General features: G+C 39.1%; 43 protein-coding genes and 1 tRNA gene (2 of these 44 cut by a window edge). 18 read left to right on the forward strand and 26 right to left on the reverse strand.

The genetic code is table 11. The features are described from left to right. Positions 1-450: the final stretch of an acyltransferase family protein gene (locus DUT68_RS12525; protein WP_113638547.1), read on the forward strand. The gene continues 699 nt to the left of window position 1, outside the view; 450 of the gene's 1,149 nt are visible here — the last part of the coding sequence; the start codon falls outside the window, past its left edge; the stop codon is at positions 448-450. 107 nt (positions 451-557) lie between these two features. Beyond that, positions 558-3,419, forward strand: a complete 2,862-nt coding sequence (locus tag DUT68_RS12530; protein WP_113638548.1) for a M16 family metallopeptidase — start codon at positions 558-560, stop codon at positions 3,417-3,419. A gap of 454 nt (positions 3,420-3,873) precedes the next feature. Here the strand turns inward: DUT68_RS12530 and DUT68_RS12535 are convergent, their stop codons facing one another. Further along, positions 3,874-5,430 (reverse strand): glycoside hydrolase family 10 protein, encoded by a 1,557-nt coding sequence (locus DUT68_RS12535; protein WP_113638549.1) that lies wholly within the window; start codon positions 5,428-5,430, stop codon positions 3,874-3,876. Positions 5,431-5,583: 153 nt separating this feature from the next. On the opposite strand from DUT68_RS12535, the gene DUT68_RS12540 reads away from it, so the two are divergent. Further along, positions 5,584-6,495 (forward strand): hypothetical protein, encoded by a 912-nt coding sequence (locus DUT68_RS12540; RefSeq protein ID WP_113638550.1) that lies wholly within the window; start codon positions 5,584-5,586, stop codon positions 6,493-6,495. Here the strand turns inward: DUT68_RS12540 and DUT68_RS12545 are convergent. Both DUT68_RS12545 and argH read right to left on the reverse strand, forming a co-directional pair. Beyond that, positions 6,487-7,671, reverse strand: a complete 1,185-nt coding sequence (locus DUT68_RS12545) for a glycosyltransferase family 87 protein (protein ID WP_113638551.1) — start codon at positions 7,669-7,671, stop codon at positions 6,487-6,489. The two genes, DUT68_RS12540 and DUT68_RS12545, sit on opposite strands and share 9 nt — an antisense overlap. A 235-nt stretch (positions 7,672-7,906) precedes the next feature. Then, the gene (gene argH, locus DUT68_RS12550) at positions 7,907-9,238 is read right to left on the reverse strand and encodes an argininosuccinate lyase (protein WP_113638552.1); all 1,332 of its coding nucleotides are present in this window, start codon (positions 9,236-9,238) and stop codon (positions 7,907-7,909) included. Positions 9,239-9,470: 232 nt separating this feature from the next. On the opposite strand from argH, the gene DUT68_RS12555 reads away from it, so the two are divergent. Both DUT68_RS12555 and DUT68_RS12560 read left to right on the forward strand, forming a co-directional pair. Then, entirely contained in the window at positions 9,471-12,341 is a 2,871-nt protein-coding gene (locus DUT68_RS12555) for an alpha/beta hydrolase family protein (RefSeq protein WP_113638553.1), read from the forward strand. Between the two features lie 74 nt (positions 12,342-12,415). Continuing rightward, positions 12,416-13,129, forward strand: coding sequence for a hypothetical protein (locus tag DUT68_RS12560; RefSeq protein ID WP_113638554.1), 714 nt, complete (start codon positions 12,416-12,418; stop codon positions 13,127-13,129). Here the strand turns inward: DUT68_RS12560 and DUT68_RS12565 are convergent. The 13 genes from DUT68_RS12565 to DUT68_RS18605 form a co-directional block, all read right to left on the reverse strand. Next, a complete protein-coding gene (locus DUT68_RS12565) occupies positions 13,110-13,697 on the reverse strand; it encodes a GNAT family N-acetyltransferase (protein WP_113638555.1) in 588 nt (195 codons plus the stop codon). The two genes, DUT68_RS12560 and DUT68_RS12565, sit on opposite strands and share 20 nt — an antisense overlap. A gap of 150 nt (positions 13,698-13,847) precedes the next feature. Further along, positions 13,848-14,912 carry a M20 family metallo-hydrolase gene (locus tag DUT68_RS12570; RefSeq protein WP_113638556.1) on the reverse strand — a complete coding sequence of 355 codons (1,065 nt, stop codon included), beginning with the start codon at positions 14,910-14,912 and terminating at the stop codon, positions 13,848-13,850. 184 nt (positions 14,913-15,096) lie between these two features. After that, positions 15,097-15,903, reverse strand: coding sequence for a pyrroline-5-carboxylate reductase (proC, locus tag DUT68_RS12575; protein ID WP_113638557.1), 807 nt, complete (start codon positions 15,901-15,903; stop codon positions 15,097-15,099). A gap of 229 nt (positions 15,904-16,132) precedes the next feature. Then, positions 16,133-16,957, reverse strand: coding sequence for an acetylglutamate kinase (gene argB, locus DUT68_RS12580; RefSeq protein WP_113638558.1), 825 nt, complete (start codon positions 16,955-16,957; stop codon positions 16,133-16,135). 69 nt (positions 16,958-17,026) lie between these two features. Beyond that, positions 17,027-17,371, reverse strand: coding sequence for a VOC family protein (locus tag DUT68_RS12585; RefSeq protein ID WP_113638559.1), 345 nt, complete (start codon positions 17,369-17,371; stop codon positions 17,027-17,029). A 262-nt stretch (positions 17,372-17,633) separates the two neighbouring features. Beyond that, complete coding sequence (locus DUT68_RS18580; protein WP_237088333.1) at positions 17,634-17,864, reverse strand: GIY-YIG nuclease family protein; 231 nt, start codon at positions 17,862-17,864, stop codon at positions 17,634-17,636. A 12-nt stretch (positions 17,865-17,876) separates the two neighbouring features. After that, positions 17,877-18,932 (reverse strand): Rossmann-fold NAD(P)-binding domain-containing protein, encoded by a 1,056-nt coding sequence (locus DUT68_RS12595; protein ID WP_113638560.1) that lies wholly within the window; start codon positions 18,930-18,932, stop codon positions 17,877-17,879. 154 nt (positions 18,933-19,086) lie between these two features. Next, the gene (locus tag DUT68_RS12600; RefSeq protein WP_113638561.1) at positions 19,087-20,217 is read right to left on the reverse strand and encodes an aspartate aminotransferase family protein; all 1,131 of its coding nucleotides are present in this window, start codon (positions 20,215-20,217) and stop codon (positions 19,087-19,089) included. A 135-nt stretch (positions 20,218-20,352) separates the two neighbouring features. Beyond that, the gene (locus DUT68_RS12605; protein ID WP_113638562.1) at positions 20,353-20,985 is read right to left on the reverse strand and encodes a transposase; all 633 of its coding nucleotides are present in this window, start codon (positions 20,983-20,985) and stop codon (positions 20,353-20,355) included. Positions 20,986-20,993: 8 nt separating this feature from the next. Continuing rightward, the gene (gene argC, locus DUT68_RS12610) at positions 20,994-22,028 is read right to left on the reverse strand and encodes an N-acetyl-gamma-glutamyl-phosphate reductase (RefSeq protein ID WP_113638563.1); all 1,035 of its coding nucleotides are present in this window, start codon (positions 22,026-22,028) and stop codon (positions 20,994-20,996) included. A gap of 120 nt (positions 22,029-22,148) precedes the next feature. After that, a complete protein-coding gene (gene argG / locus DUT68_RS12615; RefSeq protein ID WP_113638564.1) occupies positions 22,149-23,339 on the reverse strand; it encodes an argininosuccinate synthase in 1,191 nt (396 codons plus the stop codon). Positions 23,340-23,723: 384 nt separating this feature from the next. Beyond that, positions 23,724-24,422, reverse strand: a complete 699-nt coding sequence (locus tag DUT68_RS12620; RefSeq protein WP_113638565.1) for a GNAT family N-acetyltransferase — start codon at positions 24,420-24,422, stop codon at positions 23,724-23,726. Positions 24,423-24,514: 92 nt separating this feature from the next. Beyond that, positions 24,515-24,649 (reverse strand): hypothetical protein, encoded by a 135-nt coding sequence (locus DUT68_RS18605; protein ID WP_262510301.1) that lies wholly within the window; start codon positions 24,647-24,649, stop codon positions 24,515-24,517. Between the two features lie 314 nt (positions 24,650-24,963). Here DUT68_RS18605 and DUT68_RS12630 point away from each other — a divergent pair, with 314 nt between their 5' ends. Continuing rightward, positions 24,964-25,671: a DUF4397 domain-containing protein gene (locus DUT68_RS12630; protein ID WP_113638567.1), complete on the forward strand. Its 708-nt coding sequence runs from the start codon at positions 24,964-24,966 to the stop codon at positions 25,669-25,671. A gap of 5 nt (positions 25,672-25,676) precedes the next feature. On the opposite strand, the gene DUT68_RS12635 is transcribed toward DUT68_RS12630, so the two are convergent. Continuing rightward, positions 25,677-26,879, reverse strand: a complete 1,203-nt coding sequence (locus DUT68_RS12635; RefSeq protein ID WP_113638568.1) for an NAD(P)/FAD-dependent oxidoreductase — start codon at positions 26,877-26,879, stop codon at positions 25,677-25,679. A gap of 157 nt (positions 26,880-27,036) precedes the next feature. Here DUT68_RS12635 and DUT68_RS12640 point away from each other — a divergent pair, with 157 nt between their 5' ends. The 9 genes from DUT68_RS12640 (at position 27,037) to DUT68_RS12680 (ending at position 40,658) form a co-directional block, all read left to right on the forward strand. Next, on the forward strand, positions 27,037-29,448 hold the full coding sequence (locus DUT68_RS12640; protein WP_113638569.1) for a TonB-dependent receptor: 2,412 nt from the start codon (positions 27,037-27,039) through the stop codon (positions 29,446-29,448). A gap of 89 nt (positions 29,449-29,537) precedes the next feature. After that, entirely contained in the window at positions 29,538-30,689 is a 1,152-nt protein-coding gene (locus DUT68_RS12645) for a PepSY-associated TM helix domain-containing protein (RefSeq protein WP_113638570.1), read from the forward strand. Positions 30,690-30,891: 202 nt separating this feature from the next. Next, the gene (locus DUT68_RS12650; protein WP_113638571.1) at positions 30,892-32,043 is read left to right on the forward strand and encodes a M28 family metallopeptidase; all 1,152 of its coding nucleotides are present in this window, start codon (positions 30,892-30,894) and stop codon (positions 32,041-32,043) included. A gap of 63 nt (positions 32,044-32,106) precedes the next feature. Continuing rightward, positions 32,107-32,862 (forward strand): hypothetical protein, encoded by a 756-nt coding sequence (locus DUT68_RS12655; RefSeq protein ID WP_113638572.1) that lies wholly within the window; start codon positions 32,107-32,109, stop codon positions 32,860-32,862. Between the two features lie 5 nt (positions 32,863-32,867). Continuing rightward, positions 32,868-34,541 carry an IPT/TIG domain-containing protein gene (locus DUT68_RS12660; RefSeq protein WP_113638573.1) on the forward strand — a complete coding sequence of 558 codons (1,674 nt, stop codon included), beginning with the start codon at positions 32,868-32,870 and terminating at the stop codon, positions 34,539-34,541. 394 nt (positions 34,542-34,935) lie between these two features. Next, the gene (locus DUT68_RS12665) at positions 34,936-35,967 is read left to right on the forward strand and encodes an acyltransferase family protein (RefSeq protein WP_113638574.1); all 1,032 of its coding nucleotides are present in this window, start codon (positions 34,936-34,938) and stop codon (positions 35,965-35,967) included. A 105-nt stretch (positions 35,968-36,072) separates the two neighbouring features. Then, a complete protein-coding gene (locus DUT68_RS12670) occupies positions 36,073-36,708 on the forward strand; it encodes a hypothetical protein (RefSeq protein WP_113638575.1) in 636 nt (211 codons plus the stop codon). Positions 36,709-37,006: 298 nt separating this feature from the next. Then, complete coding sequence (locus DUT68_RS12675; protein ID WP_113638576.1) at positions 37,007-37,483, forward strand: hypothetical protein; 477 nt, start codon at positions 37,007-37,009, stop codon at positions 37,481-37,483. A 700-nt stretch (positions 37,484-38,183) separates the two neighbouring features. Further along, complete coding sequence (locus DUT68_RS12680) at positions 38,184-40,658, forward strand: AAA family ATPase (RefSeq protein WP_113638577.1); 2,475 nt, start codon at positions 38,184-38,186, stop codon at positions 40,656-40,658. 429 nt (positions 40,659-41,087) lie between these two features. On the opposite strand, the gene DUT68_RS12685 is transcribed toward DUT68_RS12680, so the two are convergent. Beyond that, positions 41,088-41,159 (reverse strand) — tRNA-Arg (locus DUT68_RS12685). Between the two features lie 62 nt (positions 41,160-41,221). Between DUT68_RS12685 and DUT68_RS12690 the strand changes: the two genes are divergently transcribed. Continuing rightward, on the forward strand, positions 41,222-41,518 hold the full coding sequence (locus DUT68_RS12690; RefSeq protein ID WP_113638578.1) for a hypothetical protein: 297 nt from the start codon (positions 41,222-41,224) through the stop codon (positions 41,516-41,518). Here the strand turns inward: DUT68_RS12690 and DUT68_RS12695 are convergent. Beyond that, on the reverse strand, positions 41,515-42,801 hold the full coding sequence (locus tag DUT68_RS12695; protein WP_113638579.1) for a mechanosensitive ion channel family protein: 1,287 nt from the start codon (positions 42,799-42,801) through the stop codon (positions 41,515-41,517). The two genes, DUT68_RS12690 and DUT68_RS12695, sit on opposite strands and share 4 nt — an antisense overlap. 216 nt (positions 42,802-43,017) lie before the next feature. Then, positions 43,018-45,126, reverse strand: coding sequence for a methionine--tRNA ligase (metG, locus tag DUT68_RS12700; RefSeq protein WP_198659594.1), 2,109 nt, complete (start codon positions 45,124-45,126; stop codon positions 43,018-43,020). A 39-nt stretch (positions 45,127-45,165) separates the two neighbouring features. On the opposite strand from metG, the gene DUT68_RS12705 reads away from it, so the two are divergent. Together DUT68_RS12705 and DUT68_RS12710 are read left to right on the forward strand one after the other, a co-directional pair. Further along, entirely contained in the window at positions 45,166-46,065 is a 900-nt protein-coding gene (locus DUT68_RS12705; protein ID WP_113638581.1) for a S66 peptidase family protein, read from the forward strand. Between the two features lie 3 nt (positions 46,066-46,068). Continuing rightward, positions 46,069-46,476 carry a DoxX family protein gene (locus DUT68_RS12710; RefSeq protein WP_113638582.1) on the forward strand — a complete coding sequence of 136 codons (408 nt, stop codon included), beginning with the start codon at positions 46,069-46,071 and terminating at the stop codon, positions 46,474-46,476. 86 nt (positions 46,477-46,562) lie between these two features. Here the strand turns inward: DUT68_RS12710 and DUT68_RS12715 are convergent, their stop codons facing one another. The 6 genes from DUT68_RS12715 to DUT68_RS12740 form a co-directional block, all read right to left on the reverse strand. After that, positions 46,563-48,071, reverse strand: a complete 1,509-nt coding sequence (locus tag DUT68_RS12715) for a RagB/SusD family nutrient uptake outer membrane protein (protein WP_113638583.1) — start codon at positions 48,069-48,071, stop codon at positions 46,563-46,565. Between the two features lie 17 nt (positions 48,072-48,088). After that, positions 48,089-51,262, reverse strand: a complete 3,174-nt coding sequence (locus tag DUT68_RS12720; RefSeq protein ID WP_113638584.1) for a SusC/RagA family TonB-linked outer membrane protein — start codon at positions 51,260-51,262, stop codon at positions 48,089-48,091. Positions 51,263-51,679: 417 nt separating this feature from the next. Beyond that, complete coding sequence (locus tag DUT68_RS12725; RefSeq protein ID WP_113638585.1) at positions 51,680-53,176, reverse strand: RagB/SusD family nutrient uptake outer membrane protein; 1,497 nt, start codon at positions 53,174-53,176, stop codon at positions 51,680-51,682. Between the two features lie 9 nt (positions 53,177-53,185). After that, a complete protein-coding gene (locus tag DUT68_RS12730) occupies positions 53,186-56,329 on the reverse strand; it encodes a SusC/RagA family TonB-linked outer membrane protein (RefSeq protein ID WP_113638586.1) in 3,144 nt (1,047 codons plus the stop codon). Between the two features lie 329 nt (positions 56,330-56,658). Then, complete coding sequence (locus DUT68_RS12735) at positions 56,659-57,327, reverse strand: hypothetical protein (RefSeq protein WP_113638587.1); 669 nt, start codon at positions 57,325-57,327, stop codon at positions 56,659-56,661. 79 nt (positions 57,328-57,406) lie between these two features. Beyond that, positions 57,407-57,671 carry the 3' portion of a hypothetical protein gene (locus DUT68_RS12740; RefSeq protein ID WP_113638588.1) on the reverse strand. 248 nt of this gene lie beyond the right edge of the window, so only the last 265 of its 513 coding nucleotides appear in the window; the start codon falls outside the window, past its right edge; its stop codon occupies positions 57,407-57,409.

The following is a 57,671-nucleotide window of genomic DNA, read 5'->3' on the forward strand; positions in this document are numbered from 1 at the left end:
GCTACCAAAATTGCCTGGTTGTTTTCGGTAGGCACTTTAACCGTAATTGGCGGCTTGCTGTGGGGTTTGCAGTTTCCAATTAACAAGGCATTATGGACCAGCTCCTATGTGCTTTACACTGGGGGTTTAGCCACCATTATTTTATCGCTTAGTTATTGGCTAATTGATGTAAATCAGTACAATCGCTTTACAAAACCCTTTGTGGTTTATGGTGTAAATGCCATTACCGTATTTTTTTTATCAGGCTTAATGCCAAGGTTGCTTAACATGATAAAAATTGATTTTGAAGGAGAAAAAGTTGGCGCATTAAGCTACACGTACAAGGCTTGGTTTGCTCCTGCTTTCGCCAATCCTTTAAATAGCTCATTAGCCTACGCCGTTGCGTTTGTAATGTGTTGGTATGTGATATTATGGGCCATGTATAAGAAAAACATCATCATCAAGGTTTAAAACAACAAGAAATGTTACAGCGCTAAATGAACCATTAACCTGTAACTTCTAATGATATTTTCCATCTAAACAATAATTAACATTTACCTCTTAACTAATTTTATAAAATGAAAAAAAATCTGCATTTAGTTGCCCTTGGTGTACTTTCTTTGGCATTAGTACACCCAGCGATTGCCCAAAAAAAACCAGCGACGAAAGCGCCTGCTGTAAAAGCTGCCACCAAACCAGTTGCCAATGGGGTTTTACCGGTAGATCCTAACGTAAAAATTGGTAAACTTCCTAATGGTTTAGTGTATTACATCCGCAAAAATGCTGAACCAAAAAACAGAGCCGAGTTGTACCTAGGTAACAAAATTGGTTCGTTAATGGAAAACGAAGACCAGTTAGGCTTGGCTCACTTCACTGAGCACATGGCTTTCAACGGTACTACCGATTTCCCTAAAAACGAAATCATCAATTACCTGCAAAAGGCGGGTGTACGTTTTGGCGCCGATTTAAATGCCTATACTGGCTTTAACCAAACTGTTTATCAATTACCAATTCCAACTGATAGTGCCGCCGTTTTTAAAACTGGCTTTAAAATTTTAGCTAACTGGGCCGGAAAGGTGAGCATGGATGGAAAAGAAATTGACAATGAACGCGGTGTAATTATTGAAGAAGATAGACAACGTGGCAAAAATGCTCAGCAAAGAATGAGCAAACAGTTGCTACCGTTTTTATTAGGCGATTCAAGATATGCTAAGCGCATTCCAATTGGAGATGTAGATTTGTTAAAGAGCTTCACACATGATAAAATCCGCAATTTTTATAAAGATTGGTACCGCCCTAATTTACAAACTGTAATTGCAGTAGGTGATTTCGACGTAAATGAAGTGGAAAAGCTGATCATTGAGAATTTCTCTAGCTTAAAAAACCCAGCTAACGAAAAGCCTAGAACTTATTACAGCATTCCAGATAATGCACAGCCTTTAGTTAAAATTGCTACCGATGCTGAGCAGCCTTACAATGTAGCTCAGGTAATTTATAAACAAAAGCAGGGACCTTTAAAAACTGAAGCTGATTATAAATTGCAGATGATGCAGAACATGATCAATAGCATGTTGGGTTCGCGTATTGCTGAAATTATGCAGAAGGGAAATGCACCTTTCTTGTTTGCGCAAAGTGCTTACGGCCCTTACCAAGGCGGCATGATTTGGGATTTAAACGCCCTACAAACTGTTGCTGTAGCTAAAACAGGCGCTGAACTTGAAAAAGCCTTAGTTGCTGCACTTGCAGAAAACGAGCGTATGGCAAAATTTGGTTTTACAACAGGTGAGCTTGAAACCGTGAAGAAAAAATTGGAAGCTAGCAATGAAAAGCAGTTTAAGGAAAAAGATAAAACCAAATCAAGTGCTTTTGTACAACAATATTTGAACAACTTCTTAATTGGTTCTGCAATCCCATCTGAGGAGTTTACCTATGAGCTTACCAAAAAGCTACTTAACAATATTACCTTGGCAGAGATAAATGCTACAGCAAAAGCAATGGTTACGAAAAATAACCAAATTATAGTGGTGCAAGCACCTGAAAAGGAAAAAGCGAACTTACCTAGTGAAGCTGCTTTGATTGCTGCTTTAAAAAATGCTGGAAATGGTGTTACGCCTTACGTAGATAATGCGGTAAATAAACCACTTATTGCGCAAATGCCAAAAGCTGGAACTATCGTAAATCAAACTAAAAATGAAAAAGTGGGCGTAACTATGCTAACCCTAAGCAATGGTGTTAAAGTAGTTTTAAAACCTACCGATTTCAAAAATGACCAGGTTATTTTTACCTCGTTTGCTAAAGGTGGAGCATCGTTAGCTAGCAATGATGATTTTATCTCGGCTGAAAATGCCAACTTAATTGCACAAAGTGGCGTGGGCGATTTTAACCCTACGCAACTGAGCAAATACTTAGCTGGGAAATCAGTAGGTGCTGGGGCTTACATTGGTGATTTATACCAAGGTTTCTCTGGTTCTTCATCTCCTAAAGATTTAGAAACTGCTTTCCAGTTAATTTACGCTTATGCCACCAACCCTCGTAAGGATGCAGATATCTTTAACAAAAACGTAAGCGATATGAAGGTAATCACCGCTAACAAAAGCAGTAATCCTAGCAGTGTTTATGCAGATACCGTACAAGCAGTGATGGCAAATTACAACAAACGTGGCATGCCTAATACCGTGGCCGACTTAGATAAAATCAATTTAGACAAGGCTTTTGCATTTTATAAAGATCGTTTTGCAGATAATAGCGGGCAAACTTTTGTTTTCGTTGGAAATTTTGACGTAGAGAAAATTAAGCCTTTAATTACTACTTATTTGGCAAGCTTACCAGCGTTAAATAAGAACGAAAACTTTGTAGATAACGGCATAAATCCTCCGAAAGGAAAGGTGAGCAGAACCGTTAAAAAAGGATTGGAAGATAAAGCAACAGTTCAGTTAATTTTCCATGATGATTACACTTTTAATGCAGAAAACAATGTAATGCTTGATGCGTTGAAAGCCTCATTGGATATTAAAATTACTGAACGCCTACGCGAAAAAGAAAGCGGCGTTTATAGCCCTGGTGTTTCTTTAAGCTTAGAGAAATATCCAACCGCTCATTACTATTTCACTATTTCTTTCAATTGCGCTAAAGCTAACGTAGAAAAACTAATCAACGCCGCTTTGGAGGAAGTGAATGCTTTCAGACAAAATGGAGTGACTGCGGAAGACTTACAGAAATTTAAATCGGAGGAGTTGAGACAAGAAGAGTTAAGCCTGCGTGATAATGGCTATTGGTTAAACTATTTGTCAAATCGCTTAAAATATGGCGATAACATTGAGCAGGTGCTAGACAATAGCAAGCGCATCAATGGCGTAACTATTGAAGCAACCAAAGCTGCCGCTGAGAAATACCTCAATGGAAATAACTATATCCGTTTGGTGCTAGAGCCTGAGAAATAATTTTAAAGCTTTAAGTTAATAGAAAGAGGCTATCCATTCGGGTAGCCTTTTTTATGTGATGCTAGCGATAGCGTCTCAAATCTCCATCCCACTAATTTTCTGTCTCTTATTTTTAACAAGTTTCGTTTGTTTTTAATGGTGTAAAGAGCGCTTTGCAATATTTGGGCTGCACTAATAATCTGAGTTCGACTATTCTTTATCTGATTTACAATACTCTCTAGCTAACTCACCCTCAGCTAAATTCAGGATGACGGTAAATTGCGTTTCGTCATACTGTCCAAAATGTTCGAGATCATTATCGGTTTTGGAAGCCAATTATCAATGAGTTAATAATCGAACTTGGGTTTGAATACCAAAAGGATGAAAAAAGTAGTTGCTCTGCGGTGGCGAGCTAAGAAAACAAATTAAATCAGTTATCGAGTATGATTCGAAGAAGCTGACGGAAAATTGTAATTTACCTTGCTTCTACGCCAACAGGACCACTAGGTTCGCTCTCATTTTTGATTCGATCCAAAGCAGTTACCAAATAACTATACCTTTTGCCTTTTTCCACAGTAGTATCCAAAAAGAATGTATAGTCTTCAAAGCTAATTTTGACGATATTCTTTGCATCCAAGTTATTTATTTTCTCACCTTCATTAAATCGGTATACCACATAACCAGATGCCGTTTCCCCGTCTTTAGCTCTTAGTGGTTTTGCCCATTTCAACTGTACCCCATCAGCGGTAGCGTCAGCGGTTAAATGTTGGGGCTCATTAGGCGCTATATCATCAATCCAAGGCATTTGTGGCGGCAAGGCCGGATATTTATAAAAATCATTCCTTAAGGAATCTGCTAAACCTCTCGCTACAGTCGATAAGGATTTAGAGCTAAAATAAACACTGCCCTGTACACGGTTATTTGCCCTTATGGCCCTAATTTGATTAGGAATTTCATTAGGCTTACCCCAAGCAGCTTCTCTCTTGGTAGTTCCATTATGAATCAAATAGGCGGCCTGCCCAATGTACAAATGCCTGCCAAAAGTATTGTTGCCCCACCAGTCGAGCAAAACCTTAAATGGCGCCGCCGCTCTTGAAAACGAAAAATAAATCTGGGGGTTAATATAATCTACCCACCCTTCTTTCACCCATTTCCTCGAATCAGCGTATAACTCACCATAATTGGACAATCCGTTAGTTTTAGAGCCCAATGTATCTTCCCTAAAATTACGCCAAATAGCAAAGGGACTTACCCCAAACTTTACATATTTTTTATAGTGATGCACGCTGTCGTTTACCATTTTAACCAGCATATCCACGTTGTTCCTCCGCCAGTCGTCTATTTTGGTAAACCCATTGGGATATTTTGCAAAGGTTGCACTATCGTTGATTACTTGCCCAGCTATACGATACGGATAGAAATAATCATCGAAATGAACGCCATCAATATCATAGCCTTTCACTACATCTAATATCACTTGGGTAATATATTCTCTATTTTCTGGCAGTCCCGGATCAAAAAGCTTCTGCCCTCCATAGGTGTAAAAAAGCTCGGGTTTTTTATTGGTAATGTGATCAGGACTTGTTACCGACCGAGCCGACATAGTGGCACGATAAGGGTTAAACCAAGCATGAAGCTCCATGCCTCTGCTATGCGCTTCCTTAATAGCAAAAGCCAAGGGATCGTAACCTTCGGCAGGGGCTAAACCTTGTTTGCCCATTAGCCAGTGGCTCCATAACTCTCTCGATTTAGCATAAACCGCATCTGCAGTAGGCCTTATTTGCAGTAAAATAGCATTTAAACCTTGTTTTTTATGCTGCTCCAAAACAGCGATAAGCTCTTGTTTTTGCTGGTCGACAGTTAAACCTGGCCTTGATGGCCAATCAATATTGGTAACAGTTGCCACCCACACGCCACGAAACTCTCTTTTAGGCGCAATTTTTATATCGCTTTGAGCGTTAACTGTTGATATTACAACTGATATTAGTAAAAGAGCTAGTTTAAAAGGTCGCTTAAGAAGGGCTATGAGCATGTACAAACAATTTGGTGGTGAGCTATAAAGGTTAACGTACGTTTTCGGTTTTACTTACAAAAGTGACATTATTTTTATACATTTTTAGATTTTTTGCTAAGTTAGCATTTACATTAACGCTGCTACATCACTTTTTGAAGATTAAAACACAAGATGCAGACACAAGAAAACGCCGTGGATAACAAGGTAGATCGGAATAAAGTTTACTTCTTAATCATTGTTATTGCAGCATTGCTAGGCATAAATGGATATTTATATTTTAAAGATCAACAACAAAGTAACAGGTTTGTAACCATTAGTACGGAGAAAGACCGACTAAAATTGGAGGTTGAAAAAATTGAAGTGGAGCTAGACAGGGTTAACATGTTGAATGTAACCTTGAACGATCGCTTAATTGAGGAACAAAAACTAGCAAGAAATAAAATTGCGGAACTTAAACTTGCTTTAAAAAAGGGGGAGCTTACGCAGAAAGAGCTTGATGAAGCACATAAACAAATTAACACCCTGCGTGATTTTGTTAAAAGCTACAACAACCAAATTGCTATACTAGAACAAGAAAACTCCTATTTAAAAACGGAACGCGACAGCTTAAAATCTAGCTTGAGCAACTATAACGAACAGGCCGAAAATCTTCGCAAAGAGAACCGAAATCTAAACAAAAAAATTAAAGCAGGATCTTCTTTAAAGGCAGCAAACATTAGCATCTCTGCTTTCAAGGTAAAGGATAATGGTAAAATATCAGCGGTAACCAAGGCAAGTGCCACTAACAAATTAACTATTGATTTCGCGATAGCGCCCAACGAACTTGCCGAAAAAACCTACCATAAGATTTTTTTGAGGGTAATTGATCCCGCCGGTAATTTAATTGCCAACGAAAACAACATGTTCGAGGCCGATGGGCAGCAAATGCAATACAGCGATGCTATTGAGATTTCATATAACAACGATGAAACCAGATATAAAATCGACTGGATTAACCCTAAGGCCTTTATCAAAGGTGTTTACGCTATCTTTTTATATGCAGATGGCTTTCAAATGGGCAGGGCCGAAATCGAACTAAAGTAAAACGGTTTTTTGCTGATCAGCTGCCAACTGTACTTCTGGAGCGCTGCGTAATTTGAACGTGGCAGCTAATATCTTTAACCACACCAAGAAATAGGGTAAACTAATCATCTTGATGGCAAAAGGATGCTGTGTAGTATAATCCGGAAATACCATTAATGGAAAATCAAAGGATACCAATATCACTGCCGCCAATAAAATTGTCCGCCAAACACCTTTATCGCTCAGTAAATACCAAATGCCAACACCTGCAATGGCTACAATGTAGGTGCAATCTTCTGAACCTGAGCTAAACAGCACGGGAAAAATTAGCACAGAAGCCAAAATCAGCAATTGAAACCGATCATCTTTATACTTAGAGAAATTGAGGTAGCTCAATGCAAACATCAAACAGCCTACAATTAAAAATGGCGTATTAGAAATTGGTCTAGCTACGAGATTCCTCACGAAGCCCATTATAGAAATATCATTAGTTAATGAGCCGATATTGGTTGCATTTTTAATCGCTAAAGACATTGACCACTCTTTATATGATTGTACAATATAAGTAGGCGAGGAAACTAGCATTGGTAAAAAGAACAAAATCAAAAACCACATGATTAGATAGGTGATGAATGATTTTTTATCCTTGATGAAGAAGAAAAAAGCTAAACCCACAATACCGTATAGCTTAATCATGGTGCCCAATGCAATTAAAAAAGCCGACCAAAAGCCATTGTGTTTGTCCCTTAACGTATAAGTAAAAATGATGAATGCTGCCGTAGCTGGATTAAACTGCTGGCTTAACATAGAAGATGCCAGGCATGGCAGTGCAATAAAATAAACAAGGTTTTTGTTAGGCAGTTTAATTGACTTTATAGACCAAAATAGCAACACACAATTGAAAATATTCCATAACATGAACCCTAACCACCTAGGTAACATGGCAACTGGGGCAATAAACAATCCAAATATTGGCCCATAATGGTTGGCATCATCATGGATGGTTGGATAGGCATTATACAATGACTTCTCTCCAATTAAATTGAAAAAAGTATTCTCAAAAATTAGGTAGTTGTTAAGCCTGTGCCTTAATATAGATTGGATAAAGCAATAAATGGAAATAGAAAGCCATAAGCTCAATGCCCATTGAGCATACTTCTTACTTCCCGTTTTTACAACAGTTTGGTTAGCTAGCATTTGTGTGTTAAAATTAGCAGCACAAAACTATAACATTCCTGTTACATTACAAGTAATTTGTGTTATTAATTAGATATAAGGGTTCAAAAATCAGTAGTAAAGATGATGAGCTAGGTATGAGCGATAAGCAAAGTCATGGAATAAGAAAGCCAGAGGTTGTTGATCAATTAACCTGATCACTGACAAACAATAATTTTATCCAATTCAGAAAATCTAATAATTTAACTCCTAGCTATCACTGTAATAGATTTTGAATAGCTTGGTTAACTTTTTCAAAACCAAACTGACTTAAGGTCTGTTCCATTCCCGCAGCTATTTCATCATTCATTAAGTTGCCTATGCTGCCCTCATGAGTATGTTTTACTTCGTACATTGGTTTAAAAGTACCCGTTTCAATTTGCTCTCCAACTAATTTATACGCATCTCTGAAAGGCATGCCATTTAAAGCAAGTTCATTAACCACCTCCACACTAAATAGATAATCGTACTTTTTATCTTTCAAAATATCATCTTTAATGCTGATGTGCTGCAACATGAACGTAGCGATTTCCAAACATTCATTTAACGAAGTGAATGCAGGGAACAAATTCTCTTTCAGCAATTGCAAATCGCGGTGATATCCAGAAGGCAAATTGGTAGTCATCATAGCAATTTCGTTAGGCAATGCTTGAATTCTATTGCAACGAGAACGGATCAGCTCAAAAACATCTGGATTTTTCTTGTGAGGCATGATACTGCTACCCGTGGTAAGCTCAGAAGGAAAACTGATAAATCCGAAATTTTGGTTAATGAACAAACAAACATCCATTGCCATTTTAGCCAAAGTTGCCGCAATAGAAGACATTGCTTGTGCCAAAATGCGTTCTGTTTTGCCACGCCCCATTTGGGCATAAACCACATTATGGTTTAAACGCTCAAAACCTAAAAGCTGAGTAGTTAAAGTCCTGTTCAACGGAAATGAAGAACCATAACCTGCGGCAGAACCTAGTGGGTTTTTATTGGTGATTTTCCAAGCAGCAAGCATTAACTCCATATCGTCGGCAAGGCTTTCGGCGTAAGCACCAAACCATAAGCCAAAAGATGATGGCATGGCAATCTGTAAGTGTGTATACCCAGGCAACAACTTATCCTTGTGCGTTTCGCTCAGGGTAATCAGCTGGTTAAATAAGGCCTCGGTGTTACCCACCATCTCTTCAATGCAACTGCGAAAATAGAGCTTCAAATCAACCAAAACCTGATCATTGCGAGAACGACCACTGTGTATTTTCTTCCCGGCCTCACCAACGCGTTGGGTTAACAACCACTCCACTTGCGAATGCACATCTTCCACAGTATCTTCAATCACAAAACTACCTGCCTCTATCTCTTTATAAATTTCTTTTAAAGCAGCTTGTACTTCAGCAAGCTCATCAGCGGTAAGCAAATTGATGGTTTGCAGCATTTGCGTGTGCGCTAAAGAGCCTAAAACGTCAAACCTCGCCATTTGTAAATCTAATTCCCTGTCTTTACCTACAGTGAAATTTTCTACAAACTGGTTTACATCAATATTCTTTTGCCAAATTTTCATTGCTTACGTTCTGTTTTTGTACTCAATTTCATTCCAATTTCAGATGGATCTATTTATTAGATGTTTCGTTATGCCTGGAATGAATAAGCCGCTGTTTAAATTCCTGCAAAAATACAATATTTCGCTAAAGAATAGGCTCTTAAAATTTTATTAAAACCGAAACTTTGTTGCATTTAAAACTAGCGAATTCTCATTTATTACTCTACATTTGTGTAACCACTAATTACAAATTATGAAGAAAATAACTTTAGCGCTATTCTTACTTGGTGGATTAGCTACGCAAGCAATCGCACAAGTAAAGCCTGCCTTAACGTGGAAAGATGTTTCGAAATGGAACTATAACCGAGGCAGCGCACTTTCTGCTGATGGCCAATGGACCGCTTGGGCTACCGGACCAACAGAGGGAGATTTGAAACTGATCATCAAAAAAACTTTTGACACTTTAAGCAGAAGCTATCCTATTGGTGCTACTCCAGCCATGGCTACCTTCTCCAAAAACTCAAAATATGCTGCTTTTAAGGTATCCGCTAAAGATGCCGAAGTAAAAGCTGCAAAAAAAACGATGAAGCCACTTTACGATAAACTAACCATTGTGAACTTGGCTGATCATAAGCAAACAACTTTTGAAAGAGTAAGATCTTTTGCATTTGCAGGGGAAGCTTCGGACTGGATTGCTATTCAATTTGCAGCTTTGGAAAGCGCACCAAAAGATAAAGACGCAGCGAAGGGAACAGATGTTTTGTTGTATCATTTGGCTAGTAAAAAGAGTTTTAACTTAGGCAATGTAAGCGAATATGCATTTAACAAAGCGGGTGATAAACTGGCTTACACTGTAGATGCGAACGGCCAAAATGGTAACGGTGTTTTTTTGAGAGACATGAAAACCGGAACTACTACGGCATTGGATAACGACAAAGCAACTTACAAAAGCATCAACTGGAATGACGAGGGAACTGCTTTTGCTTTATTGAAAGCTAACAAAAATGAGAAATATAAGGATGATGTTTGGAGCATTATCGGTATCAATAAAATTAATGGCGACTTAACCTCAAAAGTGATTTATAATGGTATAGAGGATAGCAATTTTCCTAAGGGGATGGGCATTAATACCAATGCAACGCCTTATTGGTCGGATGATCAAAGCACATTATTTTTCGGGATCAATACTTTGCTTGCCAAGGAAGATAAAAAAGCTGATACCGCCGGCAAAGCGAAACCTGATGTGAAGTTGGATAGCGCTGCTAAAGCGAAAGCAAAACCTACAATACCAGCAATTGAAGCCAAAAAAGACGATATCGAAAAACCAGATATGATTATTTGGAACTGGCAAGATAGGCGCTTACAATCTGCCCAACAAACTCAAGAAATGAGAGATAAAAACTTTAGTTATGTAAGTTCTTATCGCGTTGCGGACAAAAAATTCGCTCAACTGGCAGATAGCGTAATGCGCTCTGTAATGGTTGCACCAAAACAACTTTACGCCATTGGTTACGACAACAGCAAGTACGAGTTGATGGGCAATTTGGATGGACAAAGTTATACCGATATCTATTTAATTGACCTTAAAACTGGGGATAAGAAACTATTGTTCGACAAAATGTATGCTACTAATGGTGGTCGTTTAAATGTGGCTCCAAATGGCAAAATAGCAAGTTATTATGTAGATGGCGTGTTTTATAGCATCAACTTTGAGAATGGCCAAAAAGCAAATTTAACTGGGAAAATTAACGCTTCATTTGTTGATCAGTTGGATGATCACAATGTGAATAAACCTGCTACCTCAAATTACGGCTGGTCGGCCGATTCGAAATATGCCTTGATCATGGACAACTACGATCTTTGGAAAATTTCTGCTGATGGCAAATCGGTTACTGCATTAAGTGATAATTGGAAAAGCAAAAAAATGCAGGTATATGGTAGAAACAGAATTTACACGGAAGAAAAAGGGACTGATTTAAGCAAGGATCAATACTTCACTGTTTTCAATACCAAAACCAAAGACATGGGACTTGGCTTGCTTCTGGCAGGAAAATCGAAAATACAGGTTTTATTTACCGATGCCAACGCCTACAACCAGCTTACTAAAGCCGAAAATGCCAAGGTTTTTGCTTTCAGTAAAAGCAATTATGCCCAATCGCCAATTATTTACAGCAGTGCATCAGCTGATTTAAGCAATGCAAAAGCGGTAAATACCAACACCCCTGACCAAGCTAAATATGCGTGGACTACTGGCGTTAAGCTAATTGATTACGTTAGTGCACATGGAGATACTTTACAAGCAGCCTTATATCTGCCAGCAAACTACGAAAAAGGAAAATCCTACCCAACCATTACATACATTTACGAACGTTTAACAGATGGCTTAAATAACTACAGCATGCCAAGTTTCCCAGGAGGAGGTTTCAATGCTGCAATGTACCTTAGCAACGGTTACGCAGTACTTATGCCAGATATCAAATACAAATTGAACGATCCGGGCATGTCGGCTGTAGCCTGTGTAGTGCCTGCAGTTAAAGCTGCTATTTCTACTGGCATTGTTGACGAGAAGAATGTGGCTATTCATGGACACTCGTGGGGAGGTTACCAAACTTCGTTTTTAATTACACAAACAAATATTTTTAAAGCAGCAGCGGCTGGTGCGCCTTTAACCAACATGATTAGCATGTACAGTTTAATTTACTGGAACAGTGGCGGTACCAACCAAGCCATTTTTGAAGCTAGCCAAGGTCGTTTAACACCGGGCTATTGGGATAACTGGGACGCTTTTGCTCGTAACTCTCCTATTTATCATATCAAAAAGGTACAAACGCCTTTATTGTTGTTGCATAACGATAAAGATGGTGCAGTTGATTTCACTCAAGGTATCGAGTACTATAATGGTTTAAGAAGATTGAACAAACCTGTGGTAATGATTACCTACAGAGGCGAAAATCACGGTATCGCTAAATTGCCAAATCGTAAAGATTACGCAGTACGTATGATGGAGTATTTCGATTACATGCTGAAAGGTAAACCAGCTCCTGAGTGGTGGAGCAAAGGGGTTAACCGTTTAGATATGGAGAAACATCTAGAAACTAGGGCTTTTGAAGAAACTGAAAACTAACGAAAAGCGGTGAATTCACCGCTTTTTTTATATCTGTTGGTATGGAAATAGCTTCTACATGTCATCTAAGCTTTATGAACAGATTTTTGATATTCCTAGCTGCCGTAGTTGGCTGCTTATCTTGTAGAAAGCCGTTTAACGTACAGCATTTTCAGGAAACGATAATTATTGACTCTGTATCACTAGACACTACGCTAAAACCGATGAAAAAGCATACTCAGATAGGATACTACCCAGTTTATTATATTGGTCCGCTACAAGACACCATTCGCTTGGGAGAAAAGCTTCCTAGCCATGGAGAAAATAAAAATTTTCAAGATTTTGTATTAAGGAGTCTTGACCAAGTAACGCTAACTGTAGATACTTCTATCAAACTAAATAACCTTACCATTTTCGAAAGCTATCGTACAGGCGATGATACTTTTGCTAAACGAGTGGACTCCATCATAAAAGAGCCAGCTTATGCCATTATTCTGCAAAATCGAAGCGACTCCACTTTATTTTTGGGGCATTTCAACTATTTGAGAAGTATGGTAATGCAATATCAAGATCAATCAGGAAAATGGAAGGACGTTGAAAACGCTGCATTTGCTTATGATGCATGCCTTACTTTCGCTAAAAATATAGTTGTTGGGCCTAAGCAGATTCTTGTTGCAAAACTAATCAGATATGAGGGCGACTTTACCCCTTTGTGTAGACTGAAACTGATGAATTTTGATCAAACCTGCTATTCCAATACTTTTCACTTTAAGCTCGACAAGTCAATTATCAATCAAAACCAATTGTAATGCTCTCCTTTATTGCTGGCCACTCACTTTTTAAAATGCTGTAAAAAACGGTATTGCGAATGAAGCCGTCAGCAATTTTCATGTGCTGCCGCAATGTGCCTTCTTCGGTTGCGCCTAACTTTATCATCGCTTTGCGAGATTGTATATTACGTTCATCGGCTTTGAGCTCAATTCGATTTAAACCTAAAGTTTCGAAACCGTATTTTAGGATTTCGTATTTCATTGCTTTGTTCAAACCAGTGCCTTGAAATTCCTTTCCGATCCAAGTCCAGCCAATTTGCCCGCGTTCATCTTTCCAGCTAATTTCGGCTAAGCGAGTGCAACCTGCTACTTTTCCAGAAACAGCATCTATAATTATCCAAACTGCACAAATTCCATCTTCCCGATCTTTTAATGCCGCCTTGATATATTGATGTAGATTTTCACGGATGCTAAGATCTTTTAAGCCGTAAATCCAAAGTGCCTTTTCTTGAGCGATAGGCCAAAGCAAATCTTCATCGCTTTGCTGCAAAGGACGTAAGATTACTTTTTGGTTTTGGAGAGTTGGGGATAGATTTTGGTTCGTCATTTTAATCACTTATACCGTTAATTAGTGCGTTATATCCCTTTCGGTGGGTATCTTAACGCAAAAAAATCTAACCTTGAGATTACTTCGTCGTTCCTCCTCGCAATGACGTGTAGGTGTAAAGTCAAATCGTCATTCGTAATTCGTCAAAATCTACAATCCCACTACCGGTTTCAACATTGCGATATAGCCTTCAATGCCCTGCCTTATTTCATCCACGTACAAAAATTCATCGGCCATGTGCGAGCGGCCAGAAAATCCTGGGCCACATTTTAAAGAAGGAATTGACAATAAAGCCTGATCCGACGTAGTTGGTGAGCCATAAGTGTTTTTCCCTAGGGCAATACCCGATACCACAATTGGATGGTTTTTATCTATGGATGATGGTTTCAATCGTACAGATCGAGGTTTCACTTCGCAATTGACATGCTGCTTAATAATTTCTACCACTTCCTCATTGGTGTAAGCATCAGTTACGCGGACATCAACAGTGAAAGTACAATTGGCAGGTACTACATTGTGCTGCGAACCAGCGTTAATGATAGTCACCGTCATTTTAACCGGACCAAAAACCTCCGATACTTTTGGAAATTGATAAGTGCGGAACCATTCGATATCAGGCAGTGCTTTGTAAATGGCATTTTCGCCTTCTTCTCTTGCTGCGTGACCCGCTTTTCCATGTGCGGTGCAATCAATTACCAACAGCCCTTTTTCGGCAATGGCCAAATGCATTTCAGTAGGTTCGCCAACAATGGCAAATTCCAGCTCTCCCAAATCTGGGATTACCAATTCCAAACCGTTATTTCCAGAGATCTCTTCTTCGGCTGTTGCCGCCAAACAGAAGTTATATTTCAAACCTTCCTGCTCGTAGAAGTATAAAAAAGTAGCAATTAGCGACACCAAACAACCACCAGCATCGTTACTGCCCAAGCCAAACAGCTTGCCATCTTCAATGGCAGCATCATAAGGATCACGTGTGTAACCCGAATTTGGCTTTACTGTATCGTGGTGTGAATTGAGCAAAATTGTTGGCTTAGCGGCGTCGAAATGCTTGTTATAAGCCCAAACGTTATTAAGTTTTCTGTGTGTTTGGATGCCATGCTCACCTAAAAACTGTGCAATTAAGTTGGCGGTTCTATCTTCTTCCTTACTAAAAGACTGAATGCGGATTAAATCCCGCAATAATTCCGTACTTTCTTTAATTAGTTTTTCAATCATCCTATTTACGATATTAGAATTACGATTTACGATTTTGTTCGCTCCTACGAATAATTTTTATTTATAACGTTATATTGCAAATTTGAAATTAGCTTAGCGATTGAAATAGAATATGCTTTTGTTCGCTGTTTTAACGTCTCACTATTCATAATCGTAAATCTAAAATCGTCCGTCGTAAATCCTTTTATTCGTTATAAAGTCCACCAGCTTTTTTAGCCGATAGCTTAATTCCTTTAATTAGCGATGAACTGAAACCATTATGTTCCATTTCATTCAGGCCGGCAATGGTGCATCCTTTCGGCGAAGTTACTTTATCTATTTCGGTTTCGGGATGTGTTGCATTCAGCAAAAGCAAATCAGCAGCTCCCTTTGCCGTTTGTACCGCCATTTTCAAGGCATCGTGTGCATGGAAACCAATCTCTACGCCACCTTGAGATGCCGCTCTAATGCTACGCAAAAAGAATGCGATACCACAAGCACACAAAGCCGTAGCTGAAGTCATCAAATCTTCCTGAATGGTTACCACAGCGCCAACGGTTTCGAACAAAGTTACCACCTCATTCAAATTCTCTTCCGAAGCGTTATCTGTAGCTACGCAAGTCATGCTCTGCCCTATTGAAATTGCTGTATTTGGCATTGCTCTAATCACCTGCACATTATCGCCCAACTCCTTGCGCACATCAGCACAGCTAACGCCCGAAATCACAGATACAAACAACTGCTTTTCTGGATTTACGGCTGGAGCCAATTGTGTTAACACTTTTTTTAATTGTTGTGGTAGCACAGCCAACACTACAATATCCGCATCTTCAATTGCTTTTAAATTGTCGTCGCTTACGTTAAATCCAGCGGCAACTTCTTCTGTCATGAGCTTAATATTCCGACGTGTGAGCGTAATATCTTCCGCCTTGCAATAAGCTTTGTTCACCAGTCCTTTCGCCAATGAAAGTCCGATGTTTCCGCTGCCGATAATGGTTATTTTTTTATTCATTTGATTACACCGATTTTATAATTTCACCGATTAATATTTACAATGTCATATTGAGCGTAGTTGAAGTATTTGAAAAGCAGTTTTGATGCCTTTTTAATCTTAATTCTGCCTGTCCCAAATTTACTTCGGGGTTATTCAACTGAAATATGAATCTTTTACCGTCATTGCGAGGCACTGCTTCTCCGAATTATCGGAGCAAGCAGTGCCTCGCAATGACGACCTCATACACCTACTTCAACAGCTTAGTACCAAAAGTACCGTTTTCAATCTCGGTCAACTCATCGGCTTTGCCAATATAAACCGAGGCCACGCCTTTATTGATGGCTTCAAAAGCATTGTGCAATTTGGGAATCATTCCTCCGGCTACAGTGCCATCAGCTTTTAAAGGTTCAAAATCAGTTGAACGGATTTCTCTCACCACAGTTGTTTCATCGTTTAAATCTTTCAATACGCCTTTTTTCTCAAAGCAATATACTAAATGCGTTTCATAAGCACCAGACATGGCCACTGCCACCGCTGATGCAATGGTATCCGCATTGGTGTTCAACAATTGCGTTTCACCATCGTGGGTGATGGCACAAAATACAGGCACAAATCCCACTTGCAGCAAGTTAGTTAATGCGTTTACATTTACGGATTGCTCATCCAAATCGCCCACAAAACCATAGTCAATTTCTGTTCCCTGTAACTCTCCCTCTTTGGGGGATACTTTTATAATTGGCCGCTTTTTGGCTTTAATGATATTTCCGTCCGCACCTGTTAGGCCTATTGCATTAGCTCCCCTGGCTTGCAATTGCGCCACAATGTTTTTATTGATTAGCCCGGCGTACACCATAGTTACCACACGCAAAGTGGCAATATCGGTCACCCTGCGCCCATCTATCATTTTAGCTTCAATACCTAAAGATGCACTGGTTTCGGTAGCAATTTTGCCCCCGCCGTGAATAAGAATTTTAGGTCCTTCTAAGCGGGTGAAATCCTCCAAAAAATGATGTAGGTTTTCAGAATTATCAATAACGTTTCCGCCAATTTTAACGATGGTTAATTTTTGCATAAATTTTGTTAGGTTGTTGAAAGGTTGGAATGTTGTAAAGTTGCCAAAGAGAACTTTAATTGTTAAACTCTACTCCGACCAAACTGCCAGTTCATAGCCGTCAGGGTCGGTAAATTGGAAACGTCTACCACCAGGAAAGCTAAATATGTCTTTCACAATTGTTCCGCCAGCAGCTAATACTTTTTCCAAGGTGGCTTCAAGATCTGATGAATAAAGTATTACCAAAACAGTTCCGCTAACTGGTTTACCCGTAGTAAATCCGCCATCAACGTATTCGCCTTCGAATGATGTATAGTCTGGGCCATAATCCGTAAATTTCCAACCAAAACATTTGGTGTAAAAATCCTTTGCTCGGTTAATATCTGCCGATAGGAATTCGATGTATTGTATCTGTTCGTGTTTTAGTTTTTGCATAATATCATATTTCGTCATTGCGAGGAACGAAGCAATCTTAGATCGTTCACTAGTTTATCGCTTGTTAGTTTAAGTCGTCAAACAAGTCTAGCCATGAAGGATTTAGACTTGTTTTGATATTTATTTTTTGTTGTCTATTACCTCCCTTAATTCTCTTTTCTTCATTAATGGCTTCTTCAATGTCTGGAAAGAACTTGAAGTAGACAAGTTTGTAGCATTTGTATTTTGATGTAAAACTATTTTTGTAGAAGTTATCTTTATGTTACCAAACTCCGTATCTCAAATCAGAATTAATACCAGTATAATAAACGCTATTGAATTCGTTTGTCATAATATAAACAAACCACCTTTTCCAATCATACATTTCTGTATTTTCAGTGCCAAGTGCTACTACGAGTGGCGAAGAAATCAATCCCAATGTGGCAACAAAGTTAATCCACCCACCGTTGTAAGATTGCTTCTCCGAATTATCGGAGCAAGCAGTTCCTCGCAATGACGAAAGAGTTTACAACTCCTCCAACATTGCCTTCAACACTGCTTGTGCCGACCATAATCTGTTGCCAGCTTCGTGAATAACCAAGGAATTTGGACCATCCAATATTTCAGAAGCCAGCTCTAAATCACGACGAACTGGCAAACAATGCATCACTTTCGCGTTACTGGTGAGTTTCAGTTTTTCATTATTCATCATCCAACCTTCGGGAAAATCTAACAATTTGCCATAATCTTTATAGCTGCTCCAATTTTTTACGTACACATAATCGGCATTAGCAATGGCTTCATCCAAATTGTAAGAAATCTTGGCGCCAGAGGTGAAGCTTTCTTCCAGTTCGAAGCCTGCAGGTTGAGCGATGGTAAAATCCACCATTCCTTCTGCTTGAGCTTTGCACATCCACTCTGCAAACGAATTTGGTACTGCTTGTGGCAACGGTTTAATGTGCGGAGCCCAAGCCAGTACCACTTTAGGCAAAACAGCCCCCTCTAAATCTCCCCCTGTAGGGGAGACTTGCCACTCAGCAGGGTTATGCGAGATGTTACTCCCTTCCCTTTGGGAAGGGTTGGGGATGGGCTGTTTCCATGTTTCTACAATAGTAATCAAATCTGCTAAACTTTGTAGCGGGTGTCGGGTTGCGCTCTCTAAGCTAACTACCGGCACACCGCAAAATTTCACAAATTTATTGAAGAACTCCTCATTATAATCTTCTTCTCTATTTTGCAGTTTAGGAAATGAACGTAAGCCCAAAATATCACAATATTCGCCCATAACCGCTGCTGCTTCACGAATGTGCTCAACCGTAGTGCCATTCATAATCACACCGTCTTGCGTTTCCAAAGCCCATCCTTCCTTGTCCATGTTCATCACCATTACATTCATCCCTAAATTGAGGGCTGCTTTTTGGGTGCTTAAACGGGTACGCAAGCTAGGGTTCATAAATACAAGTCCTAGCGTTTTATTTTTACCTAAATCACTATGTGCATACGGACTAGCCTTAAGTTCTAGTGCACTTGCTACTAATTTTTTGATGTCCTGCACATCATTTACCGATGAAAACAACTTCATAATTAAAAGGTATAGGGTTTAAGGGTTTCCGCATATTTTATTTCGTCATTGCGAGTTACTGCCTGCTCCGATAATTCAGAGAAGCAATTCCAAAGATATGCCTTACTAAAGTTATAAGATTGCTTCGTGCCTCGCAATGACGAGTCGGTTATAATTATTTTACTAATTCAGAAAAAGCGGCTAAAAATTCATCAGCATGTTCCTTTGTTAAATTCAAGGCTGGCAATAAGCGAATTACATTGGGTTTAGCTTCTCCGGTAAAGATGAAATGTTTAAACAACAAATCCTTTTTAACCTGAGCCAATTCCTCAGGTAACTCAATGCCAATCATTAAACCTCTACCACGCACCTCTTTCACTTGCTCAAACTTCTGTAATTGCTCAATTAAGTAAGTCCCCACTTCTTCGGCATTTTTCATCAAGTTATCTTTCTCGATTACTTCTAGCACTGCTAATGCCGCTGCACAGGCTAAATGGTTGCCACCAAAAGTGGTGCCCAATTGCCCGTGCCAAGGTTTAAATTTTGGAGCAATGGAAATTCCTGCAATTGGAAACCCGTTGCCCATTCCTTTTGCCATAGTGTAAATATCTGCTTCAACACCTGCCCAATCATGCGAATAGAACAAGCCGGTTCTGCCGTAGCCACATTGTACGCTATCAGCAATATAAACCGCATTGTACTCGTCGCAAAGCGAACGAATTTTTTGCAAGAAACTTTTTGAGGCTTCTTTAATTCCGCCAACACCTTGAATACCTTCGATAATTACCGCAGCGATTTCATTTCCATGTTTTGCAAATTCATCTGCTAAGGCTTGCTCATCGTTTAATGGTAAAAAGATGATGTTCTCTGTTTCATTAACTGGCGCTACAATTTTTGGATTATCTGTAGCTGCCACTGCTAAAGATGTACGGCCGTGAAATGCTCCTTTAAAAGCAATCACCTTCTTTCTGCCGTTGTAAAACGATGCCAGTTTTAGTGCATTTTCATTGGCTTCGGCTCCCGAATTGCATAAAAACAACTGGTTTTCTACTTTCCCTGAAACTTGCCCTAATTTCTCTGCCAGTTGAACCTGCAAAGGAATTTTGATGGAATTAGAGTAAAAACCAACTTTATTCAACTGCTCGGTTAAACGGTGTACATAATGCGGGTTGGTATGGCCAATACTAATTACAGCATGACCGCCATATAGGTCTAAATATTTTTGCCCATTAGCATCCCAAACATTGCTATCCAGTGCTTTTGTGATTTCTATATTGTTTAATGGGTATACGTCGTATAAGTTCATTTTATATCGTTTTTGTAGAGCCGCACAATTGTGCGGCTTCTATCAGGTTTATCTTAATGAGCCGCACAATTGTGCGACTTTCTTGTTTTTTTAAGCCACATCATTATGTGGTCTTTTGTTTTTTTATAAGCCACATCATGATGTGGCTCTACGGGCTAGGTTCAAATCATCATTTGCCCATTTTTCAGGATTGTTAATGATATATTGCCGGACAGCCCGTAATTCCCTATCATCCCGGATAATCCGGTCATGAAATCTGGTTTGCCAATCAAACTTTATTTGGTTGTTATTTGCATACCGTTTTACAGATGCTTTAAAGGCCCTAATAACTGCGCCTAAATTTTGTGATTGACTTCCGAACTTATTTTCAGTCCAATCAGACTTTTCTGGACGATTAAAAAATAAAATCCCATGTAAATGATTAGGCATGATTACAAATTCATCTAATTCTACAAATGGATAGTGCTTTGGGATCTCTTTCCAAAAGTCAATTGCAATTTGACCAATTTGCGTTACCCGTAAAAACGGATAATGATCCGTCTCACACTTTCCTATGTTATTCTCGGCCTGGTTTTGAGACGGATAATTACGCATGTTATCCTGGTTTTGAGACGGATAATTATCCGTCTCTACGGAGGAAATATTACCAAAATAATGAATGCGGTCTTTGGTACAAATGGTCACAAAATACAGTCCATGCGAACTATAATCAAAACCTTGTAAACGATTTGACGGAATTCTATATTTATTTTGGAATTTATCGTCCATTGCAATGTCTAAAAATTCGCAGCCTTTAAGCGCAAACCTGTTGTTTCTTCCAGTCCAAACATTAAATTCATATTCTGAACTGCTTGGCCGCTGGCGCCCTTTAAAAGGTTATCAATAATGCTGATGATAAACAATTTATTGCCATGCTTCTCTAAGTGAATTAGGCATTTGTTGGTATTTACTACCTGTTTTAAATCAATGTTTTTACGGCTTACATGAGTAAAAGGGTGATTGGCATAATAGCTTTCGTAAAGTTCGTATGCTTGTTCCTCAGTTAAATCACTTTCCGTATACATGGCCGCTAAAATTCCTCTGGTAAAATCGCCACGTTGTGGGATGAAGTTCAGGGCCTCTTTAACTTCACCTTGTAGTTGAACCAAACTCTCGCCAATTTCATTGAGGTGCTGATGTTCAAAAGCCTTATAAATAGAAAGATTATTATTTCTCCAGCTGAAATGCGAAGTTTTGCTCAAACTTTGTCCGGCTCCTGTTGAACCCGTAGTGGCATTGATGTGCACTTCACTTTGCAACAATCCTTTTGAAGCCAATGGCAACAAACCCAACTGAATGCAAGTGGCAAAACAACCCGGGTTGGCAATATTTTGTGTCGATTTTATTTGCTCCTTATTCAACTCCGGAAGTCCGTAAATAAACTCTCTATCCAAATTTTGAATTTTGAATTTTGAATTTTGAATTAATCTGAAGTCCTGTGATAAATCAATGATTTTTACTTTTGCATCGATTGGATTTGCTTCCAAAAACTTCTTCGCATCGCCATGACCCACACAAAGAAACAATACAGCCCCCTCTAAATCTCGCCCTGTTGGAGAGGCTTCCTTAAACAGTGTATCGAAATCTGTTCTATCTGTAAAACGTAAATTAGTATCACCAAATAAATCAGTATGTACGTCTGAAATCAGATTTCCAGCATTGCTGCTGCTATTCACAAAAGCAATTTCTACTTGTGGGTGATTCACTAAAATACGCAGCATTTCGCCGCCGGTGTAACCTGCTCCTCCAATAATTCCTGCCTTTATTTTCATTAGTTTAGCTTTAATTTTTCATCATTGCGAGGAACGAAGCAATCCTAAAGCGATAAATACTTACTAACGTTGTAAGATTGCTTCGTTCCTCGCAATGACGCTGTTCTTTTTTTAAACCTTCTACTTCTCCGAATTCACTTTATGCCAAATCATTACCTGGTTACCGAAAATTTTAGAGAATCCTTTTACATCTTCGCCGCTCCAAGCATTATTCATTTCGCCGTAGCTACCAAATTTATTGCTCATCAAATCGTTAGCACTTTCGATGCCTACAACGTGGAAACGATAAGGCAACAACTCCACGAATACTTTTCCATTAACTGTACTTTGAGTAGAGCTAAGGAAAGCTTCCATATCCCTCATAATTGGATCATGAAACTGACCTTCGTGCAACCAGTTGCCATAAAACGAAGCCAAGTTTTCTTTCCAGCTCAACTGCCATTTGGTTAACGTATGTTTTTCCAAAGCATGGTGCGCTTTAATGATCACCATCGGCCCTGCCGCCTCAAAACCAACACGGCCCTTAATGCCAATAATCGTATCACCAACGTGAATATCCCTGCCTACGCCAAAAGGCGCTGCAATAGCTTGTAATTTCTGAATTGCTCTCACTGGTGCTAACTTCTCACCATCTACTGCTACCAACTCCCCTTTCTCGAAAGTTAGCTCTACTTGCTTCGCTTCGGTTTCGGTTACCTGAGTTGGCCAAGCACTTTCAGGTAGGGTTTTGTTTGATGTCAATGTTTCTGCCCCTCCTACTGAAGTGCCCCATAAACCTTTGTTAATCGAATACTTTGCCTTTTCAGCTGTATACTCTACGCCGTGTTTAGCTAAATATTCAATTTCCGCTTCGCGGGATAATTTCAGATCTCTAATTGGCGTAATGATTTCTACATTTGGAATCAAGATATTAAAGATCATATCGAAGCGCACTTGATCATTACCTGCGCCAGTACTACCGTGAGCCACATAATCGGCACCAATTTTCTTTACATAATTGGCTATGGCAGTAGCTTGACAAACACGCTCTGCACTTACCGATAATGGATAAGTAGCGTTTTTCAACACATTGCCAAAAATCAAATACTTGATGCTATCGTTGTAATAGTTTTCAGTTTCATCAACCGCAGCATGCGAAGCCACGCCTAAGGCATATGCCCGTGCTTCAATTTCCTTTAGCTCTTCTTCAGAAAATCCTCCAGTATTTACTACTACCGAGTGAACTTCTAAGTCTCTGTCTTTAGTTAAATGAATGCAACAGAATGAGGTATCCAAACCTCCGCTAAATGCTAAAACAACTTTTTTCTTCATCTTGTATTTATTTTAATGATACTCTCGTCATTGCGAGGTACGAAGCAATCTTACAACATCTAATACTTTCGCTTTAGGATTGCTTCGTACCTCGCAATGACGACTCTCTATTTTCTATTTATATTATCAACGCCAAAAGCAACAATAGTGATTTCAGGTCGCCGCTTACTTTTCTTATTTTACCACCTTAGACAACTAAGAACATCTAAGCTTAGGTCTGCTAAAGTGTCTTAGGTGGATCATTAATCAATTTCTATTTATTTATCAACGCCGAAAACAACAATAGTGATTTCAGGCCAACGCTTACTTTTTTTATTTTACCACCTTAGACAACTAAGAACATCTAAGCTTAGGTCTGCTAAAGTGTCTTAGGTGGTTTATCAATTAATTTCTATTTATCAACGCCAAAAACAACAATAGTGATTTCAGGTCGCCTCCTTTATTTTTTTCAATTAAACGCTGCTTAATGCGCATAAAACGTTCGTAAAGCTTCGGCTTTTTCTGTAGTTCTTCCGCAAACTCCTTAGCAGCTTCATGTTTTTTCTCTTTCGGATCGTACAACATCGCCGTACACATGCAGTTCTTGCGCTCCTTCATTTTCAAAATTTCGAAGTTCACGCAGCTTTGACAGCCCTTCCAAAACTCTTCGTCTTGTGTAAGTTCTGAATAAGTTACCGGCTCATAGCCTAAATCAGAATTAATCTTCATTACAGCCAATCCAGTAGTTAAACCAAAAATTTTTGCTTTGGGATATAGCTTTCTCGATAAGGCAAAAACTGCTTCTTTAATTGACTTTGCCAAACCTGCTTTGCGGTATTTAGGACTCACAATTAAGCCCGAATTGGCCACAAATTGTCCGTGGCTCCAAGTTTCGATGTAGCAAAATCCAGCCCAAGTGCCATCCTTGTGAAAAGCAATAACGGCCTTTCCCTCCTGCATCTTGCCAGCAACATATTCTGGTGTGCGCTTAGCAATACCTGTCCCTCTAGCCTTTGCTGATTCAGCCATTTCTTCAACTATTTCTTCAGCAAAAACACGATGTTCAGGAAGTGCAACTTGCACTATAAAATCGTTAATGTTCATTAATTCTTTAACGAAAAAATAAGGTATTCTTGTTAATTGGGTTTTTATTGAGGATCAATTCCTCATGGGTTTAAGTTCCCTAGGGGTAAGACTTAAATTCTCGGCGTAAAGATTTGCCGACTTGTAGTGATGTAAGATACGGGTCGCAAACGCTCAATAAAATAGCCGTTAGCTGCCATTTGTTTGGCATCTAAAACAGTTAGTTTATGGATATTTTGTTTGCTCATTCTAATCAAAAATCAATTGTACTAAATTGATTGTGGCGCAAAGGTTTAAATAAAAATTGAGTTGTGCAATACAATTCGTATTTTTTTACATTTTGTTTAAGTTAAGGTAACCTTGGTAGCCATTCAAAAAATCAATATTTTGAAAAAGATTTTCCCATTTGTAGCGAAATGCTCAACACCTACGTTATGGTAAAGCTTGAAGTTTCTTAATTTAACAAAGTTTAACATGGTTATCAAAGCTATAAAACCAATATTTGTATATTTGAAATCTAATACTAATTGCTGTGCATAACACGGCTCATATTTTTTAAAACATGAATACATTTTTTACTAAGTTTTCCATCAAAACCTTATATATCTCTTTTGCTGTTGCAGCAATAGCTTTAGTTTCGGCTTGTGGTAAAAGCGACACCGAAATTCCAAACATCGGATCGTTAAGTGTTTACAATACCTCGCCAACGCTTAGTTCGTACGATGTGTACATCAACGGAAGTAGGTTTAATGCCGCAGCGCTTCCCTATGCTGGTGGTGTAAAGTACACGCAGCTTACTGAGGGTACTTACGAAGCTAAATTTACCGTATCAGGTGAAACCACGTCGATATACACCAAAAGTAATATCGCCGTAGGAAACAATTCTTTTTATACGCTTTACCTCACTGGTACTAGCGGAAATTTTGATGGTTTACTGATTACCGACGACTTTTCGAACACATCTACAGAAAAAGCCTATGTTCGCTTTATCAACCTTTCTCCTGATGCTCCGGCATTAGATTTAGGAATAAAGGATGCCACTACCAGCTTGGCTACCAACAAAGCATACAAAACCTATAGCGGCTTTGTTGCGGTAGACCCAGGTGCCAAGGTGTTAGAAATTAAACTTAACAACGGCGGCACAGTAAAAGCCAGCATTGATAAAACTTTAGTTAAAAACACCTTTTACACTGTAATTGCAGGTGGTAAAGTAACGCCAAGTACTGATTTGGAAAGACAGTTTAATGGTCAGGTGATTCAACACCAATAAACCAACTATCGTCCAAAGCGGAAGAAATAGGCTAGTGGATCTACCTCGTTTTGGAGCATCCCTACAATCATATCGGCACCAATTACCGAAAAAGTTATCCCATTACCTCCAAAGCCTAAGCAGAAATAGGCATTAGGAAATTTCGGGTGCGGTCCAATATAAGGCAAGCCATCTTTGGTTTCGCCAAAAGTGCCACACCAGGCAAAATCAGTAATAAAATCCACCTTAGGCAGTAGCTTTTTTACTGCCTTTTGTAGTTTTTCTCCCTTTCGATCTAGTAATGCATCCCTTAAAGTAGGGTTGCGAAAGTTCTCGTCCTCGCCGCCAACCAATAAGCGATGATCACCGGTGCTACGCATGTACAAATAAGGGCTATCCGTATTCCAAAACAGCGTATCGTAAATGTCGTTCATTGCGCCGTTCATTCGCTCGCTTACAATAGCATATGTACTTTTTAACTTCACTATCTTGTCAGGGATGATGTTGATACTCTCATAACCAGTGCAGTAAATAATTTTCTTCGCTTTGATCTGAGCTTTGGTATCCGTTTCAGCCAAAACACCATCTTTAAGGTACTTCACCTTTTTAAGCTCCGTTTTGTCGAAAACCTGCAAGCCCTTTTTTTCATTGTGCATCAGCAGTTCATGTGTTAACCTAAAAGCATCAACACTTGCTCCATCTTCAGATAAAATTCCACCTTCCGAATGCAATCCGTAGCGATCCAAAATTTGCTTCTTATCTGACCAATTCACGTCGAAGCCCGCTTTTTTACGATGCTCAAACTCCGTCTTCAGCCATTTCTCATCCTTGCTTGTTCCTGCAAAGTATAACGATTTCTTATGATTAAATCCTGAGGTAGAATTGATTTGTTTGGCTATCTCTCCTAATTTGCCAATGGAATTTTTACAAGCTTTGTAACTGGCGATAGCGCCAACTTCTCCAATCATTTGCTCCAGTTGATACAAAGGCACATCTATTTCATATTGCAGCATTGAGGTAGTAGCCGATGTGCTCCCATTGGCAATTTCCCGTTGATCTATTAATACTGTTTGAAAGCCTGCAGCGACACAGGCATGCGCCATTAAAGCTCCGGTAATACCAGCGCCAACAATTAAAATCTCGCAGTCAAGGTTTTCTCTTAAAGAAGGATAAGCACTTAAAATACCGTTGTTAACTAGCCAAAACGGCTCATTAGATCTGATGTTCATAAAGATGGGTTTGCTACACAACAAAATTTGATGGATTAGGTTTGACTTCAATCAAACCACATCATCATCTTTATTTAGAATAATTAAAAATAATTTGCAATTACAACTTTCCGTTTGTTACTTTGCGACTGTTTAGAATTAATCCAAATAAAATTAGATGAAAATAAGATTATACTTTTTAATAGCACTAACCTTACTGAGCTATGCGACATATGCCCAGCATAACGGCACCATTAAAGGTAAAATAACAACCTCAGATGGTTTACCAGCAGCTTTTATCACTGTTGTTTTGAAAGAAAGTAATCAAAATACAGTAACCGACGACAATGGCAATTATGCTATTGGACGACTTAAACCTGGTAGCTACACCGTTAAAGTGAGTGCAATTGGCGTAATAGCACAGGACAAGATAGTTAACATTAGCACCGGGGAAACGGTTAACGTCAACTTCATCTTAAAAGAAAATAACCAAGCTTTGCAAGAAGTAACCATTGCGGGCAAAAAGAACAAATATAAAATTAGCTTACCTTCTGCATCGTTGCGCCTTAACGAGCCCTTATTGGAAGCTCCACAAAATATCCAAACCATCAGCGATCAAATTATTAAAGATCAGCAGATCATTAGCATGAGCGATGGTTTGTTAAGAAACGTGAGTGGTGCTGCTAGATCCGAACATTGGGGTGACTTGTACACCAACGTTAAAATGCGTGGATCGCAAGTGCAGGCAATGCGTAACGGATTTAACTTTGTAAACTCGTACTGGGGCCCACTAACCGAAGACATGAGCTTTGTAGACCACATTGAGTTTGTAAAAGGACCAGCAGGATTTATGTTAAGCAACGGCGACCCAAGTGGACTTTACAACGTTGTAACTAAAAAGCCAACCGGAATTAACAAGGGAGAAGTTTCATTTACCATAGGGAGCTACGATTTATACCGTACTGCGGTAGATTTTGACCACAAGATCACTGCCGATGGCAAACTGCTTTTCAGGTTAAATGCCGCTGCACAAACCAAAGGCTCTTTCAGGCCATTTGAAAAAAACGACAGATATACTTTTGCGCCGTCATTAAGCTATCAATTAACCAGCAAAACCAAAATTACGGCTGAATATGCGCTACAAAATGCTAAAATGACGGAAGTAGGCTCCTACTACATTTTCAGTCCCAATGGGTATGCTACCTTGCCTAGAGATTTTACTTTAACTCAGCCAGGCCTGCCAGATACCAAAATTAACGACCATAGTGCCTTCCTTAACTTGCAACATAATTTTAACAGCAACTGGAAAGCTACTGCTCAAGTGGCCTACTCCAAATACTTGCAAGTTGGTTACAGCTCTTGGCCATCAAGGGTAAATACCAATAACACCATCATCAGAAATGTGGGCATTTGGGATGCAGAAAGCACCATGAAATTAGCACAGTTTTTCATTAACGGAAAGCTAAATACCGGAGGCGTTGTGCACCGCATTTTAGCGGGTTTTGATGGCGGTAAGAAAAACTATATGGCTGATTGGGGACAGTCGCATGATTTAGACTTAGCCTCAGCTCCATTTAACGTTTACAATCCAAACTATGGGTTTCCTGCCAATGGCTACCCTAATTTTGATAGAACAAAGAGCTTAGCAGAAAGGGCTACCGCAGCGGGCGGCTTGATTGATCAAAAATACCTGAGTGCTTATGTACAAGATGAACTGGGTTTTTTTGAGAACAAGTTGAGGCTAACTTTAGCAGGCCGCTACACCTATGTTAACCAATCTAACTACGGTGGCGAGCCTAACAAAGGCAAAAAAGTAACCCCGCGAGTAGGCTTAAGCTATTCAATAGATAAATCGGCTTCATTATATGCCGTTTACGACCAATCCTTTGTACCACAAACAGGTATTTTAAAAAATGGAGAGGAAAACTTACCGCTTACCGGAACCAATTATGAGCTTGGCTTTAAAAAAGATTGGCTAGATGGCAAATGGAATACGACCATCTCTGTTTACAGAATTTTAAAGCAAAATGAATTAACGGCCGACCCTTCTAATAAAGCCGGTGAAAATTTCAGTATTGTAATTGGCGAAAAAAGAGCGCAAGGTGTTGAATTTGATTTGCGAGGCGAAATTACCGCAGGACTAAAACTAATTGCCAATTATGCCTATACCGATGGAAAAGTAACCCAAGTTGCTGATGGCGTAACTAGCATGGAAGTAGGACAGGTAGTACCCGGATTTGCTAAACATACCTCAAACGCTTGGTTAAGCTATACCTTACAAAATGGCGCACTTAAAGGTACTGGCATTGCTGCAGGCTTTAGTCATTTGGCTGGCCGTGCTATGGGTACATTTAGCGGCACCAACGAAGAAAGAAATTTGCCAGACTATTTTAAACTGGATGGCGGACTTTTCTGGGAAAACAAAAGCATCAGAATTAACGCCAACGTATTTAATGTTTTAGACAAATATCTGTACACAGGTGCTTATTATACCGGTTACTGGAATGCCCCTAATTATGATTTAGGTGTTTACTCATGGCAAGCCGAAGCCCCTAGAAATTACAGACTGAGCATCGCTTATAAGTTTTAAGTTAAAAATACCAATACCGGGAGCTGTCTCAAATGGTTTACAGACGTTTTGCTGTTTAACCTTTGGGATGGCCCCTTTCCATTAAAAACATGGGTTTAAAACAACCGATAAAAAAGAAAAAGACATTAAAGTACTGGGTGGGCCGCCTTCATTTATGGCTGGGCCTTATTTCAGGGATATTTGTAGTATTTTTAGGTATTACCGGATGTATTTTAGCTTTCGAACGCGAAATAGAAGATGCAACGCAAACCTACAGGTTCACTGAGCTACAAAACAAACCGCTATTGCCTCCAACGCAGCTTAAGGCTATTGCTGATGGTGCCTTGCCCAACAAACACGCTCATAGCGTAAACTATCAACCTGGCCGCAGCGCACAAGTAGTTTATTATCATGATGCGCCAGCTTATTATTACATTGTTTTTGTTAATCAGTACACCGGAAAAGTACTAAAGGTGAAAAACATGGACGAAGACTTTTTCAGGATCGTCATTATGGGGCATTACTATTTATGGCTTCCTCCGGCTATTGGGCAGCCAATTTTAACCACAGCAACCATGCTGTTTGTGTTTTTACTTCTTTCTGGTTTGATTTTATGGTGGCCCAAAAGCAAAGCAGCCCGCAAGCAACGCTTCACTGTGAAATTGAAATCAAAATGGCGCAGGTTAAATTACGATTTACACAACGTATTGGGCTTTTACATTACCATTATTGCATTGTTTATAGGCCTAACGGGGATGATCATGGGTTTTCAATGGTTTGCGAAAACGGTATATTGGACAAGCTCCGGCGGCAAAACAATGCCCATGTTTGAGGAAACCTATTCCAACACTACAGGAAAAGTTAAACTTAGCACTAATGCCGCGGCAGCAGACCAACTTTGGGCTAAATTTATGAATGAAGACCCCAACTTTAAAGGAAGCATAGATGTTCACGTACCTGAAGATGAAAAAGGAGCCATTGAAATTGCTAAAAACCCAAACCCGGGTACTTATTGGAAGGCCGATTACAGGTATTTTGACCAGCATACGCTGAAAGAAATTGAGGTGAAGCATATGTTCGGTAAATTTGAAAACGCCTCAGTAGCGGATAAAATTATGAGGATGAATTACGACATCCACATTGGCGCTATTGCAGGTATCCCCGGAAAAATTATTGCTTTTATTGCCAGCTTAATTGCCGCTAGTTTGCCGGTTACAGGGGTCATCATCTGGATAGGAAGAAAAAAGAAAAGCCGTCGATAAATTGGGAGAGGGTAATGGAAGAAACAGCCCTCTCTGGCTGCGCCATCTCTCCCTGAGGGAGAGGATAGCAAAGTCAAACCATTTAAAGCATTAATATGCCCTTTAGGAGCGAACATATCAAATGGAATCTGGTAACGATCAGTACAACGGACATTTTTAAATTTATTCGGCTAATTCTTTATATTGCCGTACAAAATCAACTATGTTCCGTTTCTCTCTTTTTTTTACCGTATTTGCTGTTATTTCCACTAAAGTTATAGCGCAAGATATCGGTTATGCCAAAAAAACTATCAACACCCTAACCTCCTCCAGTTACTGGGGCCGAGGCTACACTAATAATGGCATGGCCAAAGCTGCTGATTTTATTGAACGGGAATTTAAAAACCTGGGGTTAACGCCTATAGACGCCATGGCGTACAAGCAGGAGTTCAGCTTTCCGGTAAATACCTTTCCTGACCAAATGAAGCTGGAGGTAAACGGTAAAGCCCTAAGGCCCGGCAAAGATTTTATTGTACACCAAGCCAGCAAGGGCATTAGCGCAACTGCTAATTTGATGCAAAAAGATAGCCTAACGTATGTGAGTCCTGAAGCGGGCGTAGTGCTAAGCGTAGTGCCTAAGCTAACTTGGTCGGTGGCACAAAAAGTGATGGATTATACCCTTATTGAAGTTGCTCAAAAAGCGATAACAACTTCTCCTAAAACTGTAAAACTGGCCATTACTAATCAATTGATCCCCAATTTTACGGCCGCCAACGTAGTAGGCATGGTTAAAGGAACTAGCAAGCCTGATTCCATATTGGTTTTTACCGCCCATTACGATCATTTAGGTGGCATGGGTAGCAGTACTTACTTCCCGGGTGCAAATGATAATGCCAGCGGAGTAGCTTTATTACTTGATTTAGCGAGATATTATGCCAAAAATCCATCAAAATACAGCATTGTATTCATTGCTTTTGCAGCAGAAGAAGCTGGCCTATTGGGCTCCAAATACTTCACCGAAAACCCATTGTTTCCACTAAGCCAAATCCGCTTTCTTTGGAATTTAGATTTAATGGGCAATGGCGATGCCGGAGCAACGGTGGTGAACGCTACCCTGCACAGCAAAGAATTTACACTGCTAAATAAAATCAACAATGCAAACCAATACTTGGTAAAAATTAATCCGCGAGGAAAAGCCGCTAACAGCGATCATTATTTTTTTACAGAGAAAGGAGTTCCCGCCTTCTTTATGTACACCCAAGGCGGCGTAAGTGCTTATCACGATGTAGATGATATTGCAGCAACACTGCCGCTAAGCGCCTATCAAAACATCTTCAAATTGTTGGTTGCATTTAATAAAGAGCTGATCAACTAAAAATTTAATATTTACTCGTTTTAAATCTATAATCAATTATATTCGCCTCAAAAAACCCATCTAATGAAGAAAATGCTTTTATTCGCTGCTTTTGCGGCTGCATCGCTCTTTGCCAATGCGCAAGACTCAAAAACCTCTGAAAACAACGATTTCAAACCTCAAAAAGGAAGTTTCGCCACCGAGTTAAACTTTAATCCTTTTAGGGGAAATTTAAGCCTTAACAATGTGCTTAACCAAGTTAAGGGCCGTTACTTTGTTAATTCCAATTTGGCGTTAAGACTAGGCCTAAATGTTAACACCATTGATTCCAATTTGAATTATGGCAATCCCTATGGCACTCAAGCTAGCTTTTCAATTGATGAAAGAAAAAGTACGAGCATTGGTTTAAGCCTAGGCATTGAGAAACATTTTAAAGGAACTAAAAGACTATCGCCATATATTGGTGCCGATGTTTTTTGGGGAACGAAAAGTGCCGAACAATCCATTTCAAACAACGCATCAACCACCAATGTTAAAAACGGATGGCTTGAAGTGAGCTATTACCAAAGTGGCTCCAGTGTATATTACTCCTACCGCATTATGGAAGGCGCTTACACTCGGTTCGGTGTATCGGCCATTGCCGGATTTGATTTTTACATGGCTAAAAACTTCTTCCTTGGTTACGAATTTAACTTGGGCTACTCCAAAACTAATTTTAAATCGCCAGAAGTTACCGCTACAGGACAAAACACTGGAATTACCAATTACTACAGCGACAACTCTACTTCTAAATTTGGCACCTCATTAGTAAACGGTATTCGTATCGGTTACATTTTTTAATCGTTATGAAAAAATTAGCTCTTTTTAGTGCCATTTATTTGGTAATGGCACTAACATTTAGTTCCTGTAAAAAGGAAAAGTTTGCACCACCTGAAATTCAAAGCTTATCCATTAAAGTTAACTCACTTAGCAGCATTACTTTTATTGGCAATGTACTTAACACGGGGAACCAAAACACTAAAGATTACGGATTTATTTACAGTACCACCAATGGCCTACCCAGCGAAAGCGTAGGCACTAAGGTATCTATGGGTGGTAGTCCAAGTAAAGGGCAGTTTAGTAAAACCCTTACTAATTTGATTGTTACCAACCCTAGCTATTCCAATACGATTTGGGCCCGTGCTTATATTACAGATGAAAATGGGACTGTTTTTGGCGCTGCCATATCTGCACAGTTACCTCAACCAACCACAAGCGGTATCTCTTCTTCATCAGGAAAATCTGGCGATATTGTGAAATTTTATGGCAAGTACCACAATCCAACGGCAAACAACGTAACAGTTAATTTTGGCAATGTAAAAGCCAAGGTAATTTCGGCTGCTGATAGCGAAATTGCGGTAGAGGTGCCAAGTGGTGTAAATGCTGGTCATGGTCAAAACGTGCCGATTACGATATCAATTAGTGGTTCGGCGGCTGTAAATTCCACTTATTTTACCATGTTGGCCAATGTAAAGGATTACACCCCTAAAACTGGTCCGGTAGGCACTATAGTTAGCTTAATCGGCGATAATTTACCCAATGGCTACTATAGCTCAACACCACTTTCCATTTATTTTGGAGATGTTTTAACAACCGCTTACTACAGTAGCCAAGTTACCGTTCCGTTTACCGTAGGTGCGAGGTCGCAGGTTTATTTTGCCATTAACGGACAAAAACAGGCATTGCCGGGCGAGTTTACCGTTATTGCCCCGCAAATTACTTCGATTAGTCCGAGTAGTGGCATTTATCCTGGCCAAACCCTATATATTGCTGGCGCTAATTTTCCATCACAATCTGATGCCAGTAGCGGCAGACCTATGGTGAAGCTGGGTAATGGCGATTATCAAATTGTTTATTTACAAAGCAATAACACCTATGGCTTAAATACACAAAGTACGCTTGCCGAAGGAGAATACACGCTTTATTTACGACTTGGCCCTCATGAAGTGCAAGCGGCGGATAAGGTTAAAGTTTTAGCATACACCGCTACAGGTTTCTCACCATCTAGCGGTGGCCCAGGCAAAGAAATTAACATTAGCGGTAACTTTATCCAAGGCAGTGGCTACACTGTATCTTTTGGTGCATCTAGTTCGTACGGAAACGCCACTTCATCCACCAACTTACGTGTATATGTACCTAGCGGGATAAACGCAGGAAAAGTTAAACTTACGGTAGATTTCCCTAATAAAAAAGTGGTAATCCCCGGCGATTTTGAAATACTTGGCCCTGTTTTCAGCTCGTTCACTCCAGTGTCGGGTGTGGCCGGTACGCTGATTACCATTAGAGGAAGCAATTTTTTCCCAGGTACGTACAACACCTATGTTAAGTTTGGCACAGTTAACGTTTCTCCAATAAGTGTAACGGAAAATACCATTGTAGTGGCCGTACCTTCCAACGTGAACCCTGGCGCCATGAAACTTAGCGTGGTAACCAACGGGCAAACCATTATGCATAGTGATAATTTTACGATCACCAATTAATAGCATCAAGAGGTTGTTTACCTGCTAAAACGTAGGCAAAACAACCTCTTATTTTCCCAATTCCGCCACTTAGCTTTTGTAAAAATTTCCCGAAAACAATAGTTAAGTTTTAGCTGTTACGCATATATCCACTTTAACAAATAGCTGATATGATAGTCGCAATTAACTACTATAAGCCGTGCTTTTGCTATGATGGCGAGCCAAACAACAGCAGCTAAGTGTGCTGGTGAACCACCCATCCAACAACAATCTCTCAAAAAATTAATTAGCCCTTTTAACGCTTAAATCAAACCCCAAACGCTACCTATTAAAAAAATGCATTTACCTTAATCATCTACCTGCTTCAGGATTTATGCCGTTACCATAGGGCCTAACTTAAAAATTAGACGCTTTCATGGAAACCAAAACACAATCATTAGCAAGAAAAGAATTTAAAGGCATTGATGTTACCAAATTTATTTTAGCACTGCTGGTAGTAGCAGGGCATACCCATCCTTTTAAAGACATACACCATCCTACTTTCCTTTACATTTGGAGAAACCTCCTGTTATTGGTGGTGCCCTATTTTTTTATGGCTGCAGGCTTTTTCCTGTTTCAAAAGGTAGCGGAAAAACCTAATAAAGCGCAAAAGTTGGCTGTAATTTGGCCCTACATTAAGCGCATAGGCAAAATGTACCTTTATTGGACCGTCATCTTTATCCCCATCACTTTGTGGAACTACGCTACAGACGATATCATTTTCCGCAAAGACATTATCCTATTCATTAGGGGCACCTTGTTTTTTGGCGAAAACTATTACTCGTGGCCATTGTGGTTTTTGCTTTCCATGACTTATTCCCTAGCATTTATCTACCTACTTATTTTGTTGGATTTTAAACGCAATACGATTTTTCTGATATCGATTTTGTTTTTTGTGGTAGCCACCATTTTTAATGAATTGGTAAAACAGGAAAGCCATAATGAGGTGCTGTTAAGCATTGGCAAAGCTGTAAAATATTTGTTTTTAACTGGCCGCCTATTTACCGGCATGTTTTACTTAATGATTGGCGGTTTAATTGCTACCAACAGGTTTAGGCTAAGTCCACTAGCCATTATTACCTTGGTAGGCATTGCGCTATACTTCCAGTACCACCAAGTAAAAATTGTATCGCCTCTATTTTTTGGCTTGTTTCCTATAGCCCTGTTTTTGCTCACCTTTAACCTCCAATTAAAGCGGGTAACCCGTAATGCCTTTTACAGAAAAAGCAGTACCGTACTTTATTTCACGCACATGATTGTTTTCTTCTTGTACTCCCTGCTTTTTAAAACGCTAGGCTATTTTGGCTGGGATGCCTTTCTGGTAGCGGTAATAGTACCCCTATTGTTAACGCCATTAATTATTAAGTACGAAAACAGAAGACCTTTTTTAAAAGAGTTATTTGGCTAAAGCAAAGGCAAAAAGCCATTTAATTACCATCAATTACATTTTGTTTCGCAAAACAACAACTTCATTACTTTTTGTTTACTTTAGTAACATCTAAATAAACTTTTAATGAAAAAAATCTATTTAACTCTCGCGTTCTTGTCCGCGTTCTGTTTTTTTGCTAACGCCCAATTCAATATTGGAGCTGGCGCAACCTACACCAACTATGCTGGTGACATTAAAAAAGCTGCTCCAGGCGTACATTTGCGTGGCAACTTTTACATCCGCGAAAAATATGGCATAGGCCTCGGTTTTTCGTACAGCACCCCTATTAAAAGCACCTATACCGAGGATGAGTTCACCTTTGAGCGCACCAGTTCGTTTATGGGGCTTAGCTTACTTACCAACCTGCACCTTATTGGTACTTACGAGTCTGATTTTAGTTTGTACTTCCCTTTAGGTGCTACTTACCAAATGGGCAAAAACAAGTATAAGTTCAACGGTAATTTGCCTAGCGGAACCAGTATTGATGTAGCTGATGAAAGCTTAAATGGCTTTGTGCTGAACTTGAACATTGGTTTGCAGTACCGCATTGGCAACCCCTACCTTTTTGCAGAAGCTGGCATAGGTTTAGCTGCCGGCACAACCACGTACAACAGTCGTGATGGTTACACCGCAAATAACAACCCTGCACCGGGTTCAACGGTATTACAGTTGGGCATTCGTATTCCATTTGGATCAGGCGTGGGTGGTGGCGTTTACTAAAAAGCCCACATCGTAGGTTAAAAACAGCTGTCTCAAATCACAACACTTCTTTATAAATCATTACTTGGTGGAGGTTAGCGCCTTCCCTACTCCCTATTACGGGCTAATTGATGTAAAGGGAAAACTATTTGAGGCAGCTTTTATTTTTCATGAAAGCGCAAGGCCTCCCTTCAGCTGCTTTTATTCTCAATAGCTATACGAAAGCAACCCGGGTGTGTTTGTCCTACAAATTAATCGGTGTAAATTTATGAAGCAATAAGCGGTATCAATCTATTAACCGCTACTAAACCATATACCTATGGCTCTTTCCAATTTAAACAACACTCACTTATCTGCCGACGAAGCAACCGCGGCAAAAACGGCATTAAGCCAACTAGAAACTGCCTTAACCGCAGTAAGTATTAACCTACAAGCCGCCGATAGACAAAAATACGGCCGCATTAACGAACAAAATAAGCTCTTTGTAAACAAGGTTTTTGACTTTCACAATAACCAACCAGACCTGCAAACTTCTCAAGTGGAATGGGAAGAATTTGATAGGGACTACAATAGTCGTTTATTAATGGAAAACTTTATTTTAAGGCTTGAGGCTTTGGTTACCAAGCTAAAAGGTGCTAAAATTTTGCATGATTACGACAATTACAACGCCGCTTTAATGGACTATGGCTATACCAACTACATGGCCGGTGCCGGAGGCGAGCGCTATGAAAACAAACTGAAGGAACTGAAACAATTTTTTCAGCGCAAAGCTGATTCAGCTCCCAAAGGACAATAAAATTAACTGCTACCACTTATTGCTGATGGTCTGTTGGATTAACTTGATCCGGCAGACCATTATTTTTATCCTCCGGCGGGTTAAGTTAATGCGATAACGAGTTACTTTAACGCAACCACGAATTAGTTTAATGCTCGTTACCTTTAGTGCAACGCAACGACGGGTTAATTTAATGCTCCGTTGCGCTTCGGAAGCGGAAGCGAGCGCTTAATAAGCAGAACGGAGCGCTTAGGAAGCAGAAATTTGCAGTCCAGAAGCGGAAATTTGCGCTTCTGGATGCCAACGGCGCAGTCTGGAAGCGCAACGAAGGGTTAAAAGACCGCAACGTCGGCTTAAATAAGTATTCCTGATGCCTACAGGGCCGTTTTATTTCTTTGATTTAGTATCAGACTTGATGCAATTGGGAACCGTTTTGCCATCTTTCTTCTTCGTACCCGCTTGCTCGTAACCGCTCCAACAAGGGTCTTTTTCTTTTTTCTTTGCCATGAGGTTGTGTTTAAGGGTTAACGTTTGGCAGGGTGGGTTTGTTTGTTGGGGGTGATTAGAGCGAGCGAAAGTAGAGTGCTTTCCGATATTTCGCCCTTAGATTGAGTTTTATTTAATTTTATTGATGTTAAGACGGCTCTAGGGAGTTCTAAGAGTTACGTCTAGTATATTTTTAAACTTTGTAATACTTATATTGCATTATAATTTTTTTAATATGGAAATTGAATTAGCGCAAAACCTAAAAAACACCTACTCTGGCAATTCACTTAATGAAGCAGAGGTTAGATTTAAGATAATAGATGAAATCTTAGAAAAATATCTAAAGTGGCCAAAAAACTCAATGAAAGTTGAGCTACATGTTGACGGTAACAGGGCTGATTACGTTCTACACGGAGAAAATCAAAAGCCATTTTTAATTATCGAGTCGAAAAGAAAAGAGGCATATTTCTCATTACCAACAAATATTAATATCAAGAACACTTTTCAAAAGATTTCTTTAGAAAAACTGATAACTGTAAAATCGATAAAAGAGGCTGTCTTTCAAGTTAAAGAATATTGTGAAGATCTAATGTGCAGTTATGGGGCGATTTGTAACGGAAAGACATGGATAATTTTTAAGATTGCTTCAACAAATCAGACGCCATGGAAAAAACTTCCTGCTTACGTTATAAGAGACCTTGATTTCTTTATCAAGAATTATACTGATGCTATAAACTTATTAGGTTATACTAGTGTAACAAAAAATCAGTCCTTGCATGCCGAAATAGGAGTTTCCAGAAAAATATACTCTGAAATATTTTTTGCCAAAGAGAATATCACCGCTTATAACACACACGTAAATAGCAATAAATATGCAGCCTCTTTCTCTGCAATATCCAGAAGATACTTAGGCGCAATACCCGATAGTGATACTCAATTTATGGAACAATGTTATGTTGTTAATAAAGGGCACTATGATCAACTCCAAAAAAATATTCAAGGCTTTTTATATGATTCTTTGACACCATATTTTAAAAGTCATGGCTTTCGTGATTTTAGTGATGATAAGAATGCTGGTGCATTTGGTCTTGAAATCATAAAAACCATTAAGCAACAAAATTTAGACAATGTAATGATTTTGTTTGGAGGGAGGGGTTCAGGAAAATCTACCTTCTTAAAACGATTACTTTTCCACGTTCGTCCGAAAGAGATAATGGACTATTCAAAAATAGCCCTAGTTGATTTACTGACCTCATCTCAAACAGAAGAAACACTCACGTCAGAAATCTGGAGTATCGTTCTTGATAAAATAGATACAGATGAACTATATAAATCTGATAGAAACGAAATCTTGTCACTTTTTAGCAAAGAGTTTGAAGTTTATGAAAGACAAATTTTATCTGGTCTAAGTGATACTAGTGTTGATTACCAAAATCTTCTAAGAGAATTTATTAAAGAGAAACTCGCCGATAAAAAAGTTTTTGCGGAAAAAGTAAGTACTTATTGGAAAAAGAAGAATAAGGGCTTAATAGTTTTTTTAGACAACATGGACCAATTGTCGCCAAGTCTTCAAGACGTATGTTATTTAACCGCTGTAGAAATAGCTAAAAAACTGAGCTGTCTAGTTATAATTTCTATGAGAGAAGAAAGATTTTTTCATGCTAAATCAAAAGGAGTTCTAGATGCTTATCACACCCCCGGTTTTCACTTGAGTGCACCTGTAATTCCCGAGGTGATCATAAGAAGAATACACTATATAATTGACCAATTAACTTATACAGCAGATGTAGATGGAGAGTTTGCGATTAATACTGATAGAGCATTAATCACATTAAAAAACTTCTTTCAAATATGCTTAAACCAAATTAAAAACAAAGGCACTCATCTAAGTTACTTTTTAAGGTATGCTACTCATGGAGATGTTAGACAAGCGTTGGAATTCTTTAAAGGATTTTTGACTTCGGGGTACACTAATATTGATGAGGCAGCAGAAAACTTGAAGTGGACTTTTCAAACACATCAGGTAATTAAACCTATGATGATACCTGATAGGGTATTCTACGATGAGAAATTGAGTAGAATACCTAATATTATGCAATTAAGGAGTGATATCAATAGCTCCCATTTTACAGGATTAAGAATTCTGCATCAGCTACATAATAAACTTGGATCCGAATCTTCCACAGGCTTTATAGATGTTCAGTATTTTATTCAAGAATTTGAAGACTTATATTCATTAAAAGAAGATTGTGAGCAACATCTAAATACATTCCTGTCAAAAGGACTTATAGAATCTAGTAATCGCCTAGAAGAACTTACTGAAAAGGTAGATCAAATCAAGATTACGGCTTTCGGAAATTACATTTATGAATTTCTCGCTTTTGATTTCTCATATATAGACCTTATAAGCCTTGACTGTGGGGTATTTGATGAAGAATTATGTAATTATCTGATTAACTCCGCGAATGAAGAGTTAAAACTGAGAAATTCAAAAAAAATATATGAAAGAATGTTAGTTCGAATGGAAAGAACAGAAAAATTTGCCGAATATCTAGAAGTTCAAGAGAAAGAAGAATTAAAGCTTTTGGGTATACCAGAAGATATGACAACTATTTTTTCCTCTAAGATAAAAGAATCTATAATAAAAGACAAGAATAGGATCTTAGCTAGCGCTAAAAGAAATGATAAAAATGTTGGAGACGCATCTTAAAAGGTTAGTCTAATTGAGTTCAATCTTGATTACTCTTAGTTCAAAAGTGACTTTATAACTATTCGGGGTATAACATTGCCTGTTTTTTGCTATTTTTTAAATCTCCTATGAGTAAATCTCTTAGTGGAATTTTAATGTGGCTAACACGAAAAGCTATTTCGAAACCCCAATCTGGTTTAAGTCTTCCGTAGGGCGACTTAAACCTATATAAGATCTTATTATCCAGACTGAAATAGCTCGCACCAGTTTATTACCCTATAGACTAGCAGCTAATTTATGGCTTTTCCTGCAATAAATTTTTGGAGACGTCTTCTGTTTAGTTTAAAATTAAGTGCCTCCTGAAAGCCATAAATTAGCTCGTTGAAAACTCTATTCATAGCCCCAAAAACAAAAAAGCATCAGTCATAAAATGTCTGATGCTTTTTAAAGTAGCCCAGAGCAGAATCGAACTGCTATCTAGTGTTTAGGAAACACCTATTCTATCCGTTGAACTACCGGGCCCGCTTGTAGGCGCAAATATAATTTATGTTTCCTTAAAAACGTAAATAATGTATATTTAAGATATGAGAAAAATATTTGGTGTATTACTGCTCCTATTATCGTTGGCTTTAACTGTATCGCTAATTGGATTAATAATGCGTGTGGTTGGTATCATCAACATATTCTCAAGCCAAAATAGCGGCTTTCCTGCAGGAGTGGTGATCACCCAGCTCATTGTTTTATTTTTAGTGGCTGTATTGGCATGCGCCTTTGGCTTTTTAGGTGTTAAGCTTATTTGGAAAGCAAAACCTGCGGTAGTTCATATTGCCGCTGATGAAGACTTTCCCAGCAGATTATCTACCTTTAAAAAGGATCACTAACTGGTGATGTTTCGCATTTGCACACTTTTCAAATCGCCCACACCTTCGGCTTCGTAAATTTGCAGACCAAAGTACGGTGCGGCGGCAATCAAGTGATCAAAAATATCAGCCATAATATGCTCATACTCTGCCCAAACAATAGTATTGGCAAAAACGTAAACCTCAATGGGTAAACCCTGTGCTGTTGGAGCCAGTTGCCTCACCATAATGTTCATGTGTTTATTGGTACCAGAGTGGCTGGAGATGTAGCTATCAATGTACTTGCGAAACAAACCTGCGTTGGTAAGGTTTCGGCCATTAATGAGCAGGCTTTTATCCGCATTGGTGCGCTGGTTATGTTTTTCGATATCCTTTTGCCTGTGCTGTATGTAGGAGCTAATGAGTTGGATTTGCTCAAATTGTGGCAATTCCTCGTCTTTTAAGAAACGAATGCTTGACTGCTTAATGTTGATTGCCCTTTTGATTCTTCGTCCGCCAGACTGCCTCATTCCACGCCAGTTTTGGAACGAGTCGGAAATGAGCGAATAAGTAGGAATAGTGGTTATCGTTTTATCAAAGTTTTGCACCTTAACCGTGGTGAGGTTAATTTCTAAAATATCGCCATCGGCACCATACTTGGGCATGGTAATCCAATCGCCAATACGCACAATATCGTTGGTAGTTACCTGTATGCTGGCCACAAAGCCCATAATGGTATCTTTAAACATTAACAACAGCACTGCTGATATGGCACCCATTGCCGTAAAAAAAGCTACCGGCGATTTTCCGGTTAGGTTAGAAAACAGTACTACCGTACCAAATAGGTACAGTAAAATGCGGATGACCTGTAGATAACTATCGATGGGCTTGCCCTTAAAACCGGGCTTCTCTTTAAGCAAATCGCCACCGGCTTTGATGATGGCCATTAACACCCAAATCACCACCAATACCAAATAAATATCGCAAAGCCCTAATAACAGCTTATGGATTTGGGGATAGTCGTGAAAAACAATGGGAATGGTGATGTAAAGCACGATCAAAGGCGCTATTAGCGATAAATAATGAGGTGCTTTATGCTCTAATAGGAATTTAAAAAATTGGATATCCGTTTTACGGATGGTTTGCAGCATAAGCAACCTTAAGATGCGCCTAACGATGTAATAGATGATATAGGTAACACCAATAGCCAGGATCAGCAACACTAGTGCATTAACCACTTCGGCCGCATTAGCCGACATGCCCAAGTTTTTAAAAAACTGTAAACTGGCACGACTGAAATCTCGCAAGTGATTGTTTAATTCCATATCCTGCCAATATAATACTTTTAAGTGTAATTAGTGAAAGACTTGCCAATACGAGCGTAAAGAACCCTCTCTGGCTACGCCATCTCTCCCAAAGGGAGAGAATTAGCTCCTTTGTTTCTCTCCCTCTGGGAGAGATGCCCAACGGGCAGAGAGGGGTATTAAAAAAACAGCCCATCGCATTAGCAATGGGCTGTTCCTATAATTACAGCACTTCTTTTACCTCACTACACCTCCATTGGTACTGGCCTGCGTAGGACTTACAAAACTTAAATTCCCTAGCGCATCCTCTGCCATTAAAATCATTCCCTGCGAAACAATCCCTTTAATTTCCCTAGGTGCCAAGTTAGCCAACAAACTTACTTGCTGCCCAATAATTTCTTCTGGCTTGTAGTATTCCGCAATTCCAGAAACTACCGTACGTTGATCCAACCCTGTATCCAAAGTAAGCTTTAACAGCTTTTTGGTTTTCTCCACTTTTTCGGCAGCAATAATTGTAGCTACGCGGATATCCATGGCACCAAACTGCTCAAAAGTTACGTTATCTTTCGCCGGCGCCACTTTAGCATTTGCGGCTTCGTTTAAGGCTTTACTATTGTTCAGCTTATCAATTTGTGCTTGCACTTCCGCATCTTCAATTTTAGCAAACAACAACACTGGTTCATTCAACTCGTGACCACGTTTTAATAGGTTAATACCACCAGCATCTTCCCAGGTATGGCCGCCATAATTCAGCATTTGTTGTAGCTTATCTGCAGTAAATGGTAAAAATGGCTCAATCAAAATTTCCAAGTTTGCAGCAATTTGTAGCGCAAGGTGTAAAATAGTTCTCACCCTGTCTTCATCCGTTTTAATGAGCTTCCAAGGTTCAGTATCCGCTAAATATTTGTTGCCTAAGCGGGCTACGTTCATTACTTCGGCCAAGGCCTCCCTAAAACGATAGTTTTCTATAGATGCGCTTATTTTTGCCGGGTAGGCCTTAAGTTCCTCAATTACGGCTTTATCTACATCGGTAAGTTCCATACAAGTTGGCACCTTACCATCAAAATATTTGTGGGTAAGCACAGTAACCCTATTTACAAAGTTGCCTAATATGGCTACCAGCTCGTTGTTATTCCTAGCCTGAAAATCTTTCCAAGTAAAATCATTGTCCTTAGTTTCTGGTGCTGTTGAAGTCAACACGTAGCGCAATACATCTTGCTTGTCTTTAAAATCCTCTAGGTATTCGTTTAACCATACTGCCCAGTTTTTAGAGGTAGATATTTTTTGCCCCTCCAAATTCAGGAATTCATTGGCTGGTACGTTATCGGCCAGGATAAAATCGCCATGCGCCATTAACATTGCCGGGAAAATAATGCAATGGAATACAATGTTGTCTTTTCCGATGAAGTGAACCAATTTAGCCTCTTCATCTTTCCAATACTCTTCGTATTCAAACTTGCTTACCTTATTTTGACTGATGTAGTATTCTTCCGCCTTCGGATTCCACACATCTAATTTGGCGTAGTTGGCCAGCTCTTTCGTTGCCGAAATATAACCTATTGGTGCATCAAACCAAACGTAAAGCACTTTGCCATCTGCTCCCTTCACTGGAACTTTAACACCCCAATCCAAATCTCTAGTCATAGCCCTTGGCTGTAAACCAGCATTTAGCCAACTTTGGCATTGCCCGTAAACGTTTGGTCGCCATTCTTTATGACTTTCAATATAAGCCCTTAATTTATCTTCATATTTATCCAGCGGCAAAAACCAGTTTTTAGTTTCACGCATCACCGGAGGCTCACCAGAAAGGGTTGATTTAGGATTGATCAAATCGGTAGCATTTAAAGTACTGCCGCAGCTTTCGCACTGGTCGCCGTAGGCATTTTCGTTACCGCATTTAGGGCAAGTACCGGTGATGTACCTATCTGCCAAAAAAGTTTGTGCTTTTTCGTCGTAATATTGCTCGGTCACCTCTTCGGTAAAAACACCATCTTTATACAATTTCTCAAAAAAATCTTCGGCAGTTTGGTGATGTGTTAACGATGATGTACGGTGGTAAATATCAAATGAAACCCCAAAGTCTCTAAAAGAATCGCCAATGATTTTGTGGTATTTATCCACCACTTGCTGTGGGGTAATCCCTTCTTTCTTAGCTTTTAAAGTGATTGGCACCCCGTTTTCATCAGATCCGCAAATGAATTTAACTTCCTTTTTGTTTGATCGTAGATAACGTACATAAGTATCAGCAGGTAAATACACACCCGCTAGGTGACCAATATGCACCGGACCATTGGTGTAAGGCAAAGCAGCCGTTACGGTATATCTTTTAAATTTACTATTATCCAAAACTATTTATTTATTTTGGCAAAGATAAGTGTTTTCAAAATGATTAAGCAGCCACCATATTTAAAAAAGGGAGATAAAATAGCGATTGTTTGTCCGGCAAAGAAACTGCCAAACCCCATTGATAAAGGAATTGAGATTTTAGAAAGCTGGGGACTTGAAGTGGTTTTGGGCGAAACAGTTAGCGCATCTCACCATCAGTTTTCTGGATCAGACGAACTACGAGCAAAGGATATTCAACAGTTTTTAGATGACGCTTCTGTTAAGGCTATCATCGCCGGTCGTGGTGGTTATGGCACCATTCGAATTATTGATGAGCTAGATTTTACAGCGTTTAACGCCAATCCGAAATGGCTGATTGGCTTTAGCGATATTACTATTTTATTATCTCATGCTTTCGCTAAATTAAATACTCAAAGTATTCATGGGCAAATGCCTTACACTTTTGAAGAAAGTACGCCTGAAGCTTTGGAGAGCTTGAGAAAAGCACTTTTTGGCGAGAATGATACTTACAGTTATGAAAGCGAAGTTAGCGGAAGGGATGGCGCTGTTGAAGGTGTATTGGTGGGTGGTAACTTAACCTTGTTGTTGGCTGTTGAGGGTTCGGTATCGGAAATGGATTTTGACGGCAAGATTTTGTTCATTGAAGATGTGGGAGAGCATGAATATTCCATTGATAGAATGATGAGAACGTTGAAGCGCAAAGGCAAGTTGGCTAATCTTAAAGGCTTGGTGGTTGGTGCATTTAATGAATTGGGTGAAGAGAGCATTTATTTTGGCCAAACGCCAGAAGAGGTAATTTGGGAGCAGGTAAAAGGATATGATTATCCGGTTTGCTTCGGTTTTCCATCGGGACACATAGCCGATAATAGAGCAATGGTTTTAGGTAAATCCGTATCTTTAATTGTTGAAGGAAAAAAAGTAACACTTAACTACATTTAGTATATGGCAATCCTAGATAACTTAGGCAAATACAGGAATACTGGCTTATTGATTTTAAGAGTTGGCGTAGGTGCCATGATGATGTTTCATGGACTTCCAAAAATTATGGGCGGACCAGAAAACTGGGCGGGCTTGGGCGGAAGCATGAAGGTAATTGGCATTAGTTTCTTGCCTACATTTTGGGGCTTTATGGCTGCCATTGCTGAAGGATTAGGCGGATTTCTTTTGCTGCTAGGCCTATTTTTTCGCCCAGTTAACATGTTGCTTACTTTTACCATGATTATTGCAGCACTTGTGCACATCAATAAAGGCGAAGGTATCATGGGCGCCTCTCATGCGATTGAGTTGGGCATTGTTTTCTTTAGCTTAATTTTCGTAGGCCCAGGAAAGTATAGCGTGGATGGGAAGTAAGGGGGGATTATTAAGCCTGAAAACTTGTGGCAAAAAAAATCCCAGAAGTATTTAACCCCTGGGATTCGTTATTGACCTATTCCTAATTATGGATTTTGCGGGCCAATATTCGGGTTTGCATTAATTTCATCTCTCGGTATCAAAAATAAAAATCTATTGTCCCCTGCCGGAATCTGCATTACGTTATTTACTGAAGTTGCCGTATAGTTTGGTACCGCAGTACGATCTAAAGGCAAGTTTAGCCTTTTTAAATCTAAATACCTAAATCCTTCGCCCCATAACTCTACTCTACGATTGACCATAATTTCATCAATTAATGCTTGGCCAGTATTCGTTGATTTTGTAGCAGTTAAGTCTCTTTTACTTACCAGCGCAAATAAGGCGTTTTGCGCCGCAGGGTCTTGCCCTCCACTTCTTGCATAAGCTTCCGCTAAAACCAAGTGCATTTCGGCACTTCTCATCCATGGGAAATCGCCCAAAGAAGGATCTCCTACAGTTTTTACTGAGAATTTTCTGCTCATATACGGTACTCTAACAAAAGCAGTCGTTGGAAGTGGAAAGTTTGTTGTGGTAGGAGCTGGTTCCCACATCTTTTTCCTCACATCATTTGCCCCAATCAAGTTATACAAAGCCGAATTAATTCTCTTAGGTGTTCCACGTTGATATGTAGTGTTAGCATTATACGCAATTTGTGCGTAATAAGACCCAAAAGTGTCACCCTGTTCTGTAGTAGGATTGCTTCCCCACATATATTCTGAAAGTGCGATATTATTAAAGCCAGTTTGGTAGTCGGCCTGACTCATCAACGGATAAGCATTTCCGTCAACAATCTCCTTAGCAAACTTGATTGCATTAGGATAATCTTGCATCGTTAAAGCCACCCTAGCACGTAATCCTTTAGATACCCAAACATTAATGTGAGTTTTGTTTGGCACGGTGGTTACGTTTAATGCAATTGCTTCATCCAAATCTTTAACAATTTGAGCGTATATAGTTTCAACGCTTACTCTAGGCATCCTGGAGTCTGTTGGCAAAAGAGGCATAGGAACTGCCAATTGTGTATTCGGTTTAGCCGCTGCATTATACCTGGTTCCATAAAACTGAACAAGATAAGAATAAGAATAAGCCCGTAAGGTTAATGCTTCTGCTTTGATTCTATTTTTCTCAGCCTGTGTGCCTTCGGCTTTATCAATATTCGCAATGATATAATTGGCATTGCCAATCATTCTAAAAAATGTGCGAAAGTAATATAAGTTACTTGCGTGAGTGTCTGTCCTTGCTGATACATAGGTTGCTTCGCCTGTTGAGGTAAACCAAGTGGCATTAGCTTGATGTAAATCTTCTCCCATGTGATCAATACCCAACAAAATACCAGCTACGCCCGGCTTTCCCTGAGCGTTACTACTTGTTGTAGTGGTCCTTTCGAACATATATCTATAAATACCATTCAACGCGACACTTGCATTAGCAGTAGTAGAGAAAATTGCGGCATTGTCAACTTTGTCGGTTGGCTGAGTTTCCAAATAATTCTTTTTGCAGCCAGAGGAAGCAACCAAAGAACCAGCCATCATAGTGTATAATACTATCTTCTTCATATGATTAAATTCTTAAATTAAAATGATGCGTTAAGTCCAATACTCAAAATTCTGGCTTGCGGGAACACATTCCCGTTAGTTCCGTCAAAAGATTCTGTCGGATTCAAACCTTTTCTTTTTGAGAATAGATGCAAGTTTTCCGCTGTAACGAATAATCTGGCACTTCTCAAATCAACTTTATTTAACATTGATTTTGGAAGGGAGTAAGACAAATTAATATTACGTAGTGCTAAGTAAGAAGCATCAATTAGCCATCTAGTAGACGCGGCATTGATATTGGTGGTATTACCTACATCATACCTCGGGATATTTGAAGTGGGATTAGTTGGTGTCCAAGCATTTAGTAAGTCTTTATGTAGTGCACCGCCGTAAGAAGCTCCGCCCATCAGACCTGCATATACCCCGTCGTAAAACTTTCCGCCTATTTGGTAATTTAATTGTACTGATAATGAAAAGTCCTTATAAGTGAAAGTATTATTCAAAGATCCTATCATATCTGGAATTGCTGTTCCCGATCTTGCAAACAAAGCGTTTGACTGTACAGTAACGTACTCCACACCATTAACAGTTCTTTTCGCTGTAGCGGCTATTGTCGTTGTGTAGTCTGGAATATATAGTGCTGCTCCATCGGCAGGATCCACCCCTGCATATTGTCTTAACCAAAACTGGTAATAGTCATAACCAACTTCTCTTCTTTTAGTTCCACTTATAATTGTTGGTGTTTCAGCTGGAAGCTTAGTAACTTTATTCTTTAAAAACGTAGCATTGGTCGAAACATTCCATTTGAAATTCGCAGTTCTGATTGCATCTCCGTTTAATGAAACTTCTAAACCTTGGTTATACATTGCTCCAACGTTCTGCGGAATAGAAGTAACAGGATCAGAAAGCGGTTGCGGCACATTAAACAGTAAGTCTTCAACATTTTTTCTAAAAAACTCAACTTCTCCGGACAATCTATTCTTAAATACCGAAAAACTTAGGCCGGCATTTAATGTGTTTTGCGATTCCCATTTAAGTGCAGGATTAGAAGCGCTAACTAATAGGGCCCCGGGTTCCGCCCCATTGTTCCATCCTAAGTCGTAAAATGCTCTATCGGCATAATAATTTTGATTTCCATCATTAAGCAGGGCTGCATTGCCCACTTCTCCATAAGAAGCTTTAAGCCTTAAATCATCTAACCAAGATATATTTTTGAGAAAATCTTTATTGACAGCCCATGATGCTCCCAAAGAATAGAAAACACCCCATCTAGCGCCAGCACTAAATCGTGAAGACCCATCTGTTCTTAACGATGCATCGAAGAAGTATTTTTCTTTGAAATTATAGGTTACTTTAGAGAAGTAAGACTCAATTCTGTCATTATCAGCCTGCCCACCTGATGAGTTATTTGTAACGAAATTAGGGAACTCAGTATTTCCTTGTAGGGTTAACTGTGTTCTACTTGCATTAAAAGTTCTATAATTATAGTCATAGTTTTCATGACCAACCAAAGCAGAAAATGAATGGTCTTTGATTCTCTTTTCGTAAGATAAAATTTGGTTAAACGTATAACTGCGAATTGTTGAAGTACTTTGAGACTTATATCCCTTTGATGTCTGACCATCTCCAACAATTGGATTCCAATAAGTCGCATTATTATTATTTCTAATATCGATGCTAATAGAAGGAGTAAATTTGAAATCCTTTAAAAACTTAATTTCTACAAACGATCTTGCTCCTAGTTGATTTCGTCTAGAAGAGTTTTCATTTAATAGCGTTTCATAAATAACGTGACGCCCTGGAGAAGCACCTTGAGGTCGAGTAAGCGCCCCTGGATGTAATCCATAGTCATACCATTGAGCCCCAGTAAGTGTATTAAAAATCGGCTGGCCAGAGTTGTCATATGCTCTTACTGGATAGATTGGTCCCATCCCTCTTGCAAAACTAAACGCGTTCACGAAGCTACTACCATTTCCGGTAGCCGCATCACTCGCATTATTTAAATTTGAGAATACACCAGACAAATTTAATCCTGTTTTTAGCCAAGATTTAACTTGTGAATTGACATTTACCCTCGCATTAAATCTCTTCATGTCCGAAGCAATAATAAAACCTTGATCATTTAAATAACCTAGAGAAACAAAGTAATCGGATTTGTCATTACGCCCTGAAAAATTTGTACTAGCATCCGTACGCTTACCGGCCCTTGTCATGGGCTTATACCAGTCAAAGTCGTTATACATTAAGCTTGCGCTGGAATTAAGTTTACCATCAGTTCCAACTAGCTGTGCTCCTGGAACATTAAACGGATTATACACCAAGTTAGTAAATACGTCGTTAGAAGCTTTGGTAGCTGCTGCTGCTTCCGTAAGTGCAGGGGATGCAGTATACATCAAATTGTTTTTTATTCCTTGCCAAACTAATGGGTAATACTGATAGGCATCTACTCTTTCATATTCTGGAATACCTCTTTCTGAATATCCCTGAACAATACTAGCGGTTAATGTTGGTTCGGTGGATTTTCCTCTTTTAGTTGTAATAATAACAACTCCATTTGCTCCCCTAGAACCGTAAAGCGCAGAAGAAGAGGCGTCTTTTAAAACAGATACGCTCTCAATGTCATTAGGATTGATATCGCCAAGACTTCCGTCGTATACAGAACCATCTAAAACATATAACGGATTACTAGATGCTGAAAACGAGCCAAAACCCCTAATCCTAATTGATGCAGATGCGCCTGGCTGGCCATTTGACGATAGCACGTTAATACCGGGTGCGGCGCCTTGCAATGCTGCAGTAAAGTTCGTGATTGGCCTATTCTCTAAATCAGCAGCAGAAATTGAGGATACTGAACCGGTGATTGCCTTTTTCTTTGTTGTACCATAAGCTACAACTAAAACCTCACTTAAATTTTTTGTGTCTGCCTCCATAGAAACATTGACCACATTTCCCGAACCAATGGCTACATCAGTTGCAACAAAGCCAAGCGAACTGAATTCGAGGATTTTTGCGCTAGCAGGAACTGAAAACGAGTATTTTCCATTTGAATTGGTAGATACACCGACATTAGTTGCTTTCACTTTCACACTTACTCCCGGTATGGGCAAACCATCTGCCTTGGAGGTAACCGTACCAGTAATTGTCCTATTTTGCGCCAATGCAGCGCTAGCCGCAAATAGCAAAATGAACAAACTTTGTAGAAGTTTTTTCATAAGTTTTTAAAAAATTTCGTTAGTTAATAATTAATTATGGATGCAAGATAGACACAACAAACTCGTTACGTCAAGTTTTTAGCCGACTTTCAAACAACCTAAAGTTTTGAAAAATAATACGTTATGATTTCAAAATCCTCGAAAATGACGACCATTTGTTGATTAGAAACTCTCTGAGCCTATTTTAGAAAACCATGTCTTATTCTAAATAAGAATATGCGTCGAAAATCCAAATAAGGTTGGATATCCATTAAATGGATAGAGGTTTGTGGTAGATAAGGTTGTCCTATGTAATTTTCCTCAATAGTATATTGAAAAATATTTGAGGTGAATGTATAAAAATAGCAGCTAGATAATCTAGCTGCTACCCAATCATTTTAACGATGTTATTTCTTCAATTATATGTCGAAAATCCATTTATCTCCAACCACCATTTGATGTATTAATACCATCTGCCTTTGCGACTGTGCCAAATGTATAAAATGGTGTGGCTACACGTAAGGTTTGGAGCTGCTTGGCAGGTATAGGAAAGTGTAACGGCGTACCCTTTTGTAAAAGGTTTAGCTTACGCATTTCAAAAAACTGCAAACCAACGCCCGTAGTATACATTTCCACATGTCTTTCCTGGTGTATAGCTTTAATCAAGTCATTAAGTACCGCACTAACATTCGGCAGCTGCCCTCTGCTTGTTCTAGTACCAGAATTGATAATACTTGCTGCACCCGCTAAATCAGGAGTACTGGAATAAATTCTCGCCTCAGCCTTCAACATATCGTTTTCAGATGCCATCACAACTGGTTTAGCACCGATAGCGGCAACATATATGTCATCGTATCTTTTGCTACGATATGAAGAAAAATGATAGTATCCTCTAGCTGCATTAAACCAATTCGATGGAATGTATTCAAAATCTGCATTCAACCTTTTATCTGAAGGATTTGTAGACTTTGCGGGATACGGAAAGGTAGAGCTATCATCCCAATGAGATGGTTGAGTTGCTGGATCCATTAAATTAACTACATACATATCTGCTGCTCCCCATCCATTGGCAGTGAGATAATCTCCAGCCTCGTCATACCATTTCACAGCTCCGTCCATCACTACCGAAAAATCAGTAGTAATACCTGCATCTGCATAGGCTTTCACTTTAGACCAGTTAACCGCCGCTAGCTGTGTCTTGTTACGAGGTGTGTAAGCCATTACGCGGGCTGCCATAGTGTTACATAATTTTTTAAATTCTAAGTTACTATAATCGCCTGCCGTTCCCAACCATCCCGAGGGTATGGTAAAACTATTTGATGATAAAGCAATAGCATCATCTAGGTATTTTACTGCTGCTTCCGCTACTTTTTGATAATCAGAAGCCGCTGCAAGATCTTCCCCCACCGTTTGCTTCTCATCAACAACAAAAGTTTTGTCAAAGATAAGTGCTAAATTACCATAGGCAACACCTTGTATAAATCTTGCAAATGCCTTCACTTTATTATTGTCGGCGCCCCCGTTGATTTGTAAACCTCCATCTACTGCCTTAATAACCAAATTCGCTGTGTTAATTGCGGCGTACATTTGATTGTACGTATAGTTGGTTACCGTATTATTGGTGTATGATGCAGAGTTATCCCAAGCATTGTTTCTTGGTTCGAAAGACATATCCCTCATTGCAAAATTACCCCAAGAACATGTCACATTATCTGCAGCCGTTGATAACATCGGCTTCACGCCTGATGCCGAGTTCTCGCCTTTGTACACAATGTTATAAAGCCCACTGGTTACATTAAGAACATCTGCCCCACTGGAATACACTTTTTTATAATCTGGCGTATTAGGATTTTCTACATCTAATAAGCCTTTTTTACAACTTGCTAGTCCTATAACAAATAGTAAAATATATGAACTAAGTTTTAACTTTTTCATGTTTAAAGTTTAAAAATCTAAAGTGAGTGAAAACGAAACGTTACGGTAATTAGGGTTGGCATAGATACCATCATAAGGCACCCTAATTGAGCCTACCTCAGGATCATAGCCAGTATAATTAGTGAAAGTAAGTAAATTACGAGCCAACACCCTGAAGTTCGCACCCTTAATTACACTTGTTTTAAAAAGATTTTGTAGTTTCTGTTTACTGAATGTATAACCAAGTGCCACTTCTCTTAACTTTAAGTAGCTGCCGTCTTCAACCCAATATGCATTAGGATCATTTTTATCGTACATACCTACGGACCAATAATCATAAGCTTTCTTTTGGCCAACCGGAACATCCGTCATATCCATGCGCTTACTTACGTAGTTAAATGCTAACCTCTGCTCTTTTCCATTATATACATCTCCGCCATTTTTCCAATCTAAAAGAACATATAGGGTAAATCCTTTATAGCTAACCGTATTTGAGATTCCCATATTAAAATTGGGGTTTCCATCACCAATTTTACCATACCAATCTGCTCCGTTTTCCTTCAGTCTAATTGGCAACTCAGATGGCGTACCCTGTGAACCTTTTGGAACAACATAACCATCGGAGTTTACCTCATAATCATTAATTGTTTTACCTGTAGGAAGCTGCCGAGACATAACATCGAGGGTTTTTACAAACTGATATCCGTACATGGCGCCGTAACTTTCACCTTCTTTTACATAAAACATGTATTGGTCACCAAGTGCTCCATCAGCAAAAACATAAGGAGCAATTGGTAAGCTCGTGATCTTTTGGCTGATTTTTGAAAAAACGACGTTAGTGTTCCATGAGAAATTCGGTTTTTTAAACCAATTTGCTCCTATACTAAACTCAAAAGTTTTAGATTTTACAGTTCCTGCATTTTGCCATTGATTTGGGAAACCATCATTTAAGAAAGGGATTAATGGAACATTTAAGAATTGGTCATCTGTTTTAGACGATGCGTAAGTTGCTTCAAAAGAGAATTTTTTGAGGAAATTAACATTCAAACCAATTTCGTTTTCTGTAGTTTTAGATGGCTTTAAATAGGTGTTACCTTTTTGAGAAGGTGATGCATTTCCGTTTGTCAAAGCATAAACTTCATACTGCCAACTAAAGTCAGGGCGGATACCTGCAGTTCCTCTTGCAGCTCTAATTTTAAGTTCGTCGATCCCATTAATTTTAACATCTTGGCTTACACGATAGGCTGCAGAAATCCTATAATATGGATTCCATCTAGAGTCTGGTCCAAAAAGTGAAGAACCATCATATCTAAACATACCATCCAACAATAACTTGTCTTTATAGTCGAGCCCTACAATTGCAAAATAGTTTTGTGCTCGCTCGGTTTGTTGCGAAGAACCCGCCGAGTTAATGGTTTCAAAGTTGTTAAAATTCTCTATCCCTGAAATTTTAAATTTCGACGCAGAAGTGAAGTTATTTTCCGTTTTACGGTTTTCATACAGATATGATAGCTTACCCTTTACGTTTAATTCGCTGCTGATTCGACCAGTAAGGTTTAATGTAAACTGGGTATTTTGATTATTAGTTTTTTTGTTGTTGATAGACATAGCACCATCAGTATATGACATACCGTTGGTAGCTGCCGTACCTCCTGATTGCGTCCAAAAATCTTTTGGTGTAATAACCGTGTATTTATAGTTTTCGGTTTCAATAGAATGAGATAAATCGAGGTTAGCCCATTTGGATATTTTTGCGTTAAAATTGTAGTTCCCCAACCACCTGTTTGTTACCTCACTACGCTTTCTTTTATACAAATCATAGAGCGGGTTGGTAGCTTCCTGATTAAAGTGGTTGGATCTTAGATAGTAGGGTTGACCATCTGGATTTGATCCACCTAAATTGATATCCTTTTCTTGCCTAGCAATAGCGTAAAAAATACCACCAGCATTATTTGCGCTCAACGCATCTCCACCGTTGGATGTACCAGGAAACTGCACGTTACGCAAAATATAAAGGTTTGACATACTAAACCTTAACCAGCTACTAATGTCCTGATCTAAATTTAACCTAAAGTTTTGTCTCTTGTATCCTTTTGTTAATGCAATTACTCCCTCCTGGGCATTATTTTCAAAAGAAGCATAGATATTACTTTTCTCGGACCTCGTTGCAATTGAAGCAAAGTTGGTTAAGTTTGAGCCTGTAACAAAAAATTCGCCCTGCTGATCAAATTCAACCCCATATGGATTATCTAAATAATGATCCGCATCTGGCGTCCTATTTCCAGAAATACCCGGGCTGTATCCTGCAGCTAAGTAATTAGCCGGATAGGTTACGCCATCATATTTGGTGTATTTTCCTTTATAAGTTTCCCAATCTGAAGCGAGTTTATAAATATGTGCATTCGCTGTTTCAAGCTTTTTAGCAATATTCTGGAAACCCAGCTCATTTCGTACCGTAATTGCTACATTATTTTGGTTAACAGCCTTACCTCTTTTGGTAATAATAGATATTACACCATTTCCAGCCCTAGAACCATATAAAGCAGATGCTGCCGCACCCTTAACAACTTCCATCGACTCCACGTCATCGGCATTGATATCAGCCAAAGAGCCAGAAATGATAACTCCATCTACTATAATTAAGGGAGCAGCGCTAGTATTCAAATTATTATCGGCTCTCAGCTGTATATCTAATGATTGACCAGGCATACCGCCATAAGAAGTAGCCTTTAGTCCAGCCACTTTACCAGTTAAAGCTGAGGTAAGTGAAGTGGGTGGTACTGCTGTCAACTGATCAGCTGAAATTTTGGTTACCGAAACAGTCATCTTCTCTTTAGTTGTAGCGCCAGCAACTCCAGATACAATTACTTCTTGCAACTGTTTAGAATCGCTGGATAGAGTGACGTTGATTACATTACTTGTGACGACTTTTTCGACGCTTGAAAAGCTAATTGCGCTAAAAATCAATGTAGAACCAGTATTTGCATTAATTTGATACCTTCCCGAGGCATCAGTGGCAACTCCTGTTGTTGTCCCTTTAACTTTCACGCTTACACCTGGTATTGGAAGTCCGTCTTCGTTAGAAGTAACCGTACCAGTAATTGTTCTATTTTGCGCCAATGCAGCGCTGGCTACAAATAGCAAAATGAACAAACTTTGTAGAAGTTTTTTCATAAGTTTTAAAAAGAAATTAGGTTAGTTAATAGTTAATTAAGTATGCAAGATAGATACAACAAGCTTGCTACGGCAAGTTTTCAGCCGACTTTCAAACAACCTAAAGTTTTAAAAAACAACGAGTTAACTAATCAATTATTTGATGTAACTTTTTAAAAATCAGCATTAAAAAGGATTTACATAAAACCATAAAAACACTCCATAAAGGAATAAATGTCACTTTAAAATCACGAAGAGTGTGAACGGCAAAACACCACTCAATTGCAAAAAAAAATGCCACCCAAATAGGTGGCATTCTCTACTATAATTAGCTTAAAAGTTAGCTGAAATTAATTTCCATTCATGTAAGCGAACAAACTAATAACGTCGTCTTTTTTCTTGAAATTATATTTATTTTTCTGCATAAACTCCTCAACCTTTGCTTCGTTTCCTTTAAAAAAATCAAGTATAGATTTTTTATCTAAAGTTATTGGTTTTAGTGTACCATCAGCATTTACTTTTGCGTAGTATTTTACGGCTGCAGATACACGTTTTTCTTTGTTTGCAGAATTGTAACTAGTTACGTCTACTATTTTCTTAATCTCTTTAGTTAAAAGGCTGAAATCTTTACCTTGTTGCAAAACTTGATAATAAACAGATTTACCGTTTTCAGGTATGTTAATGAATAAAGCACCAGCACCTGTGCCAGCGTTTAGGATGGTAAACTCTGAAACGATATTTACAAATTCCTTAAGTTCTTCGTCACTTGCTTTGTCTTTATACGTTAGCATATCCGCTACTTGATCATATTGAAGTAGCACAGTAACCTCTTTACTCGCCGAGCCAAACTTCACAATACCTTTTTGAAACTCTGCATTAAAATAAGGGGAGCCAGAAATATCTGTGTATCTCACATTTCTTAGTGGCCTGCCTAAGTTATCGGCTAGAAATTGGGCTTTAACAGCCACACTGCTTAATAGCAAAAATGCACCGAGTAAAAATTTAAAATTCCTTATCATAAAAAGATAAATTAGATATAAGCGTTAAAAATAAAAAAAGGCTCTTCTTTTTACAGAAGAGCCTTATAGTTTTTGGATTTTAGTTTCCTAAAGTAAGTGTAAACGTTTTGTAGTTTGCACTTGGAGCAACAGTACCATTTCCAGTTAATGTAACTCTTAATGGGAAAGTTGCAGTTCCAGCAATTGATCCTGGAATCATATCAACTAAAATATACCCAGTTGATGAGTTAGCTGGGATAGTTAACTTGTTTGCACCTACAGGTCTGAAGTTATAGTGTGTACCTGCAACTGCAGTGCTGCTTGTTTCAACTGCGAAACCAATTTCAGTAGCTGAAGCAGATTGC

The organism is Pedobacter zeaxanthinifaciens (genome assembly GCF_003313335.1).
Classification (GTDB): domain Bacteria; phylum Bacteroidota; class Bacteroidia; order Sphingobacteriales; family Sphingobacteriaceae; genus Pedobacter; species Pedobacter zeaxanthinifaciens.

Coding starts and splice junctions, on each gene's coding strand:
- DUT68_RS12530 (WP_113638548.1), top strand. CDS start 558: ATGAAAAAAAATCTGCATTTAGTTGCCCTTGGTGTACTTTCTTTGGCA.
- DUT68_RS12535 (WP_113638549.1), bottom strand. CDS start 5,430: ATGCTCATAGCCCTTCTTAAGCGACCTTTTAAACTAGCTCTTTTACTA.
- DUT68_RS12540 (WP_113638550.1), top strand. CDS start 5,584: ATGCAGACACAAGAAAACGCCGTGGATAACAAGGTAGATCGGAATAAA.
- DUT68_RS12545 (WP_113638551.1), bottom strand. CDS start 7,671: ATGCTAGCTAACCAAACTGTTGTAAAAACGGGAAGTAAGAAGTATGCT.
- argH (WP_113638552.1), bottom strand. CDS start 9,238: ATGAAAATTTGGCAAAAGAATATTGATGTAAACCAGTTTGTAGAAAAT.
- DUT68_RS12555 (WP_113638553.1), top strand. CDS start 9,471: ATGAAGAAAATAACTTTAGCGCTATTCTTACTTGGTGGATTAGCTACG.
- DUT68_RS12560 (WP_113638554.1), top strand. CDS start 12,416: ATGAACAGATTTTTGATATTCCTAGCTGCCGTAGTTGGCTGCTTATCT.
- DUT68_RS12565 (WP_113638555.1), bottom strand. CDS start 13,697: ATGACGAACCAAAATCTATCCCCAACTCTCCAAAACCAAAAAGTAATC.
- DUT68_RS12570 (WP_113638556.1), bottom strand. CDS start 14,912: ATGATTGAAAAACTAATTAAAGAAAGTACGGAATTATTGCGGGATTTA.
- proC (WP_113638557.1), bottom strand. CDS start 15,903: ATGAATAAAAAAATAACCATTATCGGCAGCGGAAACATCGGACTTTCA.
- argB (WP_113638558.1), bottom strand. CDS start 16,957: ATGCAAAAATTAACCATCGTTAAAATTGGCGGAAACGTTATTGATAAT.
- DUT68_RS12585 (WP_113638559.1), bottom strand. CDS start 17,371: ATGCAAAAACTAAAACACGAACAGATACAATACATCGAATTCCTATCG.
- DUT68_RS12595 (WP_113638560.1), bottom strand. CDS start 18,932: ATGAAGTTGTTTTCATCGGTAAATGATGTGCAGGACATCAAAAAATTA.
- DUT68_RS12600 (WP_113638561.1), bottom strand. CDS start 20,217: ATGAACTTATACGACGTATACCCATTAAACAATATAGAAATCACAAAA.
- DUT68_RS12605 (WP_113638562.1), bottom strand. CDS start 20,985: ATGGACGATAAATTCCAAAATAAATATAGAATTCCGTCAAATCGTTTA.
- argC (WP_113638563.1), bottom strand. CDS start 22,028: ATGAAAATAAAGGCAGGAATTATTGGAGGAGCAGGTTACACCGGCGGC.
- argG (WP_113638564.1), bottom strand. CDS start 23,339: ATGAAGAAAAAAGTTGTTTTAGCATTTAGCGGAGGTTTGGATACCTCA.
- DUT68_RS12620 (WP_113638565.1), bottom strand. CDS start 24,422: ATGAACATTAACGATTTTATAGTGCAAGTTGCACTTCCTGAACATCGT.
- DUT68_RS18605 (WP_262510301.1), bottom strand. CDS start 24,649: ATGAGCAAACAAAATATCCATAAACTAACTGTTTTAGATGCCAAACAA.
- DUT68_RS12630 (WP_113638567.1), top strand. CDS start 24,964: ATGAATACATTTTTTACTAAGTTTTCCATCAAAACCTTATATATCTCT.
- DUT68_RS12635 (WP_113638568.1), bottom strand. CDS start 26,879: ATGAACATCAGATCTAATGAGCCGTTTTGGCTAGTTAACAACGGTATT.
- DUT68_RS12640 (WP_113638569.1), top strand. CDS start 27,037: ATGAAAATAAGATTATACTTTTTAATAGCACTAACCTTACTGAGCTAT.
- DUT68_RS12645 (WP_113638570.1), top strand. CDS start 29,538: ATGGGTTTAAAACAACCGATAAAAAAGAAAAAGACATTAAAGTACTGG.
- DUT68_RS12650 (WP_113638571.1), top strand. CDS start 30,892: ATGTTCCGTTTCTCTCTTTTTTTTACCGTATTTGCTGTTATTTCCACT.
- DUT68_RS12655 (WP_113638572.1), top strand. CDS start 32,107: ATGAAGAAAATGCTTTTATTCGCTGCTTTTGCGGCTGCATCGCTCTTT.
- DUT68_RS12660 (WP_113638573.1), top strand. CDS start 32,868: ATGAAAAAATTAGCTCTTTTTAGTGCCATTTATTTGGTAATGGCACTA.
- DUT68_RS12665 (WP_113638574.1), top strand. CDS start 34,936: ATGGAAACCAAAACACAATCATTAGCAAGAAAAGAATTTAAAGGCATT.
- DUT68_RS12670 (WP_113638575.1), top strand. CDS start 36,073: ATGAAAAAAATCTATTTAACTCTCGCGTTCTTGTCCGCGTTCTGTTTT.
- DUT68_RS12675 (WP_113638576.1), top strand. CDS start 37,007: ATGGCTCTTTCCAATTTAAACAACACTCACTTATCTGCCGACGAAGCA.
- DUT68_RS12680 (WP_113638577.1), top strand. CDS start 38,184: ATGGAAATTGAATTAGCGCAAAACCTAAAAAACACCTACTCTGGCAAT.
- DUT68_RS12690 (WP_113638578.1), top strand. CDS start 41,222: ATGAGAAAAATATTTGGTGTATTACTGCTCCTATTATCGTTGGCTTTA.
- DUT68_RS12695 (WP_113638579.1), bottom strand. CDS start 42,801: ATGGAATTAAACAATCACTTGCGAGATTTCAGTCGTGCCAGTTTACAG.
- DUT68_RS12705 (WP_113638581.1), top strand. CDS start 45,166: ATGATTAAGCAGCCACCATATTTAAAAAAGGGAGATAAAATAGCGATT.
- DUT68_RS12710 (WP_113638582.1), top strand. CDS start 46,069: ATGGCAATCCTAGATAACTTAGGCAAATACAGGAATACTGGCTTATTG.
- DUT68_RS12715 (WP_113638583.1), bottom strand. CDS start 48,071: ATGAAGAAGATAGTATTATACACTATGATGGCTGGTTCTTTGGTTGCT.
- DUT68_RS12720 (WP_113638584.1), bottom strand. CDS start 51,262: ATGAAAAAACTTCTACAAAGTTTGTTCATTTTGCTATTTGCGGCTAGC.
- DUT68_RS12725 (WP_113638585.1), bottom strand. CDS start 53,176: ATGAAAAAGTTAAAACTTAGTTCATATATTTTACTATTTGTTATAGGA.
- DUT68_RS12730 (WP_113638586.1), bottom strand. CDS start 56,329: ATGAAAAAACTTCTACAAAGTTTGTTCATTTTGCTATTTGTAGCCAGC.
- DUT68_RS12735 (WP_113638587.1), bottom strand. CDS start 57,327: ATGATAAGGAATTTTAAATTTTTACTCGGTGCATTTTTGCTATTAAGC.